This window comes from Pseudomonas sp. 3HC3 (assembly GCF_044904505.1).
Classification (GTDB): Bacteria; Pseudomonadota; Gammaproteobacteria; order Pseudomonadales; family Pseudomonadaceae; genus Aquipseudomonas; species Aquipseudomonas putida_Y.
In genome coordinates this window covers 55,610-112,237 of record NZ_JADDRH010000003.1, presented here as the reverse complement: position 1 = coordinate 112,237, position 56,628 = coordinate 55,610, and the positions used below count along the sequence as shown (strand labels likewise).

55 protein-coding genes (2 of these 55 only partly in view) are annotated in these 56,628 nt (G+C 61.6%); 43 read left to right on the top strand and 12 right to left on the bottom strand.

The window, feature by feature from the left end:
• On the top strand, positions 1-386 hold the final stretch of the coding sequence (locus tag INQ47_RS07650; protein WP_103443828.1) for a Na+/H+ antiporter. Its footprint begins 1,261 nt before the window's first position; only the last 386 of its 1,647 coding nucleotides appear in the window; its start codon lies off the left edge, out of view; its stop codon occupies positions 384-386.
• A 105-nt stretch (positions 387-491) separates the two neighbouring features.
• On the opposite strand, the gene dapC is transcribed toward INQ47_RS07650, so the two are convergent.
• The 3 genes from dapC to map are packed head-to-tail and all read right to left on the bottom strand — an operon-like array spanning position 492 to position 5,245.
• On the bottom strand, positions 492-1,688 hold the full coding sequence (dapC, locus tag INQ47_RS07645) for a succinyldiaminopimelate transaminase (protein ID WP_404701441.1): 1,197 nt from the start codon (positions 1,686-1,688) through the stop codon (positions 492-494).
• Between the two features lie 30 nt (positions 1,689-1,718).
• Positions 1,719-4,421, bottom strand: coding sequence for a [protein-PII] uridylyltransferase (locus INQ47_RS07640; RefSeq protein ID WP_404701440.1), 2,703 nt, complete (start codon positions 4,419-4,421; stop codon positions 1,719-1,721).
• Positions 4,422-4,462: 41 nt separating this feature from the next.
• Positions 4,463-5,245, bottom strand: a complete 783-nt coding sequence (gene map / locus INQ47_RS07635) for a type I methionyl aminopeptidase (RefSeq protein WP_252460194.1) — start codon at positions 5,243-5,245, stop codon at positions 4,463-4,465.
• A gap of 346 nt (positions 5,246-5,591) precedes the next feature.
• Between map and rpsB the strand changes: the two genes are divergently transcribed.
• The 23 genes from rpsB to ispD all read left to right on the top strand — a co-directional run bounded on the left by rpsB (position 5,592) and on the right by ispD (position 31,736).
• The gene (rpsB, locus tag INQ47_RS07630; protein WP_003252287.1) at positions 5,592-6,329 is read left to right on the top strand and encodes a 30S ribosomal protein S2; all 738 of its coding nucleotides are present in this window, start codon (positions 5,592-5,594) and stop codon (positions 6,327-6,329) included.
• Between the two features lie 185 nt (positions 6,330-6,514).
• Entirely contained in the window at positions 6,515-7,378 is an 864-nt protein-coding gene (tsf, locus tag INQ47_RS07625; RefSeq protein WP_003252290.1) for a translation elongation factor Ts, read from the top strand.
• A 181-nt stretch (positions 7,379-7,559) separates the two neighbouring features.
• Positions 7,560-8,303 (top strand): UMP kinase, encoded by a 744-nt coding sequence (gene pyrH, locus INQ47_RS07620; RefSeq protein ID WP_003252294.1) that lies wholly within the window; start codon positions 7,560-7,562, stop codon positions 8,301-8,303.
• Positions 8,300-8,857, top strand: coding sequence for a ribosome recycling factor (gene frr, locus INQ47_RS07615; protein ID WP_003252296.1), 558 nt, complete (start codon positions 8,300-8,302; stop codon positions 8,855-8,857). Before pyrH ends, frr begins: the two co-directional genes overlap by 4 nt.
• Positions 8,858-8,872: 15 nt before the next feature.
• Complete coding sequence (gene uppS, locus INQ47_RS07610; RefSeq protein WP_003252299.1) at positions 8,873-9,628, top strand: polyprenyl diphosphate synthase; 756 nt, start codon at positions 8,873-8,875, stop codon at positions 9,626-9,628.
• Positions 9,628-10,443: a phosphatidate cytidylyltransferase gene (locus INQ47_RS07605; RefSeq protein ID WP_209963970.1), complete on the top strand. Its 816-nt coding sequence runs from the start codon at positions 9,628-9,630 to the stop codon at positions 10,441-10,443. Before uppS ends, INQ47_RS07605 begins: the two co-directional genes overlap by 1 nt.
• Entirely contained in the window at positions 10,440-11,630 is a 1,191-nt protein-coding gene (gene ispC / locus INQ47_RS07600) for a 1-deoxy-D-xylulose-5-phosphate reductoisomerase (RefSeq protein WP_252460193.1), read from the top strand. Before INQ47_RS07605 ends, ispC begins: the two co-directional genes overlap by 4 nt.
• Before the next feature lie 72 nt (positions 11,631-11,702).
• Positions 11,703-13,055, top strand: coding sequence for an RIP metalloprotease RseP (gene rseP / locus INQ47_RS07595; RefSeq protein ID WP_252460190.1), 1,353 nt, complete (start codon positions 11,703-11,705; stop codon positions 13,053-13,055).
• A gap of 72 nt (positions 13,056-13,127) precedes the next feature.
• Positions 13,128-15,488, top strand: coding sequence for an outer membrane protein assembly factor BamA (bamA, locus tag INQ47_RS07590; protein WP_404701439.1), 2,361 nt, complete (start codon positions 13,128-13,130; stop codon positions 15,486-15,488).
• A gap of 62 nt (positions 15,489-15,550) precedes the next feature.
• Complete coding sequence (locus INQ47_RS07585; RefSeq protein ID WP_404701531.1) at positions 15,551-16,036, top strand: OmpH family outer membrane protein; 486 nt, start codon at positions 15,551-15,553, stop codon at positions 16,034-16,036.
• 1 nt (position 16,037) lies between these two features.
• On the top strand, positions 16,038-17,093 hold the full coding sequence (lpxD, locus tag INQ47_RS07580) for a UDP-3-O-(3-hydroxymyristoyl)glucosamine N-acyltransferase (protein WP_404701438.1): 1,056 nt from the start codon (positions 16,038-16,040) through the stop codon (positions 17,091-17,093).
• A 114-nt stretch (positions 17,094-17,207) separates the two neighbouring features.
• The gene (gene fabZ, locus INQ47_RS07575; protein WP_003252314.1) at positions 17,208-17,648 is read left to right on the top strand and encodes a 3-hydroxyacyl-ACP dehydratase FabZ; all 441 of its coding nucleotides are present in this window, start codon (positions 17,208-17,210) and stop codon (positions 17,646-17,648) included.
• On the top strand, positions 17,645-18,421 hold the full coding sequence (lpxA, locus tag INQ47_RS07570) for an acyl-ACP--UDP-N-acetylglucosamine O-acyltransferase (protein ID WP_176682763.1): 777 nt from the start codon (positions 17,645-17,647) through the stop codon (positions 18,419-18,421). The genes fabZ and lpxA overlap by 4 nt, the downstream gene beginning before the upstream one ends.
• Before the next feature lies 1 nt (position 18,422).
• Complete coding sequence (lpxB, locus tag INQ47_RS07565; RefSeq protein ID WP_252460185.1) at positions 18,423-19,550, top strand: lipid-A-disaccharide synthase; 1,128 nt, start codon at positions 18,423-18,425, stop codon at positions 19,548-19,550.
• 1 nt (position 19,551) lies between these two features.
• Positions 19,552-20,175 carry a ribonuclease HII gene (rnhB, locus tag INQ47_RS07560; protein WP_176682765.1) on the top strand — a complete coding sequence of 208 codons (624 nt, stop codon included), beginning with the start codon at positions 19,552-19,554 and terminating at the stop codon, positions 20,173-20,175.
• Positions 20,176-20,361: 186 nt separating this feature from the next.
• The gene (dnaE, locus tag INQ47_RS07555; protein ID WP_404701437.1) at positions 20,362-23,886 is read left to right on the top strand and encodes a DNA polymerase III subunit alpha; all 3,525 of its coding nucleotides are present in this window, start codon (positions 20,362-20,364) and stop codon (positions 23,884-23,886) included.
• A 106-nt stretch (positions 23,887-23,992) separates the two neighbouring features.
• Positions 23,993-24,940, top strand: coding sequence for an acetyl-CoA carboxylase carboxyltransferase subunit alpha (locus tag INQ47_RS07550; protein WP_252460183.1), 948 nt, complete (start codon positions 23,993-23,995; stop codon positions 24,938-24,940).
• Positions 24,941-25,113: 173 nt separating this feature from the next.
• Complete coding sequence (gene tilS, locus INQ47_RS07545) at positions 25,114-26,397, top strand: tRNA lysidine(34) synthetase TilS (protein ID WP_404701436.1); 1,284 nt, start codon at positions 25,114-25,116, stop codon at positions 26,395-26,397.
• A 267-nt stretch (positions 26,398-26,664) separates the two neighbouring features.
• The gene (locus INQ47_RS07540; RefSeq protein ID WP_404701435.1) at positions 26,665-28,293 is read left to right on the top strand and encodes a CTP synthase; all 1,629 of its coding nucleotides are present in this window, start codon (positions 26,665-26,667) and stop codon (positions 28,291-28,293) included.
• 3 nt (positions 28,294-28,296) lie between these two features.
• A complete protein-coding gene (gene kdsA / locus INQ47_RS07535; protein WP_003252332.1) occupies positions 28,297-29,142 on the top strand; it encodes a 3-deoxy-8-phosphooctulonate synthase in 846 nt (281 codons plus the stop codon).
• 154 nt (positions 29,143-29,296) lie between these two features.
• Positions 29,297-30,586: a phosphopyruvate hydratase gene (gene eno / locus INQ47_RS07530; RefSeq protein WP_021785899.1), complete on the top strand. Its 1,290-nt coding sequence runs from the start codon at positions 29,297-29,299 to the stop codon at positions 30,584-30,586.
• Positions 30,587-30,750: 164 nt separating this feature from the next.
• Entirely contained in the window at positions 30,751-31,032 is a 282-nt protein-coding gene (ftsB, locus tag INQ47_RS07525) for a cell division protein FtsB (protein ID WP_252460181.1), read from the top strand.
• On the top strand, positions 31,029-31,736 hold the full coding sequence (gene ispD, locus INQ47_RS07520) for a 2-C-methyl-D-erythritol 4-phosphate cytidylyltransferase (RefSeq protein ID WP_404701434.1): 708 nt from the start codon (positions 31,029-31,031) through the stop codon (positions 31,734-31,736). Before ftsB ends, ispD begins: the two co-directional genes overlap by 4 nt.
• A gap of 573 nt (positions 31,737-32,309) precedes the next feature.
• On the opposite strand, the gene INQ47_RS07515 is transcribed toward ispD, so the two are convergent.
• On the bottom strand, positions 32,310-33,206 hold the full coding sequence (locus tag INQ47_RS07515) for a LysR substrate-binding domain-containing protein (RefSeq protein WP_404701433.1): 897 nt from the start codon (positions 33,204-33,206) through the stop codon (positions 32,310-32,312).
• Positions 33,207-33,313: 107 nt separating this feature from the next.
• Here INQ47_RS07515 and INQ47_RS07510 point away from each other — a divergent pair, with 107 nt between their 5' ends.
• From INQ47_RS07510 to rpoS, 8 genes are all read left to right on the top strand, one after another.
• Positions 33,314-34,426 carry an S-(hydroxymethyl)glutathione dehydrogenase/class III alcohol dehydrogenase gene (locus INQ47_RS07510; RefSeq protein WP_021785895.1) on the top strand — a complete coding sequence of 371 codons (1,113 nt, stop codon included), beginning with the start codon at positions 33,314-33,316 and terminating at the stop codon, positions 34,424-34,426.
• A gap of 8 nt (positions 34,427-34,434) precedes the next feature.
• Positions 34,435-35,289 (top strand): S-formylglutathione hydrolase, encoded by an 855-nt coding sequence (gene fghA, locus INQ47_RS07505; protein WP_404701432.1) that lies wholly within the window; start codon positions 34,435-34,437, stop codon positions 35,287-35,289.
• A 76-nt stretch (positions 35,290-35,365) separates the two neighbouring features.
• A complete protein-coding gene (gene ispF / locus INQ47_RS07500; protein WP_003252342.1) occupies positions 35,366-35,839 on the top strand; it encodes a 2-C-methyl-D-erythritol 2,4-cyclodiphosphate synthase in 474 nt (157 codons plus the stop codon).
• Complete coding sequence (gene truD, locus INQ47_RS07495) at positions 35,836-36,894, top strand: tRNA pseudouridine(13) synthase TruD (protein WP_404701431.1); 1,059 nt, start codon at positions 35,836-35,838, stop codon at positions 36,892-36,894. Before ispF ends, truD begins: the two co-directional genes overlap by 4 nt.
• A complete protein-coding gene (gene surE, locus INQ47_RS07490) occupies positions 36,882-37,631 on the top strand; it encodes a 5'/3'-nucleotidase SurE (protein ID WP_252459818.1) in 750 nt (249 codons plus the stop codon). Before truD ends, surE begins: the two co-directional genes overlap by 13 nt.
• Positions 37,632-37,666: 35 nt before the next feature.
• Positions 37,667-38,305 carry a protein-L-isoaspartate(D-aspartate) O-methyltransferase gene (locus INQ47_RS07485; RefSeq protein WP_015269209.1) on the top strand — a complete coding sequence of 213 codons (639 nt, stop codon included), beginning with the start codon at positions 37,667-37,669 and terminating at the stop codon, positions 38,303-38,305.
• Between the two features lie 237 nt (positions 38,306-38,542).
• Positions 38,543-39,400: a peptidoglycan DD-metalloendopeptidase family protein gene (locus INQ47_RS07480; RefSeq protein WP_252459821.1), complete on the top strand. Its 858-nt coding sequence runs from the start codon at positions 38,543-38,545 to the stop codon at positions 39,398-39,400.
• A gap of 108 nt (positions 39,401-39,508) precedes the next feature.
• Complete coding sequence (gene rpoS / locus INQ47_RS07475; protein WP_021785876.1) at positions 39,509-40,516, top strand: RNA polymerase sigma factor RpoS; 1,008 nt, start codon at positions 39,509-39,511, stop codon at positions 40,514-40,516.
• 515 nt (positions 40,517-41,031) lie between these two features.
• Here rpoS and fdxA read toward each other — a convergent pair.
• Positions 41,032-41,355 (bottom strand): ferredoxin FdxA, encoded by a 324-nt coding sequence (gene fdxA / locus INQ47_RS07470; protein WP_027595821.1) that lies wholly within the window; start codon positions 41,353-41,355, stop codon positions 41,032-41,034.
• A 140-nt stretch (positions 41,356-41,495) separates the two neighbouring features.
• Positions 41,496-44,069 (bottom strand): DNA mismatch repair protein MutS, encoded by a 2,574-nt coding sequence (gene mutS / locus INQ47_RS07465; protein WP_404701430.1) that lies wholly within the window; start codon positions 44,067-44,069, stop codon positions 41,496-41,498.
• A 379-nt stretch (positions 44,070-44,448) separates the two neighbouring features.
• Here mutS and INQ47_RS07460 point away from each other — a divergent pair, with 379 nt between their 5' ends.
• From INQ47_RS07460 to recX, 3 genes are all read left to right on the top strand, one after another.
• Entirely contained in the window at positions 44,449-44,931 is a 483-nt protein-coding gene (locus INQ47_RS07460) for a CinA family protein (RefSeq protein WP_010952695.1), read from the top strand.
• 103 nt (positions 44,932-45,034) lie between these two features.
• Positions 45,035-46,102: a recombinase RecA gene (gene recA / locus INQ47_RS07455; protein WP_404701429.1), complete on the top strand. Its 1,068-nt coding sequence runs from the start codon at positions 45,035-45,037 to the stop codon at positions 46,100-46,102.
• Positions 46,103-46,123: 21 nt separating this feature from the next.
• Positions 46,124-46,594 carry a recombination regulator RecX gene (recX, locus tag INQ47_RS07450; RefSeq protein ID WP_404701428.1) on the top strand — a complete coding sequence of 157 codons (471 nt, stop codon included), beginning with the start codon at positions 46,124-46,126 and terminating at the stop codon, positions 46,592-46,594.
• A gap of 770 nt (positions 46,595-47,364) precedes the next feature.
• On the opposite strand, the gene INQ47_RS07445 is transcribed toward recX, so the two are convergent.
• A complete protein-coding gene (locus tag INQ47_RS07445; protein ID WP_404701427.1) occupies positions 47,365-48,483 on the bottom strand; it encodes an LOG family protein in 1,119 nt (372 codons plus the stop codon).
• Positions 48,484-48,643: 160 nt separating this feature from the next.
• Here INQ47_RS07445 and INQ47_RS07440 point away from each other — a divergent pair, with 160 nt between their 5' ends.
• Positions 48,644-48,853: a hypothetical protein gene (locus tag INQ47_RS07440; protein ID WP_021785870.1), complete on the top strand. Its 210-nt coding sequence runs from the start codon at positions 48,644-48,646 to the stop codon at positions 48,851-48,853.
• A 14-nt stretch (positions 48,854-48,867) separates the two neighbouring features.
• Here the strand turns inward: INQ47_RS07440 and INQ47_RS07435 are convergent, their stop codons facing one another.
• A complete protein-coding gene (locus INQ47_RS07435; protein WP_252459430.1) occupies positions 48,868-49,287 on the bottom strand; it encodes a quorum-sensing-regulated virulence factor family protein in 420 nt (139 codons plus the stop codon).
• On the opposite strand from INQ47_RS07435, the gene INQ47_RS07430 reads away from it, so the two are divergent.
• The 4 genes from INQ47_RS07430 (at position 49,286) to INQ47_RS07415 (ending at position 51,482) form a co-directional block, all read left to right on the top strand.
• Positions 49,286-49,507: a hypothetical protein gene (locus INQ47_RS07430; protein WP_252459429.1), complete on the top strand. Its 222-nt coding sequence runs from the start codon at positions 49,286-49,288 to the stop codon at positions 49,505-49,507. The genes INQ47_RS07435 and INQ47_RS07430 overlap by 2 nt on opposite strands.
• Positions 49,504-50,214, top strand: a complete 711-nt coding sequence (locus INQ47_RS07425; protein WP_252459428.1) for a tRNA-uridine aminocarboxypropyltransferase — start codon at positions 49,504-49,506, stop codon at positions 50,212-50,214. The genes INQ47_RS07430 and INQ47_RS07425 overlap by 4 nt, the downstream gene beginning before the upstream one ends.
• Positions 50,215-50,392: 178 nt before the next feature.
• Positions 50,393-51,043, top strand: a complete 651-nt coding sequence (erdR, locus tag INQ47_RS07420) for a response regulator transcription factor ErdR (protein ID WP_010952699.1) — start codon at positions 50,393-50,395, stop codon at positions 51,041-51,043.
• A gap of 73 nt (positions 51,044-51,116) precedes the next feature.
• On the top strand, positions 51,117-51,482 hold the full coding sequence (locus INQ47_RS07415) for a diacylglycerol kinase (RefSeq protein ID WP_010952700.1): 366 nt from the start codon (positions 51,117-51,119) through the stop codon (positions 51,480-51,482).
• On the opposite strand, the gene finR is transcribed toward INQ47_RS07415, so the two are convergent.
• Positions 51,479-52,405 (bottom strand): LysR family transcriptional regulator FinR, encoded by a 927-nt coding sequence (gene finR, locus INQ47_RS07410; protein ID WP_003252379.1) that lies wholly within the window; start codon positions 52,403-52,405, stop codon positions 51,479-51,481. The genes INQ47_RS07415 and finR overlap by 4 nt on opposite strands.
• A 117-nt stretch (positions 52,406-52,522) precedes the next feature.
• Between finR and fpr the strand changes: the two genes are divergently transcribed.
• Positions 52,523-53,302 carry a ferredoxin-NADP reductase gene (fpr, locus tag INQ47_RS07405; RefSeq protein ID WP_004375483.1) on the top strand — a complete coding sequence of 260 codons (780 nt, stop codon included), beginning with the start codon at positions 52,523-52,525 and terminating at the stop codon, positions 53,300-53,302.
• Between the two features lie 185 nt (positions 53,303-53,487).
• Here the strand turns inward: fpr and INQ47_RS07400 are convergent, their stop codons facing one another.
• Positions 53,488-53,982 (bottom strand): SprT family zinc-dependent metalloprotease, encoded by a 495-nt coding sequence (locus tag INQ47_RS07400; protein ID WP_252459427.1) that lies wholly within the window; start codon positions 53,980-53,982, stop codon positions 53,488-53,490.
• Positions 53,983-54,113: 131 nt separating this feature from the next.
• A complete protein-coding gene (locus tag INQ47_RS07395; protein ID WP_103443838.1) occupies positions 54,114-54,713 on the bottom strand; it encodes a Yip1 family protein in 600 nt (199 codons plus the stop codon).
• Positions 54,714-54,975: 262 nt separating this feature from the next.
• On the opposite strand from INQ47_RS07395, the gene ttcA reads away from it, so the two are divergent.
• Both ttcA and INQ47_RS07385 read left to right on the top strand, forming a co-directional pair.
• Positions 54,976-55,800, top strand: coding sequence for a tRNA 2-thiocytidine(32) synthetase TtcA (ttcA, locus tag INQ47_RS07390; RefSeq protein WP_014592121.1), 825 nt, complete (start codon positions 54,976-54,978; stop codon positions 55,798-55,800).
• A 4-nt stretch (positions 55,801-55,804) separates the two neighbouring features.
• Entirely contained in the window at positions 55,805-56,476 is a 672-nt protein-coding gene (locus INQ47_RS07385; protein ID WP_404701426.1) for a DNA-3-methyladenine glycosylase I, read from the top strand.
• Between the two features lie 102 nt (positions 56,477-56,578).
• On the opposite strand, the gene INQ47_RS07380 is transcribed toward INQ47_RS07385, so the two are convergent.
• Positions 56,579-56,628, bottom strand: partial view of a DUF2069 domain-containing protein gene (locus INQ47_RS07380; RefSeq protein WP_252459426.1) — the end only. 364 nt of this gene lie beyond the right edge of the window; the window shows 50 of its 414 coding nt (coding positions 365-414); its start codon lies beyond the right edge, outside the window; its stop codon occupies positions 56,579-56,581.

Below are 56,628 nucleotides of genomic sequence, written 5' to 3'. Positions count from 1 at the left end.
AGAGCCCGGACGAGCGCTTGCACCAGGAAGTGCAGGAAGCCTGGCGGCGCACGGCCGAGGCGGCGATTCATGCCTTGGAAGCAGAGGAGGTAATCGACGCCACTGCCCCGCAAGACGCCGCGCAGGCTACCTTGGCGACCGAGCTGAAGGCGCGGTTGATGGCAGAGTATCGGGATGAGCTGGAAAGCTATGACGACAGTGCCGAAGCCAGGGCATTGGCCGAACAGATGGACTTGCTGGAGCGGCGTTTGCGCTTGCGTGCACTGAGGGCGCAGCGGCTGGAGCTTTACAACCTGCATCGCCAGCACCTGGTGGGGGATGAGGTGGTGCGGCAAGTACTGGGTGAGCTGGATATGAGTGAGGCGAACCTGGGGCAGGTCAAGTAGACCCTATCAAGACCCTTCGCGGGCTCGCCCGCTCCCACAGGTACTGCGCTGAGCTTGAAATCAGCGCAGTACCTGTGGGAGCGGGCGAGCCCGCGAAGGGGTTGATCAGCGGTTTTGCAGGAAGGCGCGAATCCGCTCCGCCGCCTCGATGCATTCGGCCAGCGGTGCAACCAGTGCCATGCGCACGCGCCCGGCACCCGGGTTCACCCCGTCCACTTCACGCGACAGGTACGACCCCGGTACCACGGTCACATGCTGGGCTTCGAACAGGTCACGGGTGAACTCGGCATCGTCGCCCGGTACCTTGGCCCACAGGTAGAAGCTGCCGTCCGGGCGCTGCACGTCCAGTACCGGCTGCAGAATATCCAGCACGACGTCGTACTTGGCCCGGTACTGGTCGCGGTTCTCGCGCACATGCGCCTCGTCCTGCCAGGCGGCGATGCTGGCCAGTTGGGTTTGTACCGGCATCGCGCAGCCGTGGTAGGTGCGGTACAACAGAAACGGCTTGATGATCCGGGCATCGCCAGCGACGAAGCCCGAGCGCAGCCCCGGCAGGTTGGAGCGTTTGGACAGGCTGTGGAACACCACGCAGCGCGCAAAATCGCTTCGGCCAAGCTCGGCGCATGCCGTCAGCAGGCCTGGCGGTGGCGCGTCTTCGTCGAAGTACAGCTCGCTGTAGCACTCGTCGGCGGCGATCACGAAGTCGTGCTCGTCAGCCAGGGCAATCAGCTTCTTCAGGGTGTTCATCGGCACCAGCGCACCGGTAGGGTTGCCCGGCGAGCACAGGAACAGGATCTGGCAACGCTTCCACACCTCGGCCGGTACGGCGTCGAAGTCCGGGTTGAAACCGTTGTTTTCCAGGCACGGCAGGTAGTGCGGGGTGGCGCCGGCCAGCAGCGCTGCGCCTTCGTAGATCTGATAGAACGGGTTGGGGCTGACCACCAGGCCGTCATCGGCGCGGTTGACCACGGCCTGGGTGAAGGCGAACAGCGCTTCACGGGTGCCGTTGACCGGCAGGATGTGGCGGTCGGCGTCCAGCCAGCCGGTCGGCACGCCAAAACGTCGTTCGCACCACTGACCGATGGCCTGGCGCAGGGCTGGCAAGCCGATGGTGCTGGGATAAACCGCCAGCTTGTCGAGGTTGTCGGCCATGGCCTGGGCGACGAACGCCGGCGATTCGTGCTTCGGCTCACCGATCGACAGGGCGATGGCGCGTTTGTCCGCCGCAGGCGTCACGCTGCCCAGCAGGGCACGAAGCTTTTCGAACGGATAGGGCTGAAGCTGGGTCAAGGCATGGTTCATCGGCGCAAGGTCTCGTCAATCGTCTAATCGTTAAAAGGTCACGCGGGTCTGGCTGGTGTCGCTACCTTGGCCGGCCTGCAGTTGCTGCACGATGGCCTCCTGCAGGCGGCTGCACAACTGCGGGTCTGACAGCGGCTGGTTGTCGGCATCGGTAATGAAGAACACGTCTTCCACCCGCTCGCCGAGGGTGGCGATCTTGGCGTTTTGCAGCGAAAGGTCGAACTCCAGGAAAATCCGTCCCAGCCGGGCCAGCAGGCCCGGGCGGTCTGGCGCGGTGATTTCGAGGATGGTCACCGGCCGCTGGGCATCGTTGAGGATGGTCACTTGCGGCGGGAAGTCGAAGTGCTTGAGTTGGCGCGGTACCCGGCGCTGGATGATGGTCGGGTAGTCCTCAGGGTTGCGCAGCGCTTCGGTCAGGCCGTCGCGAATCTGCTTGACCCGTTGCGGGTTGTCGCCGATCGAGCCACCGTCGTTGTCCAGCACAATGTAGGTGTCAAGGGTGAACTGGCTGCTGGACGTGATGATCCGTGCGTCGTGGATGTTCAGGTTCAACTGCGACATGGCCGCCACCGTCACGGCGAAGAAATCGTGCTGGTCGGGGGCATAGATGAAAATTTGCGTGCCGCCTTCGAACTCGCGCTGAGTGGTTTCCTTGATCAGTACCAGTGGCCCGCCATCGGCCGGTTGCTGCAGGATCGCATCCGTGTGCCAGGCCACGTCGGCGGCGGTGTGCTTGAGGAAATAGTCATCGCCCAGTTGCGCCCATAGCTGCTCGACGTCGTCCGGGTCGGTGCCCTCGCGCACCAGGATATCCAGCGCTGACGACTGGGTCTGGCGAATCTGCTCTTCGCGGTCCAGCGGGTTTTCCAGGCCGCGGCGCAGGGCACGCTTGGTCTCGCTGTACAGCTGGCGCAGCAGGCTGGCCCGCCACGAGTTCCACAGGCTGGGGTTGGTGGCGTTGATGTCGGCCACGGTCAGCACGTACAGGTAGTCAAGGCGCGTCTCGTCGCCCATGTGCAGGGCAAAGTCATTGATCACCTGCGGGTCGGACAAGTCCTTGCGCTGAGCGGTGGTCGACATCACCAGGTGGTTCTGCACCAGCCAGACGATCAGGCGGCTGTCCCAGGCCGGCAACTGGTGCCGTTCGCAGAACTTCTGCGCGTCCACTGCACCGATTTCCGAGTGGTCGCCCTGGCGGCCCTTGCCGATGTCGTGGTACAGGCCGGCCAGGTAGATCAGCTCGGGTTTGGGCAGGCGCCCCATGAGCTTGCTGGCCAGCGGGAATTTCTCGGACACTGGCGTGTATTGCAGCTTGCGCAGGTGCTTGATGAGGTTGAGGGTGTGCGCATCGACCGTATAGATGTGGAACAGGTCATGCTGCATCTGCCCGACGATCAGGCCGAACTCTGGCAGGTAACGGCCAAGAATGCCGTAGCGGTTCATCCGGCGCAGGTTGCGGTGGATGCCGATTTCGCACTTGAACAGCTCGATGAACAGGCTGGTATTGCGGATATCGGTGCGGAACGTGTCGTCGATCAGGTGGCGGTGTTCGCGCAGCAGGCGCACGGTATCGGCACGCACGCCCTTGATCTCGGGGTGTTGGGCCATCAGCACGAAGATTTCCAGCATGGCGAACGGCGTGCGCTTGAACACGTTCGGGTTGGCGGCCTCAATATAGCCGTCATGCAGGCGGAACCGCGCGTTCAGCGGCTGGGTGCTGCCACTTTCCTCGTCGGCGAGGATAACTTCTTCGAAGTGCTGGATGATCAGGTCGCACAGCTGGCTGATGCTCATCACCACCCGGTAGTACTGCTGCATGAACTGTTCGATCGCCCGCTTGGGGTTTTCGTCGCTGTAGCCCAGCAGCGTGGCGAGGCTGCGCTGGTGGTCGAACAGCAGGCGGTCTTCGGCGCGCCCGGCCAGCATGTGCAGGGCATAACGGACTTTCCAGAGGAAGTCCTGGGACGAAGCCAGCAGTTCGTTCTCGCTTTCCAGCAAGAAGCCTTCGCCGGCCAGTGCATGCAGGTTCAGTGTCCCGTACTGGCGACGGGCTACCCACAGGACCGTCTGGATGTCGCGCAGGCCACCTGGCGAACCCTTGACGTTGGGTTCGAGGTTGTACTCTGTGTCGTTGTACTTGTGGTGGCGGGCCTTGAGTTCGGCGCGCTTGGCCAGGAAGAATTCCTTGCTCGGCCACATGTGCGCGGTGCTGGTGACTTCCAGCATGCGCTGGCGCAAGGCCTCGGGGCCGGCGATGGTGCGGCTTTCCATCAGGTTGGTGATCACCGTCAGGTCGGCGCGGGCCTGTTCGGCGCACTCGTCGACGGTGCGCACGCTCTGGCCGACTTCCAGGCCAATGTCCCACAGCAAGGTAAGAAAGCGCTCGATGGCGTCGCGGTACTGCTCGTGCTCGGCAGCGCCTAGCAGAATCAGCAGGTCGATGTCCGAGTGCGGGTGCAGTTCACCGCGCCCGTAGCCGCCCACCGCAACCAAGGCAATGCCGCTCTGGTCGCCCCAGTCGAACTGGTTCCACGCCTGTTGCAGGATATTGTCGACGAGCCAGGCGCGAGCCTCGATCAGCGGGCGGATGTCGGCACCGGCACGAAAACGCTTGTCGAGCACCTCGCCGGCCAGGCGGATGGCTTTCTTGAAGGCGGCGATGGGGCTCGCCTTGAGGGCCAGTTCCGCCTGGAACTGGCCACGGTCGAACAGCTCGGGGTCCACCTGGGGCATCGCGTCACGTTCCTGTCGTGGGGTGGCCTGTCGGGGTGCGGTCAGGCCGAAGTGCGCGGGATGGTGTCGTCCTTGCGCAGGGTGAAGATCTCGTAGCCGGTCGCGGTCACCACCAGAGTGTGTTCCCACTGGGCCGAGAGCTTGCGGTCCTTGGTGATGGCGGTCCAGCCGTCGCCCAGCACCTTGGTGTCGGCCTTGCCCTGGTTGATCATCGGCTCGATGGTGAAGGTCATGCCTTCCTTCAGTTCCATGCCCGTGCCAGCGCGGCCGTAGTGGAGGATCTGCGGCTCTTCGTGGAACACCTTGCCGATGCCATGACCGCAGAACTCGCGTACCACCGAGAAACCGTTCTTCTCTGCGTGCTTCTGGATCACTTCACCGATGTCGCCCAGGCGGCAGCCCGGCTTCACCAGCTCGATGGCCTTGTACATGCATTCCTGGGTGACCTTGGACAGGCGCTCGGCCCAGACCGGCACGTTACCGACGTGGAACATGCGGCTGGTGTCGCCGTGGTAGCCGTCCTTGATCACGGTGACGTCGATATTGAGCGTGTCACCGTCCTTGAGCGGCTTGTCGTTGGGGATGCCGTGGCAGACCACATGGTTGATCGAGGTGCAGATCGACTTCGGGTAGCCCTTGTAGTTGAGCGGTGCCGGGATGGCCTGCTGGACGTTGACGATATAGTCGTGGCACAGGCGGTCGAGCGCTTCGGTGGTGATACCGGGCTTGACGTGTTCTTCGATCATTTCCAGCACTTCGGCGGCCAGGCGGCCAGCGATGCGCATCTTCTCGATGTCTTCTGCGGTCTTGATGGTGACGGTCATTACAGGCTCTCTACGGCGCCGTGCACGGCGCGAACAAACGGGAAAGGCCGGATTCTAGCAGAGCAGGGCGCCGATCGGTCGGGATAAAGGCGGCCATGCTGTTGTCTACAGCTGGCATTCTGGCGCGAAAGCCGGGGTGCTGCAAAAAGTGCTGACAGACGCAACAGTATCCGGGTTCCGTTCGCTCGCGGTCTGTGGTATAAAATGCGCCGCTTTCGGGGACGACCCCGTCAGTACTTAACCCACACACGTGTCGACACGATGACCTGGGTGCCCCGAGTTGCAGAATTCGCGGGTTGGTCATTGGGATACGTGGAGGCCCAACCCGACTTATCAAGGAACTATCATGTCCCAAGTCAATATGCGCGATATGCTGAAGGCCGGTGTGCACTTCGGCCACCAGACCCGTTACTGGAACCCGAAAATGGGCAAGTACATTTTCGGCGCGCGTAACAAGATCCACATCGTCAACCTGGAAAAAACCCTGCCAATGTTCAACGACGCTCTGTCGTTCGTAGAGCGCCTGGCCCAGGGCAAGAACAAGATCCTGTTCGTCGGCACCAAGCGTTCCGCCGGCAAGATCGTCGCCGAGCAAGCAGCTCGTTGCGGTTCGCCATACGTTGATCACCGTTGGTTGGGCGGCATGCTGACCAACTACAAGACCATCCGCGCTTCGATCAAGCGTCTGCGCGACCTGGAAACCCAGGCCGAAGACGGCACTTTCGCCAAGCTGACCAAGAAAGAAGCCCTGATGCGCTCCCGCGACCTGGAAAAACTGGATCGCAGCCTGGGTGGCATCAAGGACATGGGCGGTCTGCCAGACGCTCTGTTCGTTATCGACGTTGATCACGAGCGCATCGCGATCACCGAAGCCAACAAGCTGGGCATCCCGGTTATCGGCGTTGTCGATACCAACAGCAGCCCGGAAGGTGTTGACTACATCATCCCAGGTAACGATGACGCCATTCGCGCTATCGAGCTGTACATGACTTCGATGGCTGACGCAGTCATCCGCGGCCGCAACAACGTTGCCGGCGGCACCGAAGTTTACGCTGAAGAAGCGGCTGCACCTGCTGCTGAGTAATAGGCGCTAGCGTCTACTTGGCACGCAAAAAGGGGGCTCTGCCCCCTTTTTGCCACCTTGAAATCCTGCTGTCAGCATCGGCCCCGCATCATGGGCCCGCTGAAATCAAAACAGCGGATTTGCAGAATTGAACGCCCGTGATTGACGGGTGGAATGGTTGAAAAACTTTCCAAGAGGATTTTGAAATGGCAGCAATTACTGCAGCGCTGGTAAAAGAACTGCGCGAGCGTACCGGCGAAGGCATGATGGATTGCAAAAAGGCCCTGGAAAAGGCCGGCGGCGACATCGAGAAAGCCATTGACGACATGCGTGCCTCGGGCGCCATCAAGGCCGCCAAAAAGGCTGGCAACGTCGCTGCTGAAGGCGCTATCGCCGTCAAGACCGACGGTACATCCGCCGTCCTGCTGGAAGTGAACTCGCAGACCGACTTCCTGGCCCTGCAAGACGACTTCAAGAACTTCGTGGCCGAAAGCCTCGAAGAAGCCTTCGCCCAGAAGCTGACCGACGCCGCCCCGCTGATCGCCTCGCGCGAAGCTGCTCGTGAAGCCCTGGTTGCCAAGTGCGGCGAGAACGTCAACATCCGTCGCCTGGTGCGCGTTGAGGGTGACGTTGTCGGTGCCTACCTGCACGGCAACAAGATCGGCGCTGTCGTCGTTCTGAAAGGCGGTGACGTTGAGCTGGCGAAGAACATCGCCATGCACGTTGCAGCTTCGAACCCTGAGTTCCTGGATTCGTCGGAAATCTCCGCCGAGGCCATCGAGCGTGAGAAGAATGTCTTCCTGCAGCTGAACGCCGACAAGATCGCCGGCAAGCCGGAAAACATCGTTGAGAACATGATCAACGGCCGTATCACCAAGTTCAAAGCCGAAGCCTCGCTGAAAGAGCAAGCTTTCGTCATGAACCCGGAAGTCAAGGTTGGCGAGCTGGCCAAGAAAGCCGGTGCTGAAATCGTTTCCTTCACCTACTTCAAAGTAGGCGAAGGCATCGAGAAGCCAGTCGACGACTTCGCTGCTGAAGTTGCCGCTCAGGTAGCTGCTGCCAAGCAGTAAGACAGCCCCGTCTGTCGCCCCAAAGAGGCTGCCCGCTCACGCGCGCAGCCTCTTTGTCAAAACGGAGAGGGGTTTATACGACTCCCTCTTCGCTGGCACCGAAGCGGTGCCACGCTACAGTTAGCAGGCTGCAAACAGCCCGCACGAATTTTCTAAAAGTACGCCGCAGGAGAGACTCGCAATGGCTCAGCAGGTGAGTGGTCGCCAACCTCGCTATAAACGCATTTTGCTCAAACTTAGCGGCGAGGCCCTGATGGGCTCGGAAGACTTCGGGATCGACCCGAAAGTGCTGGATCGCATGGCGCTTGAAGTTGGCCAGTTGGTAGGGATCGGTGTCCAGGTCGGCCTGGTCATCGGTGGTGGCAACCTGTTCCGCGGCGCCGCGCTCAGCGCAGCCGGCATGGATCGCGTCACGGGTGACCACATGGGCATGCTGGCTACCGTGATGAACGGCCTGGCCATGCGCGATGCGCTGGAGCGCTCGAACATCCCGGCCCTGGTCATGTCGGCCATTTCCATGGTAGGTGTCACCGATCATTACGATCGTCGCAAAGCTATTCGTCACCTCAACTCCGGGGATGTGGTAATTTTCTCCGCCGGTACCGGCAACCCGTTCTTCACCACCGACTCCGCGGCCTGCCTGCGCGCCATCGAAATCGATGCTGACGTGGTGCTGAAGGCGACCAAGGTCGATGGCGTGTACACTGCCGATCCATTCAAGGACCCGCACGCCGAGAAATTCGATCACCTGACCTACGATGAGGTTCTGGATCGCAAGCTGGGTGTGATGGACCTGACCGCAATTTGCCTGTGCCGTGACCACAAGATGCCATTGCGGGTATTCAACATGAACAAGCCTGGCGCCCTGCTGAACATCGTGGTGGGTGGCGCTGAAGGCACACTGATCGAGGAAGGCCAAGCATGATCAACGACATCAAGAAAGACGCGCAGGAGCGCATGGGCAAGTCCATCGAAGCCCTGTCTCGCAACCTGGCTGCAATCCGCACCGGTCGCGCTCACCCAAGCATCCTGGACAGCGTCAAGGTTACCGCCTGGGGTAGCGAAATGCCGCTGAATCAGGTCGCCGCGATCACCGTCGAAGATGCCCGCACCCTGAAGATCGTCGCTCACGACAAGAACCTCAGCGCTGCCATCGAAAAGGCCATCCTCACCTCCGATCTGGGCCTTAACCCGTCCAGCGCCGGTACCACCATCCGAGTACCGATGCCGGCCTTGACCGAGGAAACCCGCAAGGGCTACACCAAGCAAGCCAGCGGTGTTGCCGAGGATGCCAAGGTAGCCGTGCGCAACGTGCGCCGCGACGCCCTGGCTGACCTGAAAAAACTGACCAAGGACAAGGAAATCAGCGAAGACGAAGAGCGTCGCGCCGCTGACGAGATCCAGAAGCTGACTGACAAGTTCGTCGCCGAAGTGGATGCTGCCTTCAAAGCCAAGGAAAAGGACCTGATGGCCGTCTAAGGCCGGGGTTTTTTAATGGAAAAGACCAAGCCAGCGGCGCCGTCCTCGGTGCCGCGTCATGTCGCGATCATCATGGATGGCAACAACCGCTGGGCGAAAAAACGCCTGCTGCCCGGCGTGGCCGGGCACAAGGCGGGTGTGGATGCCGTTCGCGCGGTCATCGAAGTCTGTGCCAAGTCCGGGGTCGAGGTGCTGACCCTGTTCGCCTTCTCCAGCGAGAACTGGCAGCGCCCTGCCGAAGAGGTCGGTGCGCTGATGGAGCTGTTCTTCTCGGCGCTGCGCCGTGAGGCCAAGCGCCTTGACGAGAACAATATCAGCCTGCGCATCATCGGCGACCGTTCGCGTTTTCATCCTGAGCTGCAGGCCGCCATGCGCGAGGCCGAGGCAGTGACCGCTGGCAACAACCGCTTCATTCTGCAGATAGCAGCCAACTACGGTGGCCAGTGGGACATCGCCCAGGCTGCTCAGCGGTTGGCGCGGGAAGTGCAGGCCGGGCACCTGCGCCCGGAAGACATCACCCCGGGTCTGCTGCAGACCTGTCTGGCAACCGGCGAGCTGCCGTTGCCGGATCTTTGCATTCGTACCGGTGGCGAGCATCGCATCAGCAATTTCCTGCTGTGGCAACTGGCCTATGCCGAGTTGTACTTCTCCGACCTCTACTGGCCGGACTTCAAACACGAGGCCATGCGCAATGCCCTGGCCGATTTCGCTTCGCGCCAGCGCCGCTTCGGTAAGACCAGCGAGCAGGTCGAGGCTGGAGCTCGTGCTTAATGCTTAAACAACGCATCATTACTGCGCTGATCCTGTTGCCGGTCGCGCTGGGCGGTTTCTTCCTGCTCAATGGCGGGGACTTCGCCCTGTTCATCGGCTTCGTAGTGACCCTCGGTGCCTGGGAGTGGGCGCGCCTTGCCGGGCTGATGGCCCAGCCGCTGCGCCTTGCCTATGCGGCGGTGGTCGCTGGGGCACTGATGCTGCTGCACATCCTTCCGGAGCTGGCGCCCTGGGTGCTGGGCGCTGCGGTGATCTGGTGGGGGCTGGCCACTTGGCTGGTGCTTACCTACCCGCGCAGCAGCGACCTGTGGGCCAGTGCTGCCTGTCGGCTGTTGGTCGGCCTGCTGGTGCTGTTGCCGGCCTGGCAGGGGCTGGTGCTGCTCAAGCACTGGCCCCTGGGGAACTGGCTGATCCTGTCCGTCATGGTGCTGGTGTGGGCTGCCGACATCGGTGCGTACTTCTCAGGTCGGGCGTTCGGCAAGCGCAAGCTGGCCCCGCAGGTCAGCCCGGGCAAGAGCTGGGAAGGCGTGTATGGTGGGCTGGCGGTCAGCCTGTTGATTACCCTGGGTGTCGGCATCAGCCGCGACTGGGGCTTTGGTCAGATCCTGCTGGGCCTGCTGGGCGCTGCGTTGCTGGTGATGTCCTCGGTGGTCGGTGACCTGACCGAGAGCATGTTCAAGCGTCGCTCCGGCATCAAGGACAGCAGCAATCTGTTGCCCGGGCATGGTGGTGTGCTCGATCGCATCGACAGCCTGACTGCGGCAATCCCGATCTTTGCGGTGCTGTTGTGGGCTGCCGAATGGGGTGTGATGTGAGTCGCCCGCAGCGTATTACCGTGCTCGGGGCCACCGGCTCCATCGGCCTGAGCACGCTGGATGTGATTTCGCGCCATCCCGACCGTTATCAAGCGTTTGCCCTCACCGGCTATTCGCGCGTCGACGAACTGCTGGCGCTATGTGTGCGTCATCGCCCGGCATTTGCTGTGGTGCCGAGCACCGAGGCGGCGGTGAGGTTGCGTGCAAGTCTGGCTGCAGTTGGTTGTACCACTGAGGTGCTGGAGGGCGAGGCAGGGCTTTGCCAGGTGGCGTCGGCCGCTGAAGTGGATGCGGTGATGGCAGCCATTGTCGGTGCTGCTGGCCTGCGCCCCACGCTGGCGGCCGTCGAGGCAGGCAAGAAGGTGTTGCTGGCCAACAAGGAAGCACTGGTAATGTCGGGCGCGCTGTTCATGGAGGCCGTGCGGCAAAAGGGTGCCGTGCTACTGCCGATCGACAGCGAACACAACGCTATCTTCCAGTGCATGCCTGGCGACTACGCCCGTGGCCTGAGTGCTGTCGGTGTGCGCCGGATCCTGCTTACCGCTTCTGGTGGGCCGTTCCGCGAGACGCCGGTCGAGGCGCTGCTGGACGTGACCCCGGAGCAAGCTTGTGCTCACCCTAACTGGTCCATGGGGCGCAAGATCTCCGTGGATTCGGCCAGCATGATGAACAAAGGCCTCGAGTTGATCGAGGCCTGCTGGTTGTTCGATGCCGCGCCGTCCAAGGTTGAGGTGGTGGTGCACCCGCAAAGCGTGATCCACTCACTGGTCGACTACGTGGACGGTTCGGTGCTCGCGCAACTGGGCAACCCGGACATGCGTACGCCGATCGCCAGCGCGTTGGCCTGGCCGGAACGGATCGATTCCGGGGTCGCCCCCTTGGACCTGTTCGCCATCGCCCGTCTGGATTTCCAGGCGCCCGACGAACAACGCTTCCCTTGCCTGCGCCTTGCGCGGCAGGCTGCCGAGGCTGGCAACAGTGCGCCAGCGGTGCTCAATGCAGCCAACGAAGTTGCGGTCCAGGCATTTCTTGAACGGCGCATTCGCTTCCCGGAGATCGCGGGTATGATCGAACAGGTACTCGACCAGGAACCCGTCGTACCGCTGCCGTCGCTGGATGCGGTATTTGCCGCCGATCAGCGTGCCCGGGAGCTTTCCCGTGAATGGCTGAGGCGTCACGGTCGCTGATGCGGGCCCGCCAAGGTTCGTGAGGGGGCTGGGCAGTAATGCCGGCCCGCTGAACATCATTCGGAGATGGACATGACAGCGCTCTACATGATTATCGGCACCCTCGTGGCTCTGGGTGTGCTGGTCACTTTCCACGAATTCGGTCACTTCTGGGTGGCGCGCCGCTGCGGCGTCAAGGTGCTGCGTTTCTCGGTGGGTTTCGGCACGCCGCTGCTGCGGTGGCATGACCGTCACGGCACCGAGTTCGTTGTTGCGGCCATTCCTCTGGGCGGCTACGTCAAGATGCTCGACGAGCGCGAAGGCGATGTGCCGCCAGCGCTGGCCGGGCAGTCGTTCAACCGCAAGTCGGTGCGCCAGCGTATAGCGATTGTCGCGGCAGGCCCGATTGCCAACTTTTTGCTGGCCATCCTGTTTTTCTGGGTGCTGGCGATGCTGGGCACCCAGCAAATCCGCCCGGTTATCGGTGCGGTCGACAGTGGCAGCCTGGCAGCATCGGCCGGGCTGACCGCAGGTCAGGAAATCGTCTCTGTTGACGGCGAACCGACCAACGGATGGTCGGCGGTCAATCTGCAGCTGGTTCGTCGTCTGGGTGAGAGCGGTACCTTGCAGATTGGCGTGCGTGATGAGGGCGCCAGCAACGAGCGTCAGTTGCAGGTCAAGCTGGACAGCTGGCTCAAAGGCGCCGACGAGCCCGACCCGATTCAGTCCCTGGGGCTGCGCCCCTGGCGCCCGGCGATCACGCCGGTGCTGGCCGAGATCGATCCGAAAGGGCCGGCTGCCGCTGCAGGCCTGAAAACCGGTGACAAGCTGCTGGCTCTGGATGATGTGGCGGTGACCGAATGGCAGCAAGTTGTCGACAGTGTGCGCGCGCGCCCGGATGCCAAGGTAGTGGTGCGTGTGGAGCGCGATGGTGCAGCCCTGGAGCTGCCGGTGACCCTGGCCCGCAAGGGTGAGGGCAAGGCAGTGGGTGGCTATCTTGGCGCTGGCGTCAAGGGTGGCGAATGGCCTGCCAGCATGCTCCGCGAAATCAGCTACGGCCCGCTGGATGCGGTGGGTGAGAGCTTGTCGCGTACCTGGAACATGAGCGTCCTGACCCTTGAATCGCTGAAGAAAATGCTGTTCGGGGAGCTCTCGGTAAAAAACTTGAGTGGACCGATAACCATTGCTAAAGTGGCGGGCGCTTCAGCCCAGTCCGGCGTGGGGGATTTCCTGAATTTCCTGGCCTACCTGAGCATAAGCCTGGGGGTTCTTAACCTGCTGCCCATACCCGTACTGGATGGGGGGCATTTGCTGTTTTACCTGGTCGAGTGGGCGCGCGGTCGCCCGCTGTCGGATCGGGTGCAAGGTTGGGGGGTTCAGATCGGTATCAGTTTGGTCATAGGGGTGATGTTGCTCGCCCTGATCAACGATCTGGGTCGACTATAAAGCTTCGCTCAATTGCGAACCTGTCGTTTGTAACGGCAGGTTGTTTATTGCCAGTTGGAATAAAAGGACTTCATGAAACGTCTGCTGCTAACTGCGGTCATGTCCGCACTGATGATCGCTGAAGTTCACGCCGAGTCCTTCACCATCTCCGATATTCGCGTCAACGGCCTGCAGCGGGTTTCCGCCGGCAGTGTGTTCGGTGCCTTGCCGCTGAACGTTGGCGACCAGGCCGACGACCGCCGCCTGGTGGACTCGACTCGTTCCTTGTTCAAGACCGGGTTCTTCCAGGACATCCAGTTGAGCCGCGATGGCAATGTGCTGATCATCAACGTGGTCGAGCGCCCGTCGGTGTCGAGCATCGAGATTGAAGGCAACAAGGCGATCAGCACCGAAGACCTGATGAAGGGCCTGAAGCAATCGGGCCTGGCCGAAGGCGAAATCTTCCAGCGCGCCACCCTCGAAGGCGTGCGTAACGAGCTGCAGCGCCAGTACGTGGCCCAGGGCCGTTACTCGGCCGAGGTTGATGCCGAAGTGGTGCCGCAGCCGCGCAACCGTGTAGCGCTGAAGATCAAGATCAACGAAGGCACCGTCGCTGCCATCCAGCACATCAACATCGTTGGTAACAACGTATTCGATGACGAGACCCTGGGGCAGTTGTTCGAGCTGAAGACCACCAACTGGCTGTCGTTCTTCAAGAACGACGACAAGTACGCCCGTGAAAAGCTCTCCGGTGACCTGGAGCGCCTGCGGTCCTACTACCTGGACCGCGGCTACATCAACATGGACATTGCCTCCACCCAGGTGTCCATCACGCCGGACAAGAAGCACGTCTACATCACCGTCAACATCAACGAAGGCGAGAAATACACCGTTCGCGACGTGAAGCTGTCCGGTGATCTCAAGGTGCCGGAAGACCAGGTCAAGTCGCTGCTGCTGGTGCAACCGGGCCAGGTATTCTCGCGCAAGGTGATGACCACCACGTCCGAGCTGATCACCCGCCGTCTGGGTAACGAAGGCTATACCTTCGCCAACGTCAACGGCGTGCCACAGCCGAACGACCAGGACCACACCGTCGACATCATGTTCGTGGTCGACCCGGGCAAACGTGCCTACGTCAACCGCATCAACTACCGCGGCAACACCAAGACCGAAGACGAAGTTCTGCGTCGCGAAATGCGCCAGATGGAAGGTGGCTGGGCTTCGACCTACCTGATCGATCAGTCCAAGACCCGTCTGGAGCGCCTGGGCTACTTCAAGGAAGTGAACGTCGAGACCCCGCAGGTGCCAGGCACCGACGACCAGGTCGACGTCAACTACAGCGTCGAAGAGCAGGCCTCCGGTTCGATCACCGCCAGCGTCGGTTTCGCCCAGAGCGCCGGCCTGATCCTCGGTGGTTCGATCAGCCAGAGCAACTTCCTCGGTACCGGTAACAAGGTATCCGTCGGTCTGACCCGTTCGGAGTACCAGACCCGCTACAACTTTGGCTTCGTTGATCCCTACTTCACTGCCGATGGCGTCAGCCTGGGTTATAACGCCTTCTATCGCAGCACCAATTACGACGACCTCGATGTCGACGTTGCCAGCTATGCGGTGGACAGCTACGGTGCCGGCGTCAGCCTGGGCTATCCGATCAGCGAGACTTCGCGCCTGACCTACGGCCTGAGCGTGCAGCAGGACAAGATCAAGACCGGCAAGTACACCGTTGACGAGATTTTCGACTTCCTCGAGCAGGAAGGTGACAACTTCCTGAACTTCAAGGCATCGATCGGCTGGTCCGAGTCGACCCTGAACAAAGGCGTACTGGCCACTCGTGGTCACTCGCAAAGCCTGACCCTGGAGTCCACCGTTCCGGGCAGCGACCTGTCGTTCTTCAAGCTTGACTACCGTGGCCAGCTGTTCAAGCCGATCACCAACGACTACACCCTGCGCCTGCATACCGAGCTGGGCTATGGTGATGGTTACGGCAGCACCTCCGGCCTGCCGTTCTACGAGAACTATTTCGCGGGCGGTTTCAACTCTGTCCGTGGCTTCAAGGACAGCAGCCTGGGCCCACGCAGTACGCCTAGTCGCGGCGAGGCCGACGGCGGCAAGCCGGGCACTATCCGCGACCCGGATCAGGATCCGTTGCCGTTTGGTGGTAACGTGCTGGTGCAAGGCGGCGCCGAGCTGCTGTTCCCGCTGCCGTTCGTCAAGGACCAGCGTTCACTGCGCACCTCCGTGTTCTGGGACGTGGGTAACGTGTTCGACACCAATTGCGGCAACAAACCTGATTGCGAGAAGGTCGGGTTCTCGGGCATGGCCAGTTCGGTCGGCCTGGGCGTGACCTGGATTACCGCACTGGGCCCGTTGAGCTTCAGCCTGGCAATGCCGGTCAAGAAGCCGGACGATGCCGATACCCAGGTGTTCCAATTCTCTCTGGGCCAGACCTTCTAAGGTCGGCCCCTGCTTAACGACAACGGTTTATCCAGGAGTGCATCGTGCGTAAATTGGCTCAAATGGCCGTAGTGGCCGCGGCGCTGGTCGCCACCCCGGCTTTCGCCGAAATGAAGGTTGCCGTCCTGAACTACCAGATGGCCCTGCTCGAGTCGGATGCCGCCAAGAAGTATGCGGTGGATGCCGAGAAGAAGTTCGGTCCGCAACTGACCAAGCTGAAAAGCCTGGAAAGCAGTGCCAAGGGTATCCAGGATCGCCTGATCAAGGGCGGCGACAAGATGCAGCAGCAGGAGCGCGAGCGTCTGGAACTCGAGTTCAAGCAAAAGGCTCGCGACTTCCAGTTCCAGTCCAAGGAGCTGAACGAAGCCAAGGCCGTTGCTGATCGCGACATGCTCAAGCAGCTGAAGCCGAAGCTGGATGGCGCTGTCGAGGAAGTGATCAAGAAGGGCGGCTACGACCTGGTCCTCGAGCGTGGTGCGGTCATCGATGTCAAGCCTCAGTACGACATCACCCGCCAAGTCATCGAGCGCATGAACCAAGCCCGTTGATATGAGTGTGACCATGACGCTAGGCCAGCTGGCCGAGGCACTTGGAGCCACCCTCAAGGGGCCCGAGGCGCTGCAGATTACCGGGCTGGCCACCTTGCAGGAGGCTGGCCCCGGTCAGTTGAGCTTTCTCGCCAACCCGCAGTACCGCAAATTCCTGGACGACAGCCAGGCGGCTGCAGTGCTGCTGAAGGCGGCGGATGCCGAAGGCTTTGCCGGCAATGCACTGATCGTCGCCGATCCGTACCTGGCCTACGCACGCATTTCCCACCTGTTCGACCCCAAACCCAAGGCTGTGGCGGGTATTCATCCCAGCGCCGTGGTAGCTGAGGACGCGCAGGTGGATGCCAGTGCCAGCATCGGGCCGTTCGCGGTCATCGAAAGTGGTGCGCGCATCGGCGCCAACGTCAGCATCGGCGCACACTGCTTCATCGGTGCCCGCTGTGTGGTCGGTGAAAGTGGTTGGCTGGCACCGCGGGTCACGCTGTATCACGACGTGACCATTGGTAAGCGTGTGGTCATCCAGTCGGGTGCCGTGATCGGCGGCGAGGGCTTCGGCTTTGCCAACGAGAAGGGCATCTGGCGCAAGATTGCCCAGATCGGCGGCGTCACCATTGGTGATGACGTTGAGATCGGTGTCAATACTGCTGTCGACCGTGGCGCGCTGTCCGACACCCGGATCGGCGATGGGGTCAAGCTGGATAACCAGATCCAGATCGCTCACAACGTTCAGGTCGGTGATCACACTGCCATGGCCGCTTGCGTCGGAATCTCCGGCAGCACGCGCATCGGCAAGCACTGCATGCTGGCCGGTGGTGTGGGGCTGGTTGGGCACATCGATATTTGCGATAACGTTTTCGTTTCCGGAATGACCATGGTTACCCGTTCGATCACTGAACCGGGTTCCTATTCTTCCGGCACTGCCATGCAGCCGCTGGCTGACTGGCGCAAGAGCGCCGCGCGTATCCGCCACCTGGACGACATGGCCAAGCGTCTCCAGCAGCTGGAAAAACGCGTCGATACCGTGACCTCAGGTGGCCTGCCGACATCAGAAGGCTGATACCATTCCCTGAGCAAGAGTGAACAGTCGCTAGCTGGCTCCTCTTTGGATTGCAAAAGGAGCGTGTGGTCAGCACCTGCGCTCCCTATTCTTATTACAGGCTTCCCCACCGAAATGATGGACATCAACGAGATTCGCGAATACCTGCCTCACCGCTACCCGTTCCTGCTGGTAGACCGTGTGACGGATCTGGACTTCGAGGCCCAGAGCATTCGTGCCTACAAGAATGTCAGCATCAACGAGCCGTTTTTCAATGGCCACTTCCCGGCACACCCGATCATGCCGGGTGTCCTGATCATCGAAGCCATGGCCCAGGCGGCCGGCATCCTTGGTTTCAAGATGCTCGATGCCAAGCCGGCCGATGGCACCCTGTACTACTTTGTCGGTTCCGACAAACTGCGTTTCCGTCAGCCGGTTCTGCCGGGTGACCAGCTTGTGCTGGAAGCCAAGTTCCTCAGCCGTAAAAGCATGATCTGGAAGTTCGAGTGCCGCGCCCTTGTCGATGGCAAGCCGGTCTGCTCGGCAGAAATCACCTGCGCGGAACGCTCCCTATGAATTCGATTGATCCTCGGGCCATTATCGATCCGTCGGCCAAGCTGGCCGACGGCGTCGAGGTCGGCCCTTGGTCGATCGTTGGCCCTGATGTAGAAATCGGGGAGGGCACCGTTATCGGCCCGCATGTTGTGCTTAAAGGCCCGACCCGCATCGGCAAGCACAACCGTATTTTTCAGTTTTCCTCGATCGGTGAAGATACCCCGGACCTTAAGTACAAGGGTGAGCCGACGCGCCTGGTGATCGGCGATCACAATGTGATTCGCGAAGGGGTGACCATCCACCGCGGTACTGTTCAGGATCGCGCGGAAACCACCGTGGGTGACCACAACCTGATCATGGCCTATGCCCACATTGGCCACGACAGTGTCATCGGCAACCACTGCATCCTGGTCAACAATACAGCGCTGGCAGGTCATGTGCATGTGGGTGACTGGGCGATCCTGTCCGGTTACACCCTGGTTCACCAGTACTGCCACATTGGCGCCCACGCGTTTTCCGGTATGGGCACGGCGATTGGCAAGGACGTTCCGGCCTTCGTGACCGTGTTCGGCAGCCCGGCCGAAGCCCGCAGCATGAACTTCGAGGGCATGCGCCGCCGCGGTTTCAGCGACGAGGTGATCCATGTGCTGCGTCGTTGCTACAAGATTGTCTACCGTCAGGGCCTGACCGTCGAAGACGCCCTCAAGGAGCTGGCCGAACCGGCCGCGCAACACCCCGAGGTCGAGCTGTTCCGTCAGTCGATCCTGAGCTCCGCTCGCGGCATCACGCGCTGATATGGCCCAGCTTTGCGTAGCGCTGGTCGCAGGTGAGGCCAGTGGCGATATTCTTGGTTCAGGCTTGATGCGTGCCCTCAAGGCGCGCCATCCCGACGTACGTTTCATCGGGGTTGGCGGCCCCTTGATGGAGGCTGAAGGCCTGCAATCCTATTTCCCCATGGAACGTCTCGCCGTCATGGGGCTGGTCGAGGTGTTGGGGCGCCTGCGCGAGCTGCTCAAGCGCCGCAAGTTGCTGATCCAGACCCTGATCGAAGAAAAGCCCGACGTATTCATCGGCATCGACGCCCCTGACTTCACCCTCAATATCGAGCTGAAGCTGCGCCAGGCCGGGATCAAGACCGTGCACTATGTCAGCCCGTCAGTGTGGGCTTGGCGGCAGAAGCGCGTGCTGAAGATTCGCGAGGGCTGCGACCTGATGCTGACGCTGTTGCCGTTCGAGGCGCGGTTCTACGAAGAGCAGGGTGTGCCAGTGCGCTTTGTCGGCCACCCGCTGGCAGACACCATCCCGCTTGAAGCCGACCGCTCGGTCGCGCGTGCCACGCTGGGCCTGGGCGAGGGGCCGGTGGTGGCACTGATGCCGGGCAGCCGGGGCGGCGAAGTAGGGCGCCTGGGTGCGTTATTCCTCGACGCCGCCGAGCGCCTCTGCCAACAAGTGCCGGGTGTGTGCTTCGTGTTGCCCTGCGCCAATGCCACGCGGCGCGCCCAGATCGAGCAGATGCTGGAAGGGCGTCAACTGCCGCTGACCTTGCTCGACGGCCAGTCGCATCAAGCTCTGGCGGCCTGTGACGCGGTGCTGATTGCCTCGGGCACCGCCACCCTCGAGGCGCTGTTGTACAAGCGGCCGATGGTGGTGGCGTACCGCTTGGCGCCCTTGACCTACTGGATTCTCAAGCGTCTGGTGAAAAGCCCTTACGTGTCATTGCCGAACCTGCTGGCCCAGCGCGAGCTGGTGCCCGAGCTGCTGCAAGACGACGCTACCAGCGAAGCGCTGGCCAACACCTTGGCGCCACTGGTACGCGACGGAAGCCAGCAGACTGAACGTTTCGACGAAATTCACCGCACCCTGCGCCGTGACGCCTCCAATCAGGCGGCCGAGGCGGTACTGGCCCTGCTCAAGGACCGCTGACATGCAAATTGGACTGGACTTCAACCTGGTAGAAGACCTGGTCGCCGGCGTTGACGAAGTGGGCCGTGGCCCGCTGTGTGGCGCAGTGGTCACGGCGGCGGTGATTCTTGATCCTGCACGGCCGATTCTCGGTCTGAACGATTCGAAGAAACTCACAGAAGCCAAGCGTGAGGCGCTGTTCGACGAGATCTGCGAAAAGGCCTTGAGCTTCTGCATCGCCCGCGCCGAAGTCGAGGAAATCGACAGCCTGAACATCCTGCAGGCCACCATGCTGGCCATGCAGCGGGCAGTGGAGGGCTTGCACATTACGCCAAAGCTGGCCCTGATTGATGGCAATCGCTGCCCGAAGCTGGCGGTGCCGGCAGCACCGGTGGTCAAGGGGGATAGCCAGGTGCCGGCCATTGCGGCGGCATCGATCCTGGCCAAGGTGACCCGTGATCGGGAGATGAGTGCGTTCGAACTGATCTACCCGGGTTACGGCATTGGCGGGCACAAGGGCTACCCGACCCCGGTGCATCTCGAGGCCTTGGCGCGCCTTGGGCCTACGCCCATTCATCGGCGATCCTTCGCCCCTGTGCGGGCGGCCTGGGAAGCGCGCGAAGGCGTCACCGATTCCCTGATCTGACCTATTGGGGCCGCTTTGCGGCCCTTCGCGGGCACGCCCGCTCCCACAGGATTCATCGGCCTGAGCAGCGGGGCCGTACCTGTGGGAGCGGGCGTGCCCGCGAAGGGCTGCAAAGCAGCCCCAAAAAAAGCCCCTAGTTAGGCTACAATCCCGCCCTTGTCGTTAAGCACTGCTACAGGATCTTCCATGTCGGTTTCCTTCGTTCACCTGCGCGTCCACTCCGAATTCTCGCTGGTTGACGGCCTGGTGCGGATAAAACCGCTGGCCAAGGCGCTGACCGGGATGAGCATGCCGGCGGTCGCCATCACCGATCAGAGCAACATGTGCTCGCTGGTGAAGTTCTACAAGACTGCCATGGGGGCCGGTATCAAACCGATCTGCGGTGCCGACCTGTGGCTGGCCGGTGCCGACCCGGAAGCCCCGCTGTCGCGCATCTGCTTCCTGGCCATGGACCCCAAAGGCTATCGCAACCTCACCGAATTGATCTCGCGCGGCTGGACCGATGGCCAGCGCAACGGCCTGGTCATCCTCCAGCGTGAATGGATCGCCCCCGCCAGCGAGGGCCTGATTGCCCTTTCCGCGGGTAAGGAAGGCGACATCGGCATGGCCTTGCTGGCTGGGCGGCAAGATGAAGCCGAAGCGCTACTTCAAGACTGGATGGGCATGTTCCCCGAGCGCTTCTACGTTGAAGTGCAGCGCACCAATCGCGCACGCGACGAGGAATACGTGCATGCGGCGGTGGCGTTGGCCGACAAGCTTGGCGCCCCGCTGGTGGCTACCAACGACGTGCGCTTCATCAAGCAGACGGACTTCGACGCCCACGAAACCCGCGTATGCATCGGCGAGGGCTGGACCCTCGACGACCCGCGCCGTCCGCGTGGCTACAGCGACCAGCAGTACCTGAAGTCGGCCGAGGAAATGGCTGAGCTGTTCAGTGACCTGCCCGACGCCATCGCCAACACCGTCGAAATCGCCAAACGCTGCAACATCCAGGTACAACTGGGCAAGTACTTCCTGCCTGACTTCCCTACGCCCAACGGCATGGGCATCGACGACTACCTGCGGCATGTGTCCCACGAAGGCCTGGAAGAGCGCCTGGCGGTGCTGTGGCCAAAAGAGACCACGCCCAATTATGAAGAAAAACGTCAGGTTTACCTGGACCGCTTGAAGTTCGAACTGGACATCATCATCCAGATGGGCTTCCCCGGTTACTTCCTGATTGTTATGGACTTCATCAAGTGGGCCAAGAACAACGATGTACCGGTTGGCCCAGGCCGCGGTTCGGGTGCTGGTTCGCTGGTGGCCTACGTTCTGAAGATCACCGATCTCGACCCGTTGGCCTACGACCTGCTGTTCGAGCGCTTCCTCAACCCTGAACGTGTTTCCATGCCCGACTTCGACGTCGACTTCTGCATGGACGGCCGTGACCGGGTGATCGATTACGTGGCCGAAGCCTACGGTCGTAATGCGGTGAGCCAGATCATCACCTTCGGTACCATGGCCGCCAAGGCGGTGGTACGTGACGTGGCGCGGGTGCAAGGCAAGTCCTATGGCCTGGCCGACCGCCTGTCGAAGATGATCCCCTTCGAAGTGGGCATGACCCTGGAGAAGGCCTACGAGCAGGAAGAAATCCTGCGCGACTTTCTCAAGGGCGACGAAGACGCCCGTGAGATCTGGGACATGGCCCTGAAGCTGGAGGGTGTGACCCGGGGTACCGGCAAGCACGCCGGCGGTGTGGTTATCGCACCGACCAAGCTCACCGACTTTTCGCCGATCGCCTGTGATGAAGAGGGTGGTGGCCTGGTAACCCAGTTCGACAAGGATGACGTCGAGGCTGCCGGCTTGGTGAAGTTCGACTTCCTCGGCCTGCGTACCTTGACCATCATCAAGTGGGCGATGGAGATCATCAACCGCGAGCAGGCCAAGAAGAACCTGCCTGACCTCAATATCGACTTCATTCCGCTGGACGACCGCAAGACCTACGAGCTGCTGCAGAAGGCCGAAACCACGGCGGTGTTCCAGCTTGAATCGCGGGGCATGAAGGAGCTGATCAAGAAGCTCAAGCCCGACTGCCTGGAAGACCTGATCGCACTGGTTGCGCTGTTCCGCCCGGGCCCGCTGCAATCGGGCATGGTGGACGACTTCATCAACCGCAAGCACGGCCGCGCCGAACTGGCCTACCCGCACTCCGACTACCAGTATGAAGGCCTCAAGCCAGTACTGGCGCCGACCTACGGCATCATCCTGTACCAGGAACAGGTGATGCAGATCGCCCAGGTGATGGCAGGTTATACCCTGGGTGGTGCCGACATGCTGCGCCGGGCCATGGGTAAGAAAAAGCCCGAGGAAATGGCCAAGCAGCGCGGTGGTTTCATCGAAGGTTGCGTAGCCAACAATATCGATGCGGACCTCGCCGGTAACATCTTCGACCTGGTAGAAAAGTTCGCTGGCTACGGCTTCAACAAATCCCACTCCGCCGCCTATGGCCTGGTGTCGTACCAGACCGCCTGGCTGAAAACCCACTACCCGGCGCCGTTCATGGCTGCGGTCCTGTCGGCGGATATGCACAACACCGACAAGGTGGTGGTGCTGGTGGAGGAGGTGCGCAGCATGAAGCTGCGCCTCGACGCGCCGGACGTGAACTTCTCGGACTTCAAGTTCACCGTCAACAACGACGGCCGGATCGTCTACGGCCTTGGCGCCATCAAGGGCGTCGGCGAAGGCCCGGTGGAGGCGATTGTCGAGGCCCGTGCCCAAGGCGGTCCGTTCAAGGACCTGTTCGATTTCTGTGAACGCATCGACCTCAAGCGGGTCAACAAGCGTACCCTTGATGCGCTGGTGCGCAGTGGCGCGCTGGACCGCCTTGGCCCGCACTTCCATGACGAGATCAAGGCCTACCACGCCAACATCGACATCAATCGGGCAACCTTGCTGTCGGCGCTGGGCGAGGCCATCAAGGCAGCCGAGCAGGCTGCGCACACCGCTGACAGTGGCCATGTCGACCTGTTCGGCGGCATGTTCGACGCGGCAGATGTCGACGTCTATGCCAACCATCGCAAGGTGCGCGAGCTCACCCTCAAGGAGCGTCTGAAGGGGGAGAAAGACACCCTTGGCCTGTACCTGACCGGCCACCCGATCGACGAGTACGAGACCGAAATTCGCCGCTTCGCCCGCCAGCGCATCGTCGACCTCAAGCCGTCGCGCGAAACCCAGACCATCGCCGGCATGATCATTGCGCTGCGGGTGATGAAGAACAAGAAGGGCGACAAGATGGGCTTTGTCACCCTGGATGACCGTTCCGGGCGGATCGAAGCATCGCTGTTTGCCGATGCCTTCATGGCGGCACAGTCTTTGCTGCAGACCGATGCCATGGTGGTGGTGGAAGGCGAGGTCAGCAATGACGACTTCTCCGGGGGCTTGCGCCTGCGGGTGAAGCAGGTGATGACCATGGAAGACGCGCGCACCAAGCTGGCTGAGAGCCTGCGCCTGAAGGTGGCGCACGACGCACTGAAAGGCGACCGGCTGAAGTGGCTGGGCGAGCTGATCACCCGCCATCGTGGTGCTTGCCCGATCACGCTGGAGTACACCGGCAGCGACGCCAAGGCCATGCTGCAGTTTGGCGAGCAGTGGGCGATCGACCCGGCCGATGGGCTGATTCAGGCGCTGCGTGACCAGTTCGGGCGTGAGAACGTCTTCCTGCAATATCGTTGAACCGACAAAAATTTAATCTCGACCTGAATGCGCCTGATCCCTTAAGGTATGGCGCCAAACGGATCAACCGGCCGGCCGCCTGGCCGTAGACCCAAGACGGATGACTATGAACCCGAATTTCCTCGATTTCGAACAGCCGATTGCCGACCTGCAAGCCAAGATCGAAGGCCTGCGCCTGGTGGGTAACGACAACTCGCTGAACATCAGCGATGAAATTGCCCGTCTGCAAGACAAGAGCAACACCCTGACCGAAAGCATCTTCGGCAACCTGACCAGCTGGCAGATCGCCCGCCTGGCCCGTCACCCGCGTCGTCCATACACCCTGGACTACCTGGAGCACATCTTCACCGAGTTCGAAGAGCTGCACGGGGACCGTCACTTCTCTGACGACGCCGCCATCGTGGGTGGTACTGCGCGTCTGGACGGCAAACCGGTGATGGTCATTGGCCACCAGAAGGGCCGTGAAGTGCGCGAGAAAGTGCGTCGCAACTTCGGCATGCCGCGCCCGGAAGGCTACCGCAAGGCCTGTCGCCTGATGGAAATGGCCGAACGCTTCAAGATGCCGATCCTGACCTTCATCGACACGCCGGGCGCCTACCCGGGTATTGACGCCGAAGAACGTAACCAGAGTGAAGCCATTGCCTGGAACCTGCGGGTCATGGCACGCCTGAAAACCCCGATCATCGCTACCGTGATTGGTGAGGGTGGTTCCGGTGGGGCACTGGCCATTGGCGTGTGCGACCAACTGAACATGCTGCAGTACTCCACCTATTCGGTTATCTCGCCGGAAGGCTGTGCTTCGATTCTGTGGAAAACTGCCGACAAAGCAGCAGACGCGGCCGAAGCCATGGGTATCACTGCCGAGCGCCTGAAGAGCCTGAACATTGTCGACAAGGTCATCCAGGAGCCGCTGGGCGGCGCCCACCGTGACCCGGCCCAAATGTCCGAAAGCATCCGTGCCGATCTGGTGCAGCAGTTGGACATGCTCGGCAAGTTCGACAGCGACGCGCTGCTGGCCCGTCGTTACGAGCGCCTGATGAGCTACGGTCTCTGATTCTGATTTGCCCCGGGGGCCGTTTTTGTGGCCCTTGTGATTGACGGCACCGGCTTTGCCGGTGTTCGCGGGTAAACCCGCTCCTACAGGTATTGCGCTGCCCTTGAGGCTTGTGCCGTGCATGTGGGAGCGGGCTTGCCCGCGAATGCTTTCTTGAATCGAGCGAGGGCTAGATGATCAACCTCACTCCTTGGCTCAACGCCCCCGCCTGGCACGTCGCCTTCTCCGGCGGCCTCGATTCCACCGTCCTCCTGCACCTGCTGGCTGATTACGCCCGTAATCACGTTTCCCCCCCGCTGCGCGCCATTCATGTCCACCATGGCCTGCAGTCCGCTGCTGACGCCTGGCCCGCCCACTGCCAAGCCATCTGCGACAATTTTGGCATCGAACTCCAGGTCATCCACGTCCAGGTCAGCCCCGGCGCGAGCCTTGAACAGGCCGCTCGCGACGCCCGCTATGCCGCTTTCAGGCAAGTGCTCGGCCCGGGCGACATCCTGTTCACCGGCCAGCACCGCGACGACCAGGCCGAGACCCTGCTGTTTCGCCTGTTGCGCGGTGCCGGTCTGCGCGGCCTGGCAGCCATGCCGGTGCAGCGGGCATTAGGGCCGGGCAGCCTGGTAAGGCCGTTGCTGGGTTGTTCCCGGCAGCAGTTGCAGGACTACGGCAAAGCCCAAGGGTTGGTCTGGATCGAAGACCCGTCAAACGCCGACACACAATTCGCCCGCAACTACCTGCGCGGCGAAGTGATGCCGCACTTGCAGCAACGTTGGCCTCAGGTCAGCCAGAACTTCGCCCGTGCAGCAGAGCATCTGGGTGAGGCGCTGGGTTTGCTGGACGAACTGGCCCAGGAGGATCTGGCGCTTGCGCGTAAGGGGGCGCCCATCGCCTGGCCGGGGCTGGATTCCCTCGACCTGGCTACCCTGGTAGCGCTATCGCCAGCCCGTCAGCGCAATGCCGTGCAGTACTGGCTGAGCCAGCGCACCCGTTTGCCCGATACCCGGCACTGGGCCGGCTGGGCAGACCTGCGCGATGCCGCTGCCGATGCCCGGCCAGTCTGGCGGCTTGCCGATGGACGGTTGGTGCGTAGCCACGGGCGCATCTGGTGGTTGAGCGGTGATTGGCTACAGCAACCGGTTGGCTCGCTGGCCTGGCCCGACCCAGATGGGCCGTTGCGGTTGCCGGGCAATGGTTGCGTGCGTCTTGTTGGCGCAGCCGGGCCGGGCGGGTTGCGCATTGCCTACCGTCAGGGTGGTGAAATGCTGGAGATTCCCGGCCGTGGACGGCGTGACCTCAAGCGCCTGCTCAACGAGCAGCAGGTGCCGCATTTCCTGCGCTCGCGCCTGCCGTTGCTCTATCACGGCGAACGCCTGCTGGCGGTGGCCAACCTGTCCGGGCTGGTGCAGGCGAATTGCCAACTGCACTGGCAGTTACCGACGAACGCGCAAGGTTTGAGCTGAAGGGTACATTCCGGTAGACTACCCTCCCTTCTTGATACAACTTCTGTGGGTTCCGCGAAAACACAGGAGTTGCCGATTACCAAGCAGTTTTTTGCCGAGCTGATTCTGGAAATGACGAGCGAACGCCATGCCGGGTATACCCTGGCTGTACAGACGCGGCAGTTTTTCGAGATGCACTGTGATTGACGCAGGTGATCGGGGGCTTCGGCCTTCCTTCGCTTTCTCCGGCGGCGCTGGCCGCCTTAACGCAGACTTCTAGGGTTTTTCATGACGCGCTACATATTCGTCACGGGCGGTGTTGTTTCTTCATTGGGGAAAGGCATTGCCTCGGCTTCCCTGGCGGCCATCCTGGAAGCGCGGGGCCTGAAGGTCACCATGCTCAAGCTGGATCCGTACATCAACGTCGACCCGGGCACCATGAGCCCGTTCCAGCACGGTGAAGTGTTCGTCACACACGATGGCGCCGAGACCGACCTCGACCTGGGGCACTACGAGCGGTTCATCCGCACCACCATGACCCAGAACAACAACTTCACCACCGGCCGTATCTACGAGCACGTGCTGCGCAAAGAGCGTCGTGGTGATTATCTGGGCGCGACCATCCAGGTCATCCCGCACATCACCGACGAAATCAAGCGTCGCATCATCAAGGGTGCCGGCGATGCCGACGTGGCCCTGGTGGAGATCGGCGGTACCGTGGGTGATATCGAGTCGCAGCCGTTCCTCGAGGCGATTCGCCAGCTGCGCGTCGAAGTGGGCTCCAAGCGTGCCATGCTGATGCACCTGACCCTGGTCCCGTACATCGCCACCGCAGGCGAAACCAAGACCAAGCCGACTCAGCACTCGGTCAAGGAGCTGCGCTCCATCGGCCTGCAGCCTGACGTGCTGATCTGCCGCTCCGACCACCCGGTCGATGCTTCGTCGCGTCGCAAGATCGCGCTGTTCACCAACGTTGAAGAGCGTGCGGTGATTTCGCTGGAAGACGTCGACACCATCTACAAGATCCCGGGCGTGCTGCATGCTCAGGGCCTGGACGACTTCGTCGTCGAGCGCTTCGGCCTGCAGTGCAATGGTGCCGACCTGTCCGAGTGGGACAAGGTGGTCGATGCCAAGCTCAACCCGGAGCACGAAGTGACCATCGCCATGGTCGGCAAGTACATGGAGCTGCTGGATGCGTACAAGTCGCTGATCGAAGCGATGAGCCACGCCGGCATCACCAACCGTACCAAGGTCAACCTGCGTTACATCGATTCGGAAGACATCGAGAACCAGGGCACCAGCCTGCTCGAAGGCGCCGATGCCATCCTGGTACCGGGCGGTTTCGGCCTGCGCGGCGTGGAAGGCAAGATCACCGCGGTGCAATATGCCCGTGAAAACAAGGTGCCGTACCTGGGTATCTGCCTGGGCATGCAGGTGGCCGTCATCGAATTCGCCCGTAACGTGATGGGCTGGAAAGACGCCAACTCCACCGAGTTCGACCGTAACAGCGGCCACCCAGTGGTCGGCCTGATCACCGAGTGGGCCGATGCCACCGGTGCCGTCGAGACCCGCGACGAGGCTTCCGACCTGGGCGGCACCATGCGCCTGGGCGCACAGGACTGCCAGCTGACTGCCGGTTCCAAGGTGCACGACTGCTACGGCAAGGATGTGATCACCGAGCGTCACCGTCACCGCTACGAAGTGAACAACAACCTGCTGCCACAACTGGTGGACGCTGGTCTGGTGGTTTCCGGCCGTTCCGAAGACGGCGCGCTGGTGGAAGTGGTCGAATCCAAGGATCACCCATGGTTCGTCGCTTGTCAGTTCCACCCGGAGTTCACCTCCACCCCGCGTGACGGCCACCCGCTGTTCAGCGGCTTCGTCAAGGCAGCCCTGGCTCAGAAGAACAAGGCCTGATCAATGACCCAGAAGATCATTCGCGTCGGTAACATCGAGATCGCCAACGACAAGCCGTTCGTCCTGTTCGGCGGCATGAACGTTCTGGAATCCCGTGATCTGGCGATGAAGGTCTGCGAAGAGTACGTGCGGGTTACCGAGAAGCTTGGTATCCCGTATGTGTTCAAGGCCAGCTTCGACAAGGCCAACCGTTCGTCGGTAACGTCCTACCGTGGCCCTGGCATGGAAGAGGGGCTGAAGATCTTCGAAGAGATCAAGCGCACCTTCAACGTGCCGGTGATCACCGACGTGCACGAGCCTTACCAGGCCGAGCCCGTCGCCAAGGTATGCGACATTATCCAGCTGCCGGCTTTCCTCTCGCGGCAGACTGATCTGGTGGTGGCCATGGCCAAGACCGGCGTGGTGATCAACATCAAGAAGGCTCAGTTCCTCGCACCTCAGGAAATGAAACACATCCTGGCCAAGTGCGAAGAAGCCGGTAACGACCAATTGATACTCTGCGAGCGTGGTTCGAGCTTCGGCTACAACAACCTGGTGGTCGACATGCTGGGCTTCGGCATCATGAAGCAGTTCGACTACCCGGTGTTCTTCGACGTGACCCACGCCCTGCAGATGCCGGGTGGCCGCGCCGATTCCGCCGGCGGCCGTCGTGCCCAGGTCACCGACCTGGCCAAGGCCGGCATGAGCCAGGGCCTGGCCGGGCTTTTCCTCGAAGCCCACCCCGACCCGGACAACGCCAAGTGCGATGGCCCATGCGCCCTGCGCCTGGACAAACTGGAGCCGTTTCTGGTCCAACTCAAGCAATTGGACGACCTGGTGAAAAGTTTTCCGACGGTAGAAACCGCGTAAAGCTCATTTCTCGGGTAAAGTACCGCCCGATCCACCCCTGACCAGTCGGTCAGGGGCTCCCTTCATCAGGCCTGCCCAAAGCAAGTTCGCCCGGTGAACGGCAAGAATTTCCTAAGCTAAGTTGTTTTCGTCAAATTCTGGAGTGCTTACAACAATGGCAAAAATCGTCGACATCAAAGGTCGTGAAGTTCTCGATTCGCGTGGCAACCCCACTGTGGAAGCCGACGTACTGCTCGACAACGGCATCATCGGCAGCGCTTGCGCGCCGTCCGGTGCTTCTACCGGCTCGCGCGAAGCGCTGGAGCTGCGTGATGGCGACAAGAGCCGTTACATGGGCAAGGGCGTGCTGAAGGCCGTCGCCAACATCAACGGCCCGATCCGCGACCTGCTGCTGGGCAAGGATCCTTCCGACCAGAAGGCTCTGGACCGCGCCATGATCGAACTGGACGGTACCGAGAACAAGGCCAAGCTGGGCGCCAACGCCATCCTGGCTGTTTCCCTGGCTGCCGCCAAAGCTGCTGCCCAGGACCAGGACCTGCCGCTGTACGCGCACATCGCCAATCTGAACGGCACCCCGGGCGAGTACTCGATGCCGGTTCCGATGATGAACATCATCAACGGTGGCGAGCACGCTGACAACAACGTCGACATCCAGGAGTTCATGGTTCAGCCGGTTGGCGCCAAGACCTTCTCTGACGGCCTGCGCATGGGCACCGAAATCTTCCACCACCTCAAGGCCGTACTGAAGGCCCGTGGCCTGAACACCGCCGTAGGTGATGAAGGTGGTTTCGCCCCTAACCTGGCATCCAACGAAGACGCCCTGGGCGCCATCGCCGAAGCTGTCGAAAAAGCCGGCTACAAGCTGGGCACCGACGTGACCCTGGCCCTGGACTGCGCGGCTTCCGAATTTTACGAAGACGGCAAGTACAACCTGTCCGGCGAAGGCAAGTCGTTCGACGCCGAAGGCTTCGCCGACTACCTGAAAGGCCTGACCGAGCGTTTCCCGATCATTTCGATCGAAGACGGCCTGGACGAGTCCGACTGGGCTGGCTGGAAAATCCTCACTGACAAGATCGGTGAAAAAGTCCAGCTGGTCGGTGACGACCTGTTCGTGACGAACACCAAGATCCTCAAGGAAGGCATCGAGAAGGGCATTGGTAACTCGATCCTGATCAAGTTCAACCAGATCGGCTCGCTGACCGAAACCCTGGAAGCCATCCAGATGGCCAAAGCTGCCGGTTACACTGCAGTGATCTCGCACCGTTCCGGTGAAACCGAGGACTCGACCATCGCCGACCTGGCTGTGGGTACTGCTGCTGGCCAGATCAAGACGGGTTCGCTGTGCCGTTCCGACCGCGTTTCCAAGTACAACCAGCTGCTGCGCATCGAAGAGCAACTGGGCGCCAAAGCGGTTTACCGCGGTCGTGCCGAGTTTCGCGGCTAAGCAAGAGATGGTAAAAAGGCAGCAGCCGAAGTTGTAGGAACGTTCGTACTGAACTTTCCTACGTACCAACGGGTTTCTGTCGACGAAGCCTGGCCTCGGCCAGGCTTCGTGCTATTTGAGGCCCCGAAGTAAAAAGCGGCAGCCTTTTTAACCTGGATAACGTGATGCGCAGTCCCTATTGGTTGTTCCTCGTTCTGCTCTTGCTGTTGGGTGGCCTGCAGTACCGCCTGTGGGTGGGTAACGGCAGCCTGGAGCAAGTGACCGAACTGAAGCAGCAGATTGCCGATCAGCATGCCGAAAACGAGCGTTTGCTCGAGCGTAATCGCGTGCTCGATGCTGAAGTGCTGGAGCTGAAAAAAGGCATGGAGACCGTTGAAGAACGAGCCCGCCATGAATTGGGGATGGTCAAAGAGGGCGAAACCCTCTTCCAGTTGCCACAGAAATGATCGATACCTTGCCGGCCTTCTGGGCCGTGATTCCTGCGGCGGGTGTAGGTGCCCGCATGGCTGCCGACCGCCCCAAGCAATACCTGGAGCTGGCTGGGCAGACCCTTCTCGAGCACAGCCTCGACTGTTTTCTTGGCCACCCGGCGCTTAAAGGCGTGGTGGTCAGCATTGCCGAAGATGACCCGTACTGGCCTGGCCTGCGCTACGCCAGCGACCCACGCATCCAGTGTGCGTCGGGCGGGCGTGAACGAGCTGACTCGGTGCTTAACGCCTTGCTGATGCTGAATGCTCAGGGGGCGGCTGAAAGCGACTGGGTACTGGTGCACGATGCCGCGCGGCCGAACCTGGCGCGCAGCGACCTGGACAAGCTGTTGTCGGAGCTGGCGGACGACCCGGTGGGTGGTCTGCTGGCGGTGCCGGCGCGCGATACCCTCAAGCGCGCCGACAGCAATGGCCGGGTGAGTGCTACTGTGGACCGCAGCACGATCTGGCAGGCGTACACACCACAGATGTTCCGCCTTGGAGCGTTGCACCGGGCGCTGGCCGAATGCCTGGTATCGGATGTGGTGGTGACCGATGAGGCTTCTGCCATCGAATGGTCCGGTCAGGCGCCGCGGCTCGTGGAAGGGCGCAGTGACAACATAAAGGTGACCCGGCCCGAAGATCTCGAATGGTTGCGCCAGCGCTGGGCGGGTAAACGCTGAGCGTTCTCCTGTGCCGGTCTCTTCGCGGGTAAACCCGCTCCTACCACGGTGGTGGACACACATCGGCAGTTGGACACAGGCCGCCGTAGGAGCGGGTTTACCCGCGAAGAGGCCGGCCCTGTTGGCCAATCTCCACCCGCCGTTCACCGTTACCGCCGCTACCGTATTCGCGGGTAAACCCGCTCCTACACAGATCGGTGGTGGACACACATCGGCGGTTGGACACAGGCCGCCGTAGGAGCGGGTTTACCCGCGAAGAGGCCGGCCCTGCTGGCCAATCTCCACCCGCCGTACACCGTTACCGCCGCTACCGTATTCGCGGGTAAACCCGCTCCTACCACGGTGGTGGACACACATCGGCGGTTGGACACAGGCCGTCGTAGGAGCGGGTTCACCCGCGAAGAGGCCGGCCCTGCTGGCCAATCTCCACCCGCCGTTCACCGTTACCGCCGCTACCGTATTCGCGGGTAAACCCGCTCCTACCACGGTGGTGGACACACATCGGGGGTTGGACGCAGCCCGTCGTAGGAGCGGGTTCACCCGCGAAGAGGCCCGTACATGCAGCACATCCCGTCAGCCGAAACGATATTCCGGCAACCCTGCCAACCCCTCCTTCAGGTAATCCACCAGCCGCCGTACCTTCGGCGACAGGTGCCTCTGCTGCGGATACAGCGCCCATACCGCCGTATTCGGCGGCTGGTGCGCCTCCAGCAGCGACACCAGCGCACCGTTATTGAGATGTTCCAGCACGTAGTAATCCGGCAACTGGCATAACCCTATCCCTTGTAACGCCGCATCCAGCACTGCCTGGCCACTGTTGCAGCGCCAGTTACCCTGTACCCGCTGGCTGATCTCACGGCCATCCTGCTGTAGTGCCCACAAGTCCGAACTCCCCACCAGGCAATTGTGCCGCGCCAGTTCCGACAGGCTGTGTGGCCGGCCATAACGCTCAAGATAGGCCGGCGAGGCGCACAGGTACATGCGCCTTGGCGCCAGGCGGGTAGCCACCAAGCGAGAGTCGGCCAGGCGGCCCAGGCGGATGGCCAGGTCCATGCCTTCATGCAGCAGGTCGAGGGTGTGGTTGCTCAGTTCCACATCCACGCGCAGCTGCGGGTACAGCGCCATGAATCGCGTCACCAGCGGCACGATGAAGCGCTCGCCGTAGGCCACAGCGCAGGTCATGCGCAGCAACCCCTTGGGTTCGCTGGCCAGGTCGCCCATGGCGCGCAGCGCTTCCTCACGGCCATCCTGCAAGCGCTGGCAATGCTGCAGGAAGGTCTGCCCGGCCTCGCTCAGGGTTACCCGGCGGGTACTGCGGTACAGCAAGCGCGTTTGCAGGCGTTCCTCCAGCCGGGCGATCTGCCGGCTGATGTGCGATGAGGAAACCCCCAGGCGTTCGGCGGCGGCAGTGAACTGGCCCGATTCGGCCACGGCGACAAATTCGTCGATGCCTTCCCATCGGCTGCTCATCGATTATCCCTGTATGGCAATAATGTTTTGTCTTTGGCCTGATTATTCATCAAAAGGCGCTGAATTACACTGCAAGACTGAATCGACCCACTGTCTGGAGACCTTTGATGATCAAGTCCCGTGCTGCTGTAGCCTTCGAAGCCAAGAAACCCCTGGAAATCGTCGAAGTCGACGTGGCCATGCCAAAGGCCGGTGAAGTGCTGCTGCGCGTGGTCGCCAGCGGTGTCTGCCACACCGATGCCTATACCCTGTCCGGTGCTGACCCGGAAGGTATCTTCCCATCGATCCTCGGCCACGAAGGTGGTGCAATCGTCGAAGCGGTAGGCGAGGGGGTCACCTCGGTCGCTGTAGGTGACCATGTCATCCCGCTGTACACCCCGGAATGCGGCAAGTGCAAGTTCTGCCTCTCGGGCAAGACCAACCTGTGCCAGGCCATCCGCGCCACCCAGGGCAAGGGCCTGATGCCGGACGGCACCACGCGCTTCTCGTACAAGGGCCAGGAACTGTTCCACTACATGGGTACCTCGACCTTCTCCGAATACACCGTGCTGCCGGAAATTTCCGTGGCCAAGATCCAGAAAGAAGCACCACTGGAAAAGGTCTGCCTGCTGGGCTGCGGCGTCACCACCGGTATCGGCGCGGTACTCAACACTGCCAAGGTCAAGCCGGGTGATACCGTGGCCATCTTCGGCCTCGGTGGCATCGGCCTGTCGGCCGTGATCGGTGCGGTCAAGGCCAAGGCCTCGCGTATCATCGCCATCGACATCAACCCGGCCAAGTTCGAAATCGCCCGCCAACTGGGTGCCACCGATTGCGTCAACCCGAAAGACTACGATCGCCCGATCCAGGAAGTGATCGTCGACCTCACCGATGGTGGCGTGGACTTCTCCTTCGAGTGCATCGGCAACGTTCAGCTGATGCGCGCCGCCCTGGAATGCTGCCACAAGGGCTGGGGTGAGTCGGTGATCATCGGTGTGGCCGGTGCCGGCCAGGAAATTTCCACGCGTCCGTTCCAGCTGGTTACCGGTCGGGTTTGGCGTGGTTCGGCGTTCGGCGGGGTGCGTGGCCGCAGCGAGCTGCCGAGCTACGTGGAAATGTCCGAGAAAGGCGAGATCCCGCTGGATACCTTCATCACCCACACGATGGGCCTGGAAGACATCAACAAGGCTTTCGACCTGATGCATGAAGGCAAGAGCATCCGTAGCGTGATCCACTTCTGAGGTCTGCCATGAGCCTGGATAACATCTCCTGCCAGAAGAGCTTCGGCGGCTGGCACAAGCGTTACCGGCATCACTCCAAGGTGCTGGGTTGCGACATGGTGTTTGCTGTGTACCTACCGCCGCAGGCCGAGCAGGGCGAAAAGCTGCCGGTACTGTACTGGCTCAGCGGCCTCACCTGCACCGACGAGAACTTCATGCAGAAGGCCGGCGCCCAGCGTCTGGCCGCCGAGCTGGGGCTGATCATCGTTGCTCCTGATACCAGCCCGCGTGGCGAGCAGGTGCCGGGCGACCCGGACGGTGCCTGGGACTTCGGCCTGGGTGCTGGCTTCTACCTCAACGCCACCCAGCAACCCTGGGCCCAGCACTACCGCATGCACGACTATGTGGTGGAGGAGTTGCCAGCCCTGATCGAGGCACACTTCCCGGCGTCGGGGGAGCGCAGTATCAGCGGCCACTCCATGGGTGGGCATGGCGCGCTGGTGTGCGCCTTGCGCAATCCGGGGCGCTACCGCTCGGTGTCGGCATTCTCGCCGATCAGCAATCCGATGGATTGTCCGTGGGGCGAGAAAGCCTTCAGCCGCTACCTGGGTGAAGACCGTGGGCGCTGGCGTGAGTGGGATGCCAGCGTGCTGCTGGCCGAAACCCCTGCTGGCCAATGCCCGCCGTTGCTGGTGGACCAGGGCGACCGTGACGATTTCCTCGAGAAGCAACTCAAGCCTGAAGCGCTGGAACAGGCGGCACGCAAAGCTGGCCATGAAATGACCCTGCGTATGCAGCCGGGCTATGACCATAGCTACTACTTCATTGCCAGCTTTATCGAGGAGCACCTGCGCCATCATGCGGTGGCACTGGGGCGGGTGTAACACCCTGGTCCAAAAGCCGCCAAACCCGCTGCAAAGCAGGTAGAATCACGCCCTGACTCTTTCAGGGCGTTTTCTTATGCGTATTGGCCACGGCTACGATGTGCACCGTTTCTGCGACGGTGATTTCATTACCTTGGGCGGGGTGCGTATCCCGCACAAATACGGCCTGCTGGCCCATTCCGACGGTGACGTGCTGCTGCACGCCCTGAGCGATGCCTTGCTTGGTGCTGCGGCGCTGGGCGACATCGGCAAACACTTCCCTGACACTGACCCGCAGTTCAAGGGGGCTGACAGCCGCGCGCTGCTGCGCCATGTAGTCGGCATCGTCAAGGCCAAGGGCTGGAAGGTGGGCAACGTTGACGCCACCATCGTCGCCCAGGCACCGAAAATGGCCCCACACATCGAAACCATGCGCCAGCTGATCGCCGAAGACCTGCAGGTCGAGCTCGACCAGGTCAATGTCAAGGCCACCACCACAGAGAAGCTGGGCTTTACCGGCCGCGAGGAGGGCATTGCCGTGCATTCGGTCGCCCTGTTGCTGCCAGCATGACCGAGCTGGAACTGCTGGGCCCGCGCGCATCGGGCGAGCCACTGGGTACCGCCGTTCTCAAAGCGGTTGCCGAAGACTTTCAGGTTGACGAAGTCCTGGATATCCCGCTATCGGGCCAAGGCGAGCACTTGTGGCTGTGGGTCGAAAAGCGTGATCTGAACACCGAAGAAGCCGCCCGACGCCTCGCCCGCGCCGCTGGCGTACCGGTGCGCAGCATCAGCTACGCCGGCCTCAAAGACCGCCAGGCGCTGACCCGCCAGTGGTTCAGCCTGCACCTGCCGGGCAAGGCCGACCCGGATCTGTCGCGTGCCGAGGATGCCAGCCTGCGTGTGCTCAAGCAGGTGCGCCACCAGCGCAAACTGCAGCGCGGTGCGCATTCGGCCAACGGGTTCACCTTGCGCCTGACGGCCCTGGCTGCCGATCACCAGGCGGTGGATGCGCGTCTGGAACAGCTCAGGCAGCAAGGTGTGCCCAACTATTTCGGCACCCAGCGCTTCGGGCACGGCGGTGGCAACGTCCATGACGCCCTCGATTGGGCCGTACGCAAGGCTTTGCCTGAACAGCGCAATCTGCGTTCGCGGCTGCTTTCGGCCGGGCGCAGCTACCTGTTCAATCAGGTGCTGGCTGCGCGTGTCGCTGACGGTAGCTGGGCTCGAGCCCAAGTCGGGGACCTGCTGGCGTTCACCGACAGCCGCAGTTTCTTCCCGGCGGGTGAGGCGGAATGTGCTGACCCGCGCCTGGCGATTCTCGACCTGCATCCGACCGGCCCGATGTGGGGGGAGGGCGTTTCACCTGCTGGCGCTGCGCCTGGCCAGCTGGAAAACACTATCGGCTCAAGTCAGCCAGCACTTTGCCAGTGGTTGGCTCAGGCGGGCATGGATCACGAACGGCGAATTCTGCGGCTCCCTATTGGCGGCCTGACGTGGCATTATCCCGAGCCTGATATCCTGCAACTGGAATTCGTCCTGCCGGCCGGATGCTTCGCCACCGTGGTGGTGCGTGAAGTCGTGGATCTGGTGTCGGCAGGGCAGACGGACAGCCCATGCGTATTCTGATTTCGAATGACGACGGTGTTACCGCACCTGGCATCGCCGCGCTGCACGCTGCGCTGGTGGATTATGCCGAGTGCGCGGTGATCGCCCCGGATCAAGACAAGAGCGGCGCCAGCAGTTCGCTGACGCTGGATCGGCCACTGCATCCGCAGACCCTGGCCAATGGCTTCATCAGCCTCAATGGCACGCCGACCGACTGCGTGCACCTGGGGCTCAATGGGCTGTTGCCGCAGACGCCGGACATGGTCGTATCGGGGATCAACCTCGGTGCCAATCTGGGTGATGACGTGCTGTATTCGGGAACGGTCGCTGCGGCGCTGGAAGGCCGCTTCCTCGGCGGTACCTCGCTGGCGTTCTCGCTGTTGTCGCGCCAGCCGGACAACCTGCCGACCGCGGCCTATATCGCCCGCCGCCTGGTCGAGGCACAGTCGCGCCTGGCGTTGCCGCCACGCACCGTACTCAACGTCAATATCCCCAATTTGCCGCTGGAGCACATCCGTGGCATCCAGCTCACCCGTCTCGGTCACCGGGCGCGGGCGGCGGCGCCAACCAAGGTGGTCAACCCGCGTGGCAAGGAAGGCTACTGGATTGCCGTGGCCGGTGATGCCGAGGACGGCGGCCCGGGTACCGACTTCCACGCGGTGATGCAAGGCTACGTATCGATTACCCCGCTGCAACTCGATCGCACCTTCAATGATGCCTTCGAGCAGCTCGATGGATGGCTGGAGGGCCTGCTCTGATGCGCGAGGACGATATGCTGCGGCGTGGCATCGGCATGACCTCTCAGCGTACCCGGGAGCGGCTGATCCAGCGCTTGTGCGAAGAGGGGGTTTCGAACACCAAGGTGCTCGACGTGATCCGTCGTACGCCGCGCCACCTGTTCGTTGACGAGGCGCTGGCGCATCGGGCTTACGAAGACACCGCACTGCCGATCGGCCACAACCAGACCATCTCCCAGCCGTTCATGGTTGCGCACATGAGCGAGCTGTTGCTCGAGGCCGGGCCGCTGGACAAGGTGCTGGAGATTGGCACCGGCTCGGGCTACCAGACGGCGATCCTGGCCCAGCTGGTCGAGCGGGTGTTCTCGGTAGAGCGCATCAAGGTACTGCAGGACCGGGCCAAAGAGCGCCTGGTGGAGCTGAACCTGCGCAACGTGGTATTCCGCTGGGGTGACGGTTGTGAGGGGTGGCCGGCGCTTGCGCCGTACAACGGCATCATCGTCACCGCCGTGGCGCCGGAAGTGCCACAGGCACTGCTCGACCAGCTGGCACCCGGTGGGCGCATGGTCATCCCGGTAGGGCCGGCCGGCGAAACGCAGCAACTGATGCTGATCGTGCGCGAGGAGCATGGATTCTCCCGTCGCGTGCTAGGGGCTGTGCGTTTCGTGCCGCTGCTCAATGGTCCGTTGGCCTGAGGTCTGTTGATCTGAGCCGTGCAGGCATGAGGCGCGGTGTATTTTTGTGCCGGTGGCGAATTCTTGTCGCTTCGCCCTGTCTATCAGGCGGTGCGAAGCGCTAACGCACAGCGTGCACCGGGTTTTTGCGCCCGTCTTTCGTACCCGTCTGCCAATACCGGCTGGCTTGGTTATAATTGCAACAATATTGCATTTCTTGTCTTCATATCGATTTTCGGCACCATGAGGGGAGCGCGGGTGGGTCACACAGTCATTCGGCAGCGCAAGGACGGCTCGGGTTTCAAGCTTCTGGTGATTGCATTGGCCATGGGCGCGCTTCTGGTGGGTTGCTCAAGCACCAGCAGCAACAGCGCGCGGGTGGTCGACCGTAACAACACCGTGCCCAAGCGCCCGGCAGTGACTTCCGGGCAATACATCGTCAAGCCAGGCGACACCCTGTTCTCCATCGCCTTCCGTTATGGTTGGGACTACAAGGAGCTGGCAGCACGCAATGGCATCCGAGCGCCTTATACCATTCGCCCGGGCCAGGCGATTCGATTCAGCAGCGGCTCCGGCAGCCGCACCACGGTGGTGTCCAACCCGTCCTCGTCAAGCCGCACCACGGTCACGCGGCGGCCTGTGGGCAGCACTGCCACGGCGCCTGCCAGCACCCGTAAACCAGTCGCGCCGGCCTCTTCGGGCAGCGCGCCAGTGGTTGCCAGCGTGCCGGCTGCGGAGCGTGCGGTCGGCGGCTGGGCCTGGCCGGCCAACGGCGTGCTGATTGGAAAATTTGCTTCAAACGGTAGTTTGAATAAAGGCATTGATATCGCCGGTGATTTGGGACAGCCTGTTTTTGCTGCGTCTGATGGTGCAGTGGTCTACGCCGGAAGTGGTTTGAGGGGCTACGGCGAGCTGATCATCATCAAGCACAGCGACACCTACGTCAGTGCCTACGGTCATAACCGCAGGCTGTTGGTTCGGGAGGGGCAGCAGGTCAAGGCAGGGCAGTCGATTGCTGAAATGGGGTCTACGGGCACAGATCGGGTGAAGCTGCATTTCGAGATTCGCCGCCAGGGCAAACCCGTCGATCCGCTCCAGTTCCTGCCACGTCGTTGATCGTTGTACCCAGCCTGTTCCTGTGATGTAGAGGGGACAGGCTCAAGCGCTGCCAGGGATAAAGGTGCCGCTCGAGTCTGAGTTCGAACTCAGCAAAGGATTATAACAATGGCTCTCAGTAAAGAAGTGCCGGAGTTTGACATCGATGATGACGTCCTCCTGATGGAGACGGGTATCGTTTTGGAAACGGATGTGGTGTCAGACGAACCTGCTGTATCTTCGGTTCGGACGAGGGCCAAGTCGGGCTCTTCGCTCAAGCAACACAAGTACATCGATTACAGCCGGGCGCTCGATGCCACCCAGTTGTATCTCAACGAGATCGGTTTCTCGCCGCTGCTTTCGCCGGAAGAAGAAGTGCATTTTGCGCGCTTGTCGCAAAAGGGTGACCCTGCCGGCCGCAAGCGCATGATCGAAAGCAACCTGCGCCTGGTTGTCAAAATTGCCCGTCGTTACGTGAACCGTGGCCTGTCGCTGCTCGACCTGATCGAGGAGGGCAACCTGGGGCTGATCCGTGCGGTCGAAAAGTTCGACCCGGAGCGTGGTTTCCGTTTCTCGACCTATGCGACCTGGTGGATTCGCCAGACCATCGAACGGGCGATCATGAACCAGACCCGCACCATTCGCCTGCCGATCCACGTGGTCAAGGAACTGAACGTCTACCTGCGCGCCGCGCGCGAGCTGACCCAGAAACTCGATCACGAACCCTCACCAGAAGAAATCGCCACGCTGCTGGAGAAGCCGGTCACCGAGGTCAAGCGCATGCTGGGCCTGAATGAGCGGGTGTCGTCGGTGGATGTTTCGCTTGGCCCGGACTCGGACAAGACCCTGCTTGATACGCTGACCGACGACCGTCCGACTGATCCGTGCGAATTGCTGCAGGATGACGACCTGTCGCAGAGCATTGATCAGTGGCTGGGTGAGCTGACCGACAAGCAGCGCGAGGTGGTGGTGCGTCGCTTTGGCCTGCGTGGGCATGAAAGCAGTACCCTTGAAGATGTTGGCCTGGAGATTGGCCTGACCCGGGAGCGGGTGCGGCAGATTCAGGTAGAGGGGCTCAAGCGTTTGCGCGAGATCCTAGAGAAGAATGGCCTGTCCAGTGAGTCGTTGTTCCAGTAGCGAAGGTCTGTGTCACTCAAAACGCCCCGATGACCTCGGGGCGTTTTTGTCTGTAGCGGAAAAGCTTGAGAGCGGCGGGTCGCACTTCAGGGCAGAACAGATACCCAATGTGTATTCCGCTACCCCGGTAACATTGCATGTAAGCCTTTTCTTACTCGTTTTGTAAGCTATCTATGCAAGCCTCAGTAGACCATTGTCGTTTCCTGGCTCTGTTTTTTTACAACTCATTGAAAATCATGATTTATTCGCCGCTGACCATATGTGTCGTCGGAAATACTCTGTGAGGTCTCGCGCTTGCCCGCCCGGCTCAACCCGCTAGTATTCGAACTGTGCACAGGGACATGCACAGGCTTTCAGGACGAAGGCCAAGGACATCGCAAGAAGCGATTTCATCAGGATGATGTTTGGGACAAGCAGGGACTACGGAAAAAATGTGGGCGGGTCAAACCGCCCCTTTTTTTGCCCGTAGGAAAACAAAAAAGGCCCCGAAGGGCCTTTTTCGCGTCTGGGCGCTATCAGCGCTCCAGGTCGGCAATCTTGCCGGTCTTGCCATCCCATTCTTCAGCGTCCGGCAGGGCATCCTTACGCTCGGTGATATTAGGCCAGATTTCCGCCAGCTCGGCGTTCAGCTCGATGAAGTTTTCCATGCCCGAAGGCACTTCGTCTTCCGAGAAGATGGCTTGCGCTGGGCACTCCGGCTCGCACAAGGCGCAGTCGATGCACTCGTCCGGGTGGATGACCAGGAAGTTCGGGCCTTCGTAGAAGCAGTCCACCGGACAGACTTCCACGCAGTCGGTGTATTTGCATTTGATGCAGTTGTCGGTGACGACGAAGGTCATTTCTAATTCTCTCCTCAGGCGACGGCGGCGGCCCTTCCTCTCAGGGCCGCGCGGTTTACGGGCATGTGGCTGCAGGCCAGGCTAATAACCTGCAGCACCAGCAAACCGCGGCGGATTCTACCAGCTTGTAATGGGCGCCGTTATAACAGGTTCTTTAGTTGATATAGCATTTCGATAGCTTGACGCGGGGTCATGTCGTCCAGTTGCAGCTTGCCCAGCTTCTCGATGGCTGGATGTGGCAGGCTGGCGAACAGGTCGCTCTGGTGCGGTACCTGCGGCGCATCCTTGGCTTTTGCGGCCGGAGGCTGCTCGTGCGGCAGGCTGGTGGTTTCCAGGCGCCCCAGGTGTTCGCGGGCGCGCTGGATGACCACTGTCGGCACACCGGCCAGTTGCGCCACGGCCAGGCCGTAGCTCTGGCTGGCAGGGCCGGGCAGTACATGGTGCAGGAACACGATGCGTTCGTTGTGCTCGGTGGCGTTCAGGTGCACGTTGGCCACCAGCGGCTCGCTCTCCGGCAGCACGGTCAGTTCGAAGTAGTGCGTGGCGAACAGTGTGTAGGCACGCAGTTGGGCCAGGCGCTCGGCGGCGGCCCAGGCCAGCGACAGGCCGTCGAAGGTACTGGTGCCGCGGCCCACTTCGTCCATCAGCACCAGGCTGCGGTCGGTGGCGTTGTGCAGGATGTTGGCGGTTTCGCTCATCTCGACCATGAAGGTCGAGCGCCCGCCCGCCAGGTCATCGCTGGAGCCGATGCGCGTGAAGATGCGGTCGACCAGCGACAGCTCGCAACTCGCCGCAGGGACGAAGCTGCCGATGTGCGCCAGCAGCACGATCAGGGCGGTCTGGCGCATGTAGGTCGACTTACCGCCCATGTTCGGGCCGGTGATGATCAACATGCGCGTACTGTTGTCCAGGCCCAGGTCGTTGGCCACGAACGGCGTGGTCAGCACCTGCTCCACCACCGGGTGGCGGCCCTGCTCGATGCGCAGGCAAGGCTCGTCGACGAAGCGTGGGCAGTTCAGGTCGAGGTTCAGTGCGCGCTCGGCCAAGTTGCTGAGCACATCCAGCTCGGCCAGGGCGGCAGCGCTGTCCTGCAGCGGCGCCAGGTGGCTGATCAAGGTTTCCAGCAGGGCGTCGTAGAGCATCTTCTCGCGGGCCAGGGCGCGGCTCTTGGCCGACAATGCCTTGTCCTCGAACGCCTTCAGCTCTGGGGTGATGAAGCGCTCGGCGCCTTTGAGTGTCTGGCGGCGGATGTAGTCGCCCGGGGCCTGTTCGGCCTGCTTGGTCGGCAGTTCGATGAAGTAGCCGTGCACGCGGTTGTAGCCGACCTTGAGGTTGGCCAGGCCGGTGCGAGCTTTTTCCCGGGCTTCCAGGTCGATCAGGAACTGGCCGGCGTTCTCGCTGATCGCCAGCAGTTCGTCCAGTTCGTTGTCGTAGCCGGCCTTCAGTACGCCGCCGTCGCGGATCACCGCCGGCGGGTTGTCGATGATCGCTCGCTCCAGCAGGCTGGCCAGCTCTGGATAGGTGCCGGTAATGGCCGCCAGACGCGCCAGGTGCGGCGCTTCGAGCTCGGTCATGGCGTTCTGCAGCTCTGGCAGCGCGCCCAGCGCATCGCGCAGGCGTGCCAGGTCGCGCGGGCGGGCATTGCGCAGGCCAATCCGGGCGAGGATCCGCTCGATATCGCCAATTTCCTTCAGCTGCGGCTGCAGCTTTTCGAAGCGGTAGCTGTCGAGCAGGCAGCGGATCGAGTCCTGGCGTGCTTGCAGCACCTTGAGGTCACGCAGCGGGCGGTTCAGCCAGCGGCTCAGCAGGCGGCTGGCCATGGCAGTCTGGCAGCGGTCGATCACCGATTGCAGGGTGTTGTCGCGCCCGCCGGCCAGGTTGATGTCCAGCTCAAGGTTGCGCCGGCTGGCACCATCGAGGATGACCGTATCGTCCAGGCGCTCGTGGCGCAGGCTACGCAGGTGCGGCAGGGCAGTGCGCTGGGTTTCCTTGGCGTAGGTCAGCAGGCAGCCGGCGGCACCGATGGCCAGGGTCAGCTTGTCGCAGCCGAAGCCCTTGAGGTCCTTGGTCGCGAACTGCTGGCACAGGGCCTTGCGTGCAGAGTCGCGGTCGAAGTCCCACGGTGCGCGGCGGCGGGCGCCTGGGCGTTTCTCCGCAGGCAGGTCCCGTGGCCAGTCGTCGGGGATCAACAGCTCGACCGGGTTCAGGCGCTCGAGTTCGGCCAGCAGGTTTTCCCAGCCCTTGATCTCTTGCACGCTGAAATTGCCGCTGGTGATGTCCAGTACCGCCAGGCCGAACAGGCGCTCGTCACCGAGCAGTGCGGCAATCAGGTTGTCGCGGCGCTCGTCGAGCAGTGCCTCGTCACTGACCGTGCCGGGGGTGATGATGCGCACCACCTGGCGCTCCACCGGGCCCTTGCTGGTGGCTGGGTCGCCGATCTGCTCACAGATCACCACCGACTCGCCGAGCTTGACCAGCTTGGCCAGGTAGCCCTCCAGCGAATGGAACGGAATCCCGCACATGGGGATGGACTGGCCGGCCGACTGACCGCGGGCGGTCAGGGTGATATCCAGCAGTTTCGCGGCCTTTTTCGCATCTTCGTAGAAGATTTCGTAGAAGTCGCCCATGCGGTAGAACATCAGCTGGTCCGGGTGCTGGTTCTTCAGCTTCCAGTACTGCTGCATCATCGGGGTGTGTGCGGAAAGATCTGACATTCAGGGCCTTACAGGGGGGATCTGGTTGGCGATGGTAAACCCGCAATGGTACAGGCTTTTTCGTTGCGATGCAGGGCGCGCTTTGGGGCATGAGCAGCCATTACGTTGCGATGAAGCAATACCTGCTTGTCATTCTCGAAATCTTCTTTGCCTGGCATGGCGAGCATTTTCATCTAAGGATGCCAGGTCAGGCCCGGAGCCTTCGTGGCTGGCGCGGCGTTCGGTGAAGTGGAGCCTCAAGCAAGTAACACGGGAGCTGCGTGGCATCGGCCGCAAGGTGCGGTGTTCAGCGAAATCGCCCGGGACAGCCTGAAAGTTTCCTCAGCCAGGGCCCGGCGCAGGGTGATAGGGTAGAGAGCCGCGTTCAAGGAGCACCGACATGGACCCGATCACCACGCTCGCCACCCGCCTGGGTGAGCATCTGCGCCGATTCAATGCGCAGGTGACTACCGCCGAATCATGCACCGGTGGTGGCATTGCCGAAGCCATCACACGCATACCTGGCAGCTCGGCCTGGTTCGAAGCCGGTTACGTCACCTATTCCAATGCCCAGAAAACCCGCCAGTTGGGGGTGCCTGAAGCTTTGTTCGGGCAGGTGGGGGCAGTCAGCCAGGAAGTGGTCGAAGCCATGGTCCGCGGAGCTCAGGCCGCCAGCGGCGCACGCTTTGCCGTGGCGGTGAGTGGTGTGGCCGGGCCGGACGGCGGCTCGCCAGCCAAACCGGTGGGCACTGTGTGGCTGGCCTGGGGTGATGGCGACCGGGTGTTCAGCGAACGTCGGCAGTTCGACGGTGACCGCGAGGCGGTGCGCCGACAGACGGTGATCGCCGCGTTAGACGGCTTGTTACAGCTTGGTGCCGAGTAAATCGACGACAGGGGTTTGCGCGGGCGTCTGCCTGTGGAATAATACTGGCTACTTATACAGGTATTCCGGCCGTCAGGGCCAAGTCGAACACGTGAGGATTTCAATGGACGACAACAAGAAGCGCGCCTTGGCTGCGGCCCTGGGTCAGATCGAACGCCAATTCGGTAAAGGCGCGGTCATGCGCATGGGTGACCATGAGCGTCAAGGCATTCCGGCCATTTCCACCGGCTCGCTGGGCCTGGATATTGCCCTCGGCATCGGCGGTCTGCCAAAAGGCCGTATCGTCGAGATCTACGGCCCGGAATCGTCAGGTAAGACCACGCTGACCCTGTCTGTCATCGCTGAAGCGCAGAAGAACGGTGCCACCTGTGCCTTCGTCGACGCCGAACATGCCCTCGACCCTGAGTACGCCGGCAAGCTGGGTGTCAACGTCGATGACCTGCTGGTTTCGCAACCGGACACCGGTGAGCAGGCCCTTGAAATCACCGACATGCTGGTGCGCTCCAACGCGGTCGACGTGATCATTGTCGACTCCGTGGCCGCACTGGTGCCGAAGGCCGAAATCGAAGGCGAGATGGGTGACATGCATGTGGGCCTGCAGGCCCGCCTGATGTCCCAGGCGCTGCGCAAGATCACCGGTAACATCAAGAACGCCAACTGCCTGGTCATCTTCATCAACCAGATCCGTATGAAGATCGGTGTGATGTTCGGCAGCCCGGAAACCACTACCGGTGGTAATGCCCTGAAGTTCTACGCCTCGGTCCGTCTGGACATCCGCCGTACCGGCGCGGTCAAGGAAGGCGACGAGGTGGTCGGCAGCGAAACCCGCGTCAAGATCGTCAAGAACAAGGTCTCGCCTCCGTTCCGTCAGGCTGAGTTCCAGATTCTTTACGGAAAAGGTATCTACCGTAACGGCGAGATCATTGACCTGGGGGTATCTCAAGGTCTGGTCGAGAAGTCCGGTGCCTGGTACGCCTATCAGGGCAACAAGATCGGTCAAGGCAAAGCCAACGCTGCCAAATACCTGGCTGAGAACCCGGCTATTGGTGCCGAGATCGAGAAGCAGATTCGTGACAAGCTGCTGAAAGCGGGTTCTGCTGCTGCTGAAGCCGGCAAAGCTGCTGCCGAAGCTGATGCCGATGACATGGCCGACGCTGACGCCGGTTATTGATTGCGCAGTAGATAGCCGAATATGTCCGCCGTACTCGACACCCCCGTCGCCATCCGGCGGACAGCCATGGACCTGCTCGCACGACGTGAGCACGGTCGAGTCGAACTGACGCGCAAGTTGCGTCAGCGCGGCGCTTCGGACGAGTTGATCGAGCCTGAACTCGATCGGCTCGCTGAAGAAGGGCTGCTTAGTGAAGCCCGCTACCTTGAGAGTTTTATCCGCTATCGTTCCGGCTCTGGTTATGGCCCTGCGCGTATTCGCGAAGAGCTATGTCAGCGTGGTTTGGCGCGTGCAGACATCGACCAGGCCCTGCGTGAAAGCGAGGTAGATTGGGGCGAGCGTATGCGAGACGTGTGGCAGCGCAAGTTTGCCGGGCAGCGCCCGCAAGACCCCCGTAGCCGCGCCCAGCAGACCCGGTTCCTGGCTTACCGTGGCTTCCCCATGGATATGATCGGCCGTCTGCTCAGCGGGCGTGATCTCGACGATTATTGACGCTCGAAACTACAGTGGCGCGTGCTCAAAGCGGATAATCTGTTTTGCCAAATTCCCCAGGCTGCCTCCATTCCATTGTAGGAGCGGGTTCACCCGCGAATACGGTGGCGGCTGCGACGGTGAATGATCAGGGAGATTGGGCAGCAGGTCCGGCCCTTTCGCGGGTAAACCCGCTCCTACGACAGTCTGCGTCCAACCACGGGTAGGAGCGGGTTCACCCGCGAATACGGTGGCGGCTGCGGCGGTGAATGACCGGGGAGATTGGGCAGCAGGTCCGGCCCTTTCGCGGGTAAACCCGCTCCTACGACGGTCTGCGTCCAACCACGGGTAGGAGCGGGTTCACCCGCGAATACGGTGGCGGCTGCGGCGGTGAATGACCGGGGAGATTGGGCAGCAGGTCCGGCCCTTTCGCGGGTAAACCCGCTCCTACGACGGTCTGCGTCCAACCACGGGTAGGAGCGGGTTCACCCGCGAATACGGTGGCGGCTGCGGCGGTGAATGACCGGGGAGATTGGGCAGCAGGTCCGGCCCTTTCGCGGGTAAACCCGCACCTACGACAGTCTGCGTCCAACCACGGGTAGGAGCGGGTTCACCCGCGAATACGGTGGCGGCTGCGACGGTGAATGATCAGGGAGATTGGGCAGCAGGTCCGGCCCTTTCGCGGGTAAACCCGCTCCTACGACGGTCTGCGGCCAACAACCGATCAGGTGCAGGAGCAAACAGCCTAAGGTTGCTCCTGCAGGCATCACGCGAGCTGTTACAAAAAAGCATCAACTCACTTTCAGCGCCTGCCTGGCCCTCTGCGTGGTATGCATGGGCTCTGGCTTTGCCCAGTTCTCCGGCAGGTTGATGAAATCCACCAGCTCACGCAAGCGCCCCTGGTCCCGGCCAGTGAAGGCGAATGACAGGCGTGTCAGGTGGCTATAATCGCCTACCTCGTGTTCGGCGCTGCTATCCGCTTGCTGGTGATATTTGCCACTCAGGCGCAAGTCGGCAAAACCTTCCTGAATGTCATACAGCGCCGCTTCGCTGAGCGGGTGATGCATGCGGATCACGAACTGGCTCTTCAACCAGCGGCTGGAGTGATAGTTGCTATAGAACTGGTTGATTTCCTCCACGGCCTCGTCGGCACTCTGCACCAGCCGTACCAGCTTCAGGTCGCTGGGCAGGATGTAGCGGTTTTCTTCGAGTTGGCGGCTGATGAAGTCCAGGCAGTCGTGCCAGAATCTCCCGCCCGGCGAATCCAGTAGCACCACTGGCACCAGTGGGCTCTTGCCGGTCTGGATCAGGGTCAGTACCTCCAGCGCTTCATCCAGAGTACCAAAGCCGCCAGGGCACAACACCAGGCCATCGGCCTCCTTGACGAAGAACAATTTGCGGATGAAGAAAAAGTGGAACGGCAGTAGTTTGTCGGTACCGTTCACCGTCGGGTTGGCATGTTGTTCGAAGGGTAAGGTGATGTTGAAGCCCAGGCTGTGCTCGCTGCCGGCCCCTTCGTGGGCGGCAGCCATGATGCCGCCGCCGGCGCCGGTGATGACCATCAGGTCGGAGCGCGCCAGAGTGGCGCCCAGTTCGCGGGCCAGGGCGTACATCGGATGTTCCTGCGGGGTGCGTGCCGAGCCGAACACGGTCACTTTGCGTCGGTCCTTGTAGCGTTGCAGGGTGCGAAACGACTGGTCCAGTTCGCGCAGGGCCTGCAGGGTGATCTTGGCGCTCCAGCGGTCGCTGTCGTCATGGGCCATGCGCAGGATGGTCAGCATCATGTCGCGGTAGAGCGGCAGGTTAGGGCTGTTGGGAGCAACCAGTTGCAGTTGTGCTTCGATATTGCTCAGGTCGATATTGTTGTCGCGGAAGTGGCTGAACAGCAGTTCATTCGAATGGTAAGGCATGCGACGTCTCCTTCTGCACCAATACCTCTGACCTCAATCTAGACCCTTGCGCCCGATCGTGCCGAGGTGTTCGGCGCAGCCGCCTGTCGGCCTGCGGCCATCGGCAGCATGGGTTTGGTTAACTGGTAGAGCGAAATGTGTCGATGCAGGAGGTGGCGGTATGCATCGCTTGGTCATCGAAGTGGACCGGCAGCTCTACCAGCAGCTGGAGAACGCCGCCCAGGTGCATCACCTGAGCCTTGAAGCCGAGTGCCGCCGCAGGCTGTCGGGGCTGGAGTGCCGGTCGCGATACTTGCAGGCGCTGTTGGCGGAGATGCGCGCCGATGCCGCTGAAGGTGGCTGGCGCGCTCATGAGGATGAGAAGGTGTAGCGCTAACGCTGTGCTTACTTCTTCTTGTTGCCGGCCACGCAACTGGCGTTGTCGAAGGCCTGGTCCATGACGGGCCGGTTGGTTTTGTAGACCGTGAAGCGGTAGACCATGACCGCGCCCTTGGACATCAGGTTGCGGAAGCCGTTGTTGCGGCACACGCTGTCGCCGAGCTGGCTACGTACCTGCTCAGGGTTGGCCTGCATGCGCTCTGCGTGGCTCTGGCGTACGCTCAGATGGTTGACCAGCGCCTTGCCTTCAACGGTGTAACCCTGATCGAGGATGTCCTCGTTGATTGCACGCGGGGTGCCGACGCTGCTCTCTTTGGCGACCTTTTGCAGCAGGGTGTTCAGGTCGTAATCCTGCTTGGATGCCGCCTGAGCTGCCAGAGGCAGGGCGAGCAGCAGGCTCAGGGCGGGGGCGATAAGGCGCAGCATGAATCTCTCCTGGTTCGATGACTGGCGCTTTGACATGCGCGGGTCGACGGCGTTCCGTGAAATTGCGCGCGGCGAGGTCCGGCACGGTAAAAAGCTGATTATAAGGAGCGCTGTGCTGGCTGCACAGCAATTGCCACCTGTTCTGGTAGACTGGCCGCCTTGTTTTTTCCGAGTCATCTTTGTGCCCATTTCCAATCTGTCCAGAGGCCTGCCGGCATGAGCCATGCGGTAGCGCGTCTGCGCGCCGAACGCCTGGCCCGCAGCAACAAGCCTTTCATCGCCCGTGGCTCGCGTGCCGAGCGTTGCCCGGATTGCCGGGTCATCGCTACCCATTGCCTGTGTGCCTGGAAGCCTCGGGTGCAGGCTGACGCAGGTGTGTGCCTGCTGATGCACGACACCGAGCCGCTGAAACCCACCAACACCGGCTGGTTGATTGCCGACCTGATTGAAGACACCTGGGCCTTCGGCTGGTTGCGCACCGCGGTTGACGAGCGCCTGCTGGCCTTGCTTGATGACCCGCGCTGGCAGCCCTATATCGTCTTCCCGGGCGAGTTCGTTGCCCAGGAACGGGTGGTCAGCGAGGTGGTGCGCGAGCCGGGCAAGCGTCCACTGTTCATCCTGCTGGATGCCACCTGGACCGAAGCGCGCAAGATGTTTCGAAAAAGCCCGTACCTGGACCGCTTCCCGGTGTTGAGCCTGCAAGCCGAGCAGATGTCGCGCTACCGCCTGCGGCGCTCCAAGCGCGATGATCATTTCTGTACAGCAGAAGTTGCGGCCATGTGCCTGGACCTTGCTGGTGACAGCCAGGCTTCTCAGGCGCTGGATGCCTACCTGGATGTGTTCAGCCTGCATTACCTGAGCGGCAAGCGGCGGTTGCCGCTTGACGAGCAGGACGACATCCACCAGCGTTTGCATACCTTCCTATAGTCCAAGGGGCACAACCCCTGCTTTGGTTCATAATGACGGAGCTGGCAGCCAGGGTGGGCGAGACGGCAGGGCGATTGGCTTGATCACCCTTTACCGTGCTCGGCATCCTTGGCGCCGATTCCCGCCGGGCGCTTCCCTTTCTCTCGAGTGCCTGGCACAGAACAGGATCCTTAGATCGATGGCCACATACGAAATCCTGATTGCCGATGACCACCCACTGTTCCGTGGCGCCCTGCGCCAGGCCGTTACCCTCGGGCTTGGCTCCGATGTGCGTCTGGTCGAAGTTGCGAGCATTGCCGAACTGGAAACCCGCCTGAGCGAAAAAGCCGACTGGGACCTGGTGCTGCTGGACTTGAACATGCCGGGTGCCTACGGTTTTTCCGGTCTGGTGCTGCTCCGCGGGCAGTACCCGCAGATCCCCGTGGTGATGGTTTCGGCACAGGAAGAGGCCGCCGTGGTGGTCAAGTCTCGCGAGTTCGGCGCCAGTGGTTTCATTCCCAAGTCCAGCACCCTGGAAGTGATCCAGGATGCAGTGCGCAAGGTGCTTGACGGTGAGGTCTGGTGGCCGCCGCAGGCGTTCGAAAAGGTCGATGTTTCGGCCGAGGCCAAGGCCGCCAGCGAAGGCTTGGCCAGCCTCACGCCGCAGCAATTCCGCGTACTGACCATGGTCTGCGAAGGCTTGCTGAACAAGCAGATCGCCTATGAACTGAGCGTGTCGGAAGCGACCATCAAGGCCCATGTGACTGCGATCTTCCGCAAACTGGGCGTGCGTACCCGGACCCAGGCTGCGTTGCTGCTGCAACAACTTGAATCGGTTGCCAGCAACTGACTGCGCGTGGCTTCACGCTTTTTTGACCCGAGCCGGTCTAGTCTGCTGGCCTTTCTGCTGTGAAGTGACTCACATGACATCGCCATTCAAGGGCCAGACCGGCCTCAAACGCATCTTCAACGCCGCTGGCTACTCGCTGGACGGCCTGCGTGCAGCCTTCAAGGGCGAGGCCGCATTCCGCCAACTGGTGCTGCTCAACGTGCTGCTGATCCCGATCGCCTTCTGGCTGCCGGTCAGCCGCGCCGAGCGGGCAATCATGATCGCCGTTTGCCTGCTGGGGCTGATCGTCGAGCTGTTCAACTCGGCGGTGGAGGCGGCCATTGATCGCATTTCGCTGGAGCGTCACCCGCTGTCGAAAAATGCCAAGGACATGGGCAGCGCCGCACAGCTGGTGGCACTGACCATGGTGGCGCTGGTGTGGGGTGTGATCCTGCTTTAAGCGATCGGTGGCAGCACGATTTCGTCGCTGCGGGTAAAGCCCGCAGTGAAGTTGCGGCATAGCTCGAGAAACTCACGCATGGCCGAGGTCTGGTACTTCTGTTTATGCCAGATGAAGTAGAACTGGCGCAGCAGGTCCAGTTCCGGGGTTTCCACAGGAACCAGACTGCCACGGCGGAAGGCGTCACGCAGGGCCAGGCGTGAAATGCAACCGATGCCCAGGCCCGACTCCACCGCGCGCTTGATCGCTTCGGTGTGCTCCAGTTCCAGGCGAATATTCAGGTTGGCGCGGTGATGGCGCATGGCCTGGTCGAAGGTCAGGCGTGTGCCTGAGCCTTGTTCGCGCAGGATCCACGCCTCTTGCGAAAGGCTTTCGATATCGGCGCGGCCCAGTTTCGCCAGTGGGTGCTGTGGCGCACAGAACACCACCAGTTCGTCCTCGACCCACGGCTGAACCTCAAGGTCGGGGTGATTGCAGTCGCCTTCGATTAGACCCAGATCAATTTCGTAGTGCGCGACCTGTTGCACGATATGCGCAGTATTTTGAACATGCAGTTTTACCTGGCTTTCCGGGTGTGTCTGCATGTAGTTGCCGATCAGCAGGGTGGCCAGGTAGTTGCCGATGGTCAGCGTGGCGCCGACCGCCAGTGAGCCGAAACCGGATTTGCCGTTGAGCAAGTCTTCAATTTCTTTGGCCTGGTCAAGCAGGGCTACTGCTTGTGGCAGCAGTTGATGGCCCAGGGCATTGAGGGCCAGGCGTTTGCCGGCACGGTCGAACAGCTGGCAGCTCGATTGGCGCTCCAGCTCGGTGATAGAGGTGCTGGCAGCCGACTGCGACAGTGCCAACAGGCTGGCGGCCCGAGAGACGCTTTGGTGCTGGGCGACGGCGACGAAGACTTGCATTTGACGGAGTGTGAATCGCATATCGATATAACCGATAACACATATCTTGATAATCCAGTTAACAGATATTGTCGCTGGCCCTAAACTATTGCGCAACTGTGCGCTTTGCGCGCGCGTTTTTCTTCAGGAGCCCCATCGATGAGCAACATGAACCACGAACGTGTCCTCAGTGTGCACCACTGGAACGACACCCTGTTCAGCTTCAAGTGCACCCGCGACCCGGGCCTGCGCTTCGAGAACGGTCAGTTCGTGATGATCGGCCTGCAGCAGGAAAGCGGCCGTCCGCTCATGCGTGCCTACTCCATCGCTTCGCCGAACTGGGAAGAGCACCTTGAATTCTTCAGCATCAAGGTGCCGGACGGCCCGCTGACCTCGCAGCTGCAACACCTGAAGGAAGGCGATGAGATCATCATCAGCAAGAAGCCTACCGGCACCTTGGTACTTGACGACCTGAATCCTGGCAAGCACCTGTACCTGCTGAGCACCGGCACTGGCCTGGCGCCGTTCATGAGCGTCATCCAGGACCCGGAAACCTACGAGCGCTTTGAGAAAGTGATCCTGGTGCATGGCGTGCGCTACGTGAACGAAGTGGCCTACCGCGAGTTCATCACCGAGCACCTGCCGCAGAACGAGTTCTTCGGTGAGTCGGTTCGCGACAAGCTGATCTACTACCCGACCGTGACCCGCGAGCCGTTCGAAAACCAGGGCCGTCTGACCGACCTGATGCGCAGCGGCAAGCTGTTCAGCGACATCGGCCTGCCGCCGATCAACCCGCAAGACGACCGCGCGATGATCTGTGGCAGCCCGAGCATGCTCGACGAGACCAGCGAAGTGCTGGACAGCTTCGGCCTGAAGATCTCCCCGCGCATGCGCGAGCCGGGTGACTACCTGATCGAGCGTGCCTTCGTCGAGAAGTAAGGCGCAGATTGGTTCAGGAAGGCGACTCTCGGGTCGCCTTTCTTATGCCTGGGATTTGTGCATTGCCTGTTCCGGCCCTTTCGCGGGTAAACCCGCTCCTACAGGTGCAGCGCACGTCTCGGGAATTGTACGAACGCTGTAGGAGCGGGCTTGCCCGCGAAGGGGCCGGTGCTGGCAAACCCGGTCTATTCGACCCGCGTCTCGCCGCTGTACACCAGAACTTCCCGGCACCGCTTGCACAGGTATCGCCGCCCCTGGTGCACCAGCTTGTGCCGCTGCGCGGTAAACGGGAAGTCGCTTTTCGGGCATGGGCAGCGGTAGATGTAGCGGGTCACTGCGCGCCGTTGCACGTCATAGTTGTGGCAACGATTGGGCGGCAGCTCATACACCCCGCGCATGATCAACTGCCACTCTTCACCGTGGGCCTGGATGCGGTCGCCAAACAGTTGGTGGGCAACCAGGTGCGCCACTTCATGGGCCACGGTCTGGCGCAGGAAGTCTTCCTGGTTTTCGCGGTAGAGCTGCAGGTTGAAGCGCAGCAGATTCTCGTGCAGGTGGGCGACGCCGGCTTTTTGCCCGCGTAGTTTGAAGCTGACTTCCGGGCGCGGGAAGCGGCGTTTGAAAAAGGCTTCGGCTTGCTGGTAGCAGGTTTCGACGCGTTGTTTGAGCTGCTCGGGCATGGCGGGGCGGTTCTCCTAGCCAGGCATTATGCCGCAAGCGCAGGTGGCTTGCCGAGTCACCGGTCAGCGCACAGCCAGAAGCCGCCTTGCGGCGGCCCCTGGTTGATGCCCCAGTGTTGGTTCAGTCTGTTCTAGTTGGTGTAGACGGGCCCCACGCCCAATCCCCAGATAATGACGGTAGCCGCCATGATTGCCACCAGTACCACCAAGCCTACTGCCAGCACTGAGCTGGAGAACAGGAAGCCTTCATCCGATGGTATGTTCATGAACGTCGGCAAGCCGACATACAGCAGGTATACCGTGTAGCAGATGGCAGCTGTGCCGATCAGCATGCCCAGCCACAGGTGCGGGTAAAGCGCCGCCAGGCCGCCGATAAACAAGGGTGTGGCGGTGTAGGTGGCAAAGGCGATGCATTGCGCCATGGACGGGTTGGCATCGTAGGTGCGGGCCATCCAGTGGATGAAAGCGCCCATTACCGCCACCCCGGCGAGCATGGCCAGGTATGACATGATGCTCATCCAGACAGCGCTTTCCATGGTCAGCATCACTGCCGGCCGGTCACCGATCACCCAGCCCACCTGGGTTGTGCCGATAAACGCCGAAACGGCAGGAATCGCCGCGAGGATCAGGGTGTGCGTCAGGTACATGTGGCTGATGGTTTCTTCTTCGCCACGAATTTCCCGCCATTCCTGATCGGGATGGGTAAACAGCCCCACAACGTGATGAATCATGCCGATCACTCCTCTCAATGTTGCCAAACGCCCCCCACATGGAGCGCAAGCGGCCCGAGGCCCTAACACCGATGCAAGCGGTAATGTGGCCTTATGTGGCAGTATAGGAAGCCGTTGCCCGCATAAACCGGGCTTTTTAGAGCAAATTGCGCTGTAAGCGGTGCTGTTGATTACATTGAAGTCTTTATCGGAATGCCTACAGCGATGCTGCGTTTGTGCGTAAAATAGCCGGCTTTTGTCACACCTCGCGGATTCAAGCGCTATGGGCACCCTCTCGGTCAACCAGAACAAACTGCAAAAACGCCTGCGTCGTCTCGCCGGCGAAGCCATCACCGACTACAACATGATCGAGGATGGCGACAAGGTCATGGTCTGCCTGTCCGGCGGCAAGGACAGCTACACCATGCTCGACGTTCTGTTGCACCTGCAGAAGGTGGCACCGATCACGTTCGAGATCGTGGCGGTGAACATGGACCAGAAACAGCCGGGCTTCCCTGAGCACGTATTGCCGGCGTACCTCAAGGAACTGGGGGTCGAATACCACATCGTCGAGAAGGATACCTACTCGGTGGTAAAGGAGCTGGTACCCGAAGGCAAGACCACTTGCTCGCTGTGTTCGCGCCTGCGCCGCGGTACCCTGTACACCTTTGCCGACGAAATTGGCGCTACCAAGATGGCGCTGGGGCATCATCGCGACGACATCGTCGAAACCTTCTTCCTCAACATGTTCTTCAACGGCGCCCTCAAGGGCATGCCGCCGAAGCTGCGTGCCGACGACGGCCGCAACGTGGTGATCCGCCCGCTGGCCTACTGCAGCGAGAAGGACATCCAGGCCTACTCGGACATGAAGGAATTCCCGATTATCCCGTGCAACCTGTGCGGCTCGCAGGAAAACCTGCAGCGCCAGGTGGTCAAGGACATGCTGGTGGAGTGGGAACGCAAGCACCCGGGCCGTACAGAGAGCATCTTCCGCGCCCTGCAGAACGTGGCACCGTCGCAGTTGGCCGACCGGAACCTGTTTGACTTCACCAGTCTGAAAATCGACGAAAACGCTACCCCGCGTTTCCTCGACGTGCTGAACATCTGAGCCTATGCGCGATTACCAGTGGTTGCATGAGTACTGCCTGAACCGCTTTGGCTCGGCCCAGGCGCTGGAGGCTTTCCTGCCGCAGCCGCGCACGCCGGCGCAACTGCGCGACATCAGTGACGACCGCTACCTGTCGACGCTGGCCCTGCGGGTGTTTCGCGCGGGGCTCAAGCACAGCCTGGTGGATGCCAAGTGGCCGGCGTTCGAGCAGGTGTTCTTCGGCTTCGATCCGGAGAAAGTGGTGTTGATGGGCGCCGAGCATCTGGAGCGGCTGATGCCCGACGAGCGCATCATTCGCCACCTGGGCAAGCTCAAGAGCGTGCCGCGCAATGCGCAAATGGTGCTGGATATCGCCAAGGCGCATGGCAGTTTTGGGGCATTCATCGCCGACTGGCCAGTGACCGACATTGTCGGCTTGTGGAAGTACCTGGCCAAGCACGGCAACCAGTTGGGCGGGTTGTCGGCGCCACGGTTTTTGCGCATGGTCGGCAAGGACACGTTCATCCCGACCGATGACATGGCGGCGGCGTTGATTGCGCAGAAAGTGATCGACAAGCAGCCGACCAGCCAGCGTGACCTGGCTTTGGTGCAGCAGGCGTTCAACCAGTGGCATGCAGAGAGCGGGCGGCCGCTGTGCCAGTTGTCAGTGATGCTGGCGCATACCGTCAACCATTGAGTCTTGTGTTGCTCCCATTCGCGGGCACGCCGCTCCCACAGGTACTGCACAGGCCTTAAGTGCGGTGCGATTCCTGTGGCAGCGGGCGTGCCCGCGAAAAATCTAACTCCCTTCGCCCGCCACGCGCCGCTCATGCTGGAACTTCCAGCGCA

Coding starts and splice junctions, on each gene's coding strand:
- dapC (WP_404701441.1), bottom strand. CDS start 1,688: ATGAACCATGCCTTGACCCAGCTTCAGCCCTATCCGTTCGAAAAGCTT.
- INQ47_RS07640 (WP_404701440.1), bottom strand. CDS start 4,421: ATGCCCCAGGTGGACCCCGAGCTGTTCGACCGTGGCCAGTTCCAGGCG.
- map (WP_252460194.1), bottom strand. CDS start 5,245: ATGACCGTCACCATCAAGACCGCAGAAGACATCGAGAAGATGCGCATC.
- rpsB (WP_003252287.1), top strand. CDS start 5,592: ATGTCCCAAGTCAATATGCGCGATATGCTGAAGGCCGGTGTGCACTTC.
- tsf (WP_003252290.1), top strand. CDS start 6,515: ATGGCAGCAATTACTGCAGCGCTGGTAAAAGAACTGCGCGAGCGTACC.
- pyrH (WP_003252294.1), top strand. CDS start 7,560: ATGGCTCAGCAGGTGAGTGGTCGCCAACCTCGCTATAAACGCATTTTG.
- frr (WP_003252296.1), top strand. CDS start 8,300: ATGATCAACGACATCAAGAAAGACGCGCAGGAGCGCATGGGCAAGTCC.
- uppS (WP_003252299.1), top strand. CDS start 8,873: ATGGAAAAGACCAAGCCAGCGGCGCCGTCCTCGGTGCCGCGTCATGTC.
- INQ47_RS07605 (WP_209963970.1), top strand. CDS start 9,628: ATGCTTAAACAACGCATCATTACTGCGCTGATCCTGTTGCCGGTCGCG.
- rseP (WP_252460190.1), top strand. CDS start 11,703: ATGACAGCGCTCTACATGATTATCGGCACCCTCGTGGCTCTGGGTGTG.
- bamA (WP_404701439.1), top strand. CDS start 13,128: ATGAAACGTCTGCTGCTAACTGCGGTCATGTCCGCACTGATGATCGCT.
- INQ47_RS07585 (WP_404701531.1), top strand. CDS start 15,551: ATGGCCGTAGTGGCCGCGGCGCTGGTCGCCACCCCGGCTTTCGCCGAA.
- lpxD (WP_404701438.1), top strand. CDS start 16,038: ATGAGTGTGACCATGACGCTAGGCCAGCTGGCCGAGGCACTTGGAGCC.
- fabZ (WP_003252314.1), top strand. CDS start 17,208: ATGATGGACATCAACGAGATTCGCGAATACCTGCCTCACCGCTACCCG.
- lpxA (WP_176682763.1), top strand. CDS start 17,645: ATGAATTCGATTGATCCTCGGGCCATTATCGATCCGTCGGCCAAGCTG.
- lpxB (WP_252460185.1), top strand. CDS start 18,423: ATGGCCCAGCTTTGCGTAGCGCTGGTCGCAGGTGAGGCCAGTGGCGAT.
- rnhB (WP_176682765.1), top strand. CDS start 19,552: ATGCAAATTGGACTGGACTTCAACCTGGTAGAAGACCTGGTCGCCGGC.
- dnaE (WP_404701437.1), top strand. CDS start 20,362: ATGTCGGTTTCCTTCGTTCACCTGCGCGTCCACTCCGAATTCTCGCTG.
- INQ47_RS07550 (WP_252460183.1), top strand. CDS start 23,993: ATGAACCCGAATTTCCTCGATTTCGAACAGCCGATTGCCGACCTGCAA.
- tilS (WP_404701436.1), top strand. CDS start 25,114: ATGATCAACCTCACTCCTTGGCTCAACGCCCCCGCCTGGCACGTCGCC.
- INQ47_RS07540 (WP_404701435.1), top strand. CDS start 26,665: ATGACGCGCTACATATTCGTCACGGGCGGTGTTGTTTCTTCATTGGGG.
- kdsA (WP_003252332.1), top strand. CDS start 28,297: ATGACCCAGAAGATCATTCGCGTCGGTAACATCGAGATCGCCAACGAC.
- eno (WP_021785899.1), top strand. CDS start 29,297: ATGGCAAAAATCGTCGACATCAAAGGTCGTGAAGTTCTCGATTCGCGT.
- ftsB (WP_252460181.1), top strand. CDS start 30,751: ATGCGCAGTCCCTATTGGTTGTTCCTCGTTCTGCTCTTGCTGTTGGGT.
- ispD (WP_404701434.1), top strand. CDS start 31,029: ATGATCGATACCTTGCCGGCCTTCTGGGCCGTGATTCCTGCGGCGGGT.
- INQ47_RS07515 (WP_404701433.1), bottom strand. CDS start 33,206: ATGAGCAGCCGATGGGAAGGCATCGACGAATTTGTCGCCGTGGCCGAA.
- INQ47_RS07510 (WP_021785895.1), top strand. CDS start 33,314: ATGATCAAGTCCCGTGCTGCTGTAGCCTTCGAAGCCAAGAAACCCCTG.
- fghA (WP_404701432.1), top strand. CDS start 34,435: ATGAGCCTGGATAACATCTCCTGCCAGAAGAGCTTCGGCGGCTGGCAC.
- ispF (WP_003252342.1), top strand. CDS start 35,366: ATGCGTATTGGCCACGGCTACGATGTGCACCGTTTCTGCGACGGTGAT.
- truD (WP_404701431.1), top strand. CDS start 35,836: ATGACCGAGCTGGAACTGCTGGGCCCGCGCGCATCGGGCGAGCCACTG.
- surE (WP_252459818.1), top strand. CDS start 36,882: ATGCGTATTCTGATTTCGAATGACGACGGTGTTACCGCACCTGGCATC.
- INQ47_RS07485 (WP_015269209.1), top strand. CDS start 37,667: ATGACCTCTCAGCGTACCCGGGAGCGGCTGATCCAGCGCTTGTGCGAA.
- rpoS (WP_021785876.1), top strand. CDS start 39,509: ATGGCTCTCAGTAAAGAAGTGCCGGAGTTTGACATCGATGATGACGTC.
- fdxA (WP_027595821.1), bottom strand. CDS start 41,355: ATGACCTTCGTCGTCACCGACAACTGCATCAAATGCAAATACACCGAC.
- mutS (WP_404701430.1), bottom strand. CDS start 44,069: ATGTCAGATCTTTCCGCACACACCCCGATGATGCAGCAGTACTGGAAG.
- INQ47_RS07460 (WP_010952695.1), top strand. CDS start 44,449: ATGGACCCGATCACCACGCTCGCCACCCGCCTGGGTGAGCATCTGCGC.
- recA (WP_404701429.1), top strand. CDS start 45,035: ATGGACGACAACAAGAAGCGCGCCTTGGCTGCGGCCCTGGGTCAGATC.
- recX (WP_404701428.1), top strand. CDS start 46,124: ATGTCCGCCGTACTCGACACCCCCGTCGCCATCCGGCGGACAGCCATG.
- INQ47_RS07445 (WP_404701427.1), bottom strand. CDS start 48,483: ATGCCTTACCATTCGAATGAACTGCTGTTCAGCCACTTCCGCGACAAC.
- INQ47_RS07440 (WP_021785870.1), top strand. CDS start 48,644: ATGCATCGCTTGGTCATCGAAGTGGACCGGCAGCTCTACCAGCAGCTG.
- INQ47_RS07430 (WP_252459429.1), top strand. CDS start 49,286: ATGAATCTCTCCTGGTTCGATGACTGGCGCTTTGACATGCGCGGGTCG.
- INQ47_RS07435 (WP_252459430.1), bottom strand. CDS start 49,287: ATGCTGCGCCTTATCGCCCCCGCCCTGAGCCTGCTGCTCGCCCTGCCT.
- INQ47_RS07425 (WP_252459428.1), top strand. CDS start 49,504: ATGAGCCATGCGGTAGCGCGTCTGCGCGCCGAACGCCTGGCCCGCAGC.
- erdR (WP_010952699.1), top strand. CDS start 50,393: ATGGCCACATACGAAATCCTGATTGCCGATGACCACCCACTGTTCCGT.
- INQ47_RS07415 (WP_010952700.1), top strand. CDS start 51,117: ATGACATCGCCATTCAAGGGCCAGACCGGCCTCAAACGCATCTTCAAC.
- finR (WP_003252379.1), bottom strand. CDS start 52,405: ATGCGATTCACACTCCGTCAAATGCAAGTCTTCGTCGCCGTCGCCCAG.
- fpr (WP_004375483.1), top strand. CDS start 52,523: ATGAGCAACATGAACCACGAACGTGTCCTCAGTGTGCACCACTGGAAC.
- INQ47_RS07400 (WP_252459427.1), bottom strand. CDS start 53,982: ATGCCCGAGCAGCTCAAACAACGCGTCGAAACCTGCTACCAGCAAGCC.
- INQ47_RS07395 (WP_103443838.1), bottom strand. CDS start 54,713: ATGATTCATCACGTTGTGGGGCTGTTTACCCATCCCGATCAGGAATGG.
- ttcA (WP_014592121.1), top strand. CDS start 54,976: ATGGGCACCCTCTCGGTCAACCAGAACAAACTGCAAAAACGCCTGCGT.
- INQ47_RS07385 (WP_404701426.1), top strand. CDS start 55,805: ATGCGCGATTACCAGTGGTTGCATGAGTACTGCCTGAACCGCTTTGGC.